The sequence below is a fragment of the Streptomyces sp. Wb2n-11 genome, from assembly GCF_001049855.1.
Lineage (GTDB): Bacteria > Actinomycetota > Actinomycetes > Streptomycetales > Streptomycetaceae > Streptomyces > Streptomyces altiplanensis.
On the sequence record NZ_CVPB01000001.1, the window covers coordinates 2210183 to 2267853 of the forward strand.

The window sequence follows — 57671 nt, forward strand, 5'->3', positions numbered from 1 at the left end:
GAGAAAAGAACCGGCTCGCCCTTGCGCTGCGGAATCTCGACGGGCGTGATCTCCGCCTCGAAGAGGCCGTTCTTCTGTGCGGCGGCGGCCCGCTGGTGCGAAAGCGCCGCGAATTCGTCCTGCGGTCCGCGCGCGATTCCGAGCCGGGTGTTGTGCTTCTCGGTCGACTCCCCCATCGCGATGCCCTCGAAGGAGTCGGTCAGCCCGTCGTGCGCCATCGAGTCGAGCATCTCGATCGCGCCGTACTTGAATCCCTCGCGGGACTTCGGAAGCACGTGAGGAGCGTTCGTCATGGACTCCTGGCCGCCGGCGACGACGACGTCGAACTCACCGGCGCGGATCAGCTGGTCGGCCAGGGCGATCGCGTCGAGCCCCGACAGACAGACCTTGTTGATGGTCAGAGCGGGCACGGCCATGGGAATCCCGGCCTTCACCGCCGCCTGACGGGCGGGAATCTGCCCCGCCCCGGCCTGCAGCACCTGCCCCATGATCACGTACTGGACCTGGTCCCCGCCGATGCCGGCCCGCTCCAGGGCCGCCTTGATGGCGAACCCGCCGAGGTCCGCGCCGGAGAAGGATTTCAGCGAGCCGAGCAGCCGACCCATGGGCGTACGGGCACCGGCGACGATGACAGACGTAGTGCGGTTCGTTCCAGGCATGAGGCACGGCCCCTTGGGATGAGGAGTGAACGAGGGTTTACCTCAATGTACTGAGCGGTACGGGCCCGGTCACCGGGCAGCGAGTGTGATCGCGCGCACGTTGCGTAACCACTCCAACCGCGCTGCACTGAACCCATGCTGACGCGAATCGACCACATCGGAATCGCCTGTTTCGACCTCGACAGGACCATCGAGTTCTACCGCTCGACCTACGGCTTCCAGGTGTACCACTCGGAGGTCAATGAGGAGCAGGGCGTGCGCGAGGCCATGCTCAAGATCAACGAAACGTCCGACGGCGGCGCCACGTACCTCCAGCTCCTGGAGCCCACCAGGGAGGACTCCGCGGTGGGAAAGTGGCTGGCCAAGAACGGTGAGGGGGTCCACCACATCGCCTTCGGCACCCCGGACGTGGACGCCGACGCGGCGGACATCCGCGAGAAGGGCGTACGGGTCCTCTACGACGAACCCCGCATCGGTTCGATGGGGTCCCGCATCACGTTCCTGCACCCCAAGGACTGCCACGGTGTACTGACAGAACTGGTCACTTCAGCCCCTTCCACCCCCGAGGAGCACTGACCCCCGGATTCCACGGCCGGTAGAGTGGGCGGTTCCGGTCCGGGGCCGGACCGGGGCCTGTGACTCATGCCTCGCAGTTGATCTGACACCATTCCCCCCCGGGGGGCCGCCCGTGCCGGGGTGGCGCTTGTTCGGAGAGTCGGAAGAGTTGCGACCAGGGGACGGATGGGACCGCGCAGTGCGGGGCTACGAACGCCAGGAGAGCCAACAGCGGGGTGAAACCGACCATCTCTCGCGGTTCGAAGCCGAGATGGACCGGCTGAAGACCGAGCGGGAGAAGGCGGTTCAGCACGCCGAGGACCTCGGTTACCAGGTCGAGGTGTTGCGCGCCAAGCTCCACGAGGCGCGCCGCAACCTCGCGTCCCGTCCTGCCTACGACGCGGCGGACATCGGTTACCAGGCCGAGCAGTTGCTGCGTAACGCCCAGGTCCAGGCCGATCAGCTGCGCACCGACGCCGAGCGCGAACTGCGCGACGCCCGGGCGCAGACGCAGCGGATCCTCCAGGAGCACGCCGAGCACCAGGCACGACTCCAGGCCGAGTTGCACACGGAGGCGGTCACCCGCCGTCAGCGGCTCGACCAGGAGCTCGCCGAGCGCCGGCAGACCGTCGAGGCGCACGTCAACGAGAACGTGGCGTGGGCCGAGCAGCTGCGCGCCCGTACCGAGGCGCAGGCCCGCCGGCTCCTGGAGGAGTCCCGCGCCGAGGCCGAGCAGGCGCTGGCCGCCGCCCGCGCCGAGGCCGAGCGGGTCGCCCGGGAGGCCCGCCGGCGCCTGGGCGCCGAGGCCGAGAACGCCCGCGCCGAGGCGGAAGCGCTTCTGCTGCGCGCCCGCAAGGACGCCGAGCGCCTGCTGAACGCCGCCTCCAGCCAGGCGCAGGAGGCGACGGCACACGCCGAACAGCTGCGGACGTCGACGAGCGCCGAGTCCGACCAGGCGCGCCGTCAGGCCGCCGAACTGAGCCGCACCGCCGAGCAGCGGATGCAGGAGGCCGAGACGGCGCTGCGCGAGGCGCGCGCCGAGGCCGAGAAGGTCCTGACCGAGGCGAAGGACGCGGCGGCCAAGCAGCTGACGACGGCCGAGTCCGTCAACGAGCAGCGCACCCGTACGGCCAAGGCCGAGATCGCCCGGCTGGTCGCGGAGGCCACGAAGGACGCCGAGGCGCTCAAGGCGGAGGCCGAGCAGGCCCGCGCCGATGCCCGCGCCGAGGCGGAGCGGCTGGTGGCCGAGGCCGCCGAGAAGGCCCGTACGGCCGCCGCCGAGGATTCGGCGGCCCAGCTCGCCAAGGCCGCCCGTACCGCCGAAGAGGTCCTGACCAAGGCGTCCGACGACGCCAGGGAGACCACCCGCAAGGCGTCCGAGGAGGCCGAGCGGATCCGCCGTGAGGCCGAGGCCGAGATCGAGCGGCTGCGCAGCGAGGCGGCGGCCCAGGCCGACCAGCTCAAGGGCGCGGCCAAGGACGACACCAAGGAGTACCGGGCCAAGACGGTCGAGCTGCAGGAGGAGGCGCGCAGGCTGCGCGGCGAGGCCGAGCAGCTGCGGGCCGAGGCGGTCGCCGAGGGCGAGCGGATCCGCGGCGAGGCCCGCCGTGAGGCCGTCCAGCAGATCGAGGAGGCGGCCAGGACCGCCGAGGAGCTGCTGACCAAGGCGCGGGGCGACGCGGACGAGCTGCGTACGTCCGCCTCCGCCGAGAGCGAGCGCGTCCGCGGCGAGGCCATCGAGCGCGCCGCGGCGCTGCGCAAGCAGGCCGAGGAGACCCTGGAGCGCACCCGCACCGAGGCCGAGCAGCTGCGCACGGAGGCCGAGGAGCAGGCGGCGGGCACCACCGCCGACGCCGAGGAGGCCGCCCGCGCGCTGCGCGAGGAGGCCGAGCGCGTCATCGCCGGCCGCCAGTCCGAGGCCGCCGAGGAGCTGGCCCGGCTGCACGCCGAGGCCGAGCAGCGCGTCGCCGCCGCCGAGCAGGCGCTGGGCGAGGCCAGGACCGAGGCCGAGCGGCTGCGCCGGGAGGCCGGCGAGGAGGTCGAGCGGCTGCGGGGCGAGGCGGCGGAGCGGGTGCGTACGCTCCAGGCGCAGGCCGAGACGGAGGCGGAGCGGCTGCGCACCGAGGCGGCAGCCGACGCCTCGCAGTCGCGCGCCGAGGGCGAGGCCGTCGCCGTACGGCTGCGCACCGACGCGTCGGGCGAGGCGGAGCGGCTCAAGGCCGAGGCGCAGGAGAGCGCGGACCGGATGCGCGCGGAAGCCGCGTCCGCCGCCGAGCGCGTCGCCGCCGAGGCCGCCGAGGCCCTGGCCGCCGCCCAGGAGGAGGCCGCGAGGCGCCGCCGGGAGGCCGAGAAAACGCTCGCCGGCGCCCGCGAGGAGGCCGAGCAGGAGCGTACGCAGGCCCGCGAGCAGAGCGAGGAGCTGCTGGCGTCCGCCCGCAAGCGGGTCGAGGACGCGCAGACCGAGGCGCAGCGCCTGGTCCGGGAGGCGGACTACCGGGCGACCGAGCTGGTCGCCGCCGCCGAGCAGACCGCGCAGCAGGTACGGGACGCGGTGGCCGGGCTGCACGAGCAGGCCGAGCAGGAGATCGCCGGGCTGCGCAGCGCCGCCGAGCATGTGGCGGAGCGTACGAAGACCGAGGCGCAGGAGGAGGCGGACCGGCTCCGCGCCGAGGCGTACGAGGAGCGGGAGCGGGCCACCGAGGACGCGATCGGGATGCGCCGGCAGGCGCAGGAGGAGACGGACGCCGCGAAGGCGCTCGCGGAGCGCACGGTCGGGGACGCGATCGCGGAGGCGGAGCGGCTGCGTTCCGATTCGTCGGAGTACGCACAGAGGCTCCGTACGGAGGCTTCCGACGCGCTGGCTTCGGCCGAGCAGGACGCGGCCCGTTCGCGCGCCGAGGCCCGCGAGGACGCCAACCGCATCCGCAACGAGGCGGCGGCGCAGGCGGACCGGCTGATCGGCGAGGCGACGGGCGAGGCCGAGCGCATGGCGGCCGAGGCCGTGCAGTCGTTGACGGCCGCCGGGCAGGACGCGGCCCGCATCAGGGCCGAGGCCGAGCAGATCAAGGCGGACGGCGAGGCCGGGGCCGAGCGGCTGCGGGCCGACGCGCGCCAGGAGGCCGAGCGAGTCCTCGACGAGGCGCGCAAGGCCGCCGACAAGCGACGCGGCGACGCCGCGTCCCAGGCCGACAAACTCGTCTCCGAGGCGAGCGGCGAGGCCGAGCGGATCCTCTCCGACGCGAACGGCGAAGCCGAGCGGCTGCGCGCCGAGGCCGAGCAGATCAAGGCGGACGGCGAGGCCAGGGACGAGCGGCTGCGGGCCGAGGCGCGCCAGGAGGCCGAGCAAGTCCTCGACGAGGCGCGCAAGGCCGCCGACAAGCGACGCGGCGACGCCGCGTCCCAGGCCGACAAACTCGTCTCCGAGGCGAGCGGCGAGGCCGAGCGGATCCTCTCCGACGCGAACGGCGAAGCCGAGCGGCTGCGCGCCGAGGCCGAGCGGCTGCGCGGCGACGCGCGCCAGGAGGCCGAGCAAGTCCTCGACGAGGCGCGCAAGGCCGCCGACAAGCGACGCGGCGACGCCGCGTCCCAGGCCGACAAACTCGTCTCCGAGGCGAGCGGCGAGGCCGAGCGGATCCTCTCCGACGCGAACGGCGAAGCCGAGCGGCTGCGCGCCGAGGCCGCCGAGATGGTGGCCTCCGCCCAGCGGGCGGCGGAGCGCATCAGGTCCGACGCCGAGAAGGTCAAGGCGGACGCCGAGAAGGCGGCGGAGCGGATGCGCGGCGACGCGCGCGCCGAGGCCGACCGGCTGCTCGACGAGGCGCGCCAGGCGGCGTCCAAGCGCCGCGCGGACGCGGCCGAGCAGGCCGACCAGCTGATCGCGAAGGCCCAGGAGGAGGCGCTGCTCGCCGCGACGCGGGCCGAGGAGCAGGCCGACACGATGGTCGGCGCGGCCCGCAAGGAGGCCGAGCGGCTGGTGGCGGAGTCGACGATCGAGGGCAACTCCCTGGTGGAGAAGGCCCGTACGGACGCCGACGAGCTGCTGGTCGGGGCCCGCAGGGACGCGACCGCCATACGGGAACGGGCGGAGGAGCTGCGCTCCCGTACGGAGAGCGAGATCGAGGAGCTGCACGAGCGGGCCCGCCGGGAGACGTCCGAGCAGATGCGAACGGCGGGCGAGCGGGTCGACAAGCTGGTGAAGGCCGCGACGGAGCAGCAGGCCGAGGCCGAGGCGAAGGCGAAGGCGATGATCTCCGAGGCGAGTTCGGAGGCGGGCAAGGTCCGTATCGCCGCGGTGAAGAAGGCCGAGGCGCTGCTCAAGGAGGCCGAGCAGAAGAAGGCCGAGCTGGTACGGGAGGCCGAGCGGATGCACGCGGAGGCCGAGGCGGAGGCGAAGCGCACGGTCGAGGATGGCCGGCGTGAGCTCGATGTGCTCGTACGCCGCCGCAAGGACATCCAGACAGAGATTTCCCGTGTCCAGGACGTACTTGAGGCATTGGAGTCTTTTGAGACACCTACGGGGGGTGGCAAGACGGCATCGAACAGCGGCTCCGCCGCAGGTGGAGTCAGAGCGGGCGCAGGGTCGGGCAACACTCGTTCGGGTGGCAAGTCTTCGGACAGTTAGCCACTCGAAAGAGGTGTCATTCTCCGGACCAAACCTCCATTGGCTCGGTGACACGCCGCCCGGGCCCCTAGGATTCCCCCTAGCACCCCACCGGTCTCATTCGACAGGAACCCAGGAACCCCATGAGCGACACTTCCTCCCCCTTCGGCTTCGAGCTCGTGCGGCGTGGTTACGACCGCGGTCAGGTGGACGACCGCATTACCAAACTCGTCGCCGACCGTGACAGTGCTCTGGCCCGAATCACTGCTCTGGAAAAGCGCATCGAGGAGCTCCACCTCGAGACGCAGAACGCCCAGGCCCAGGTCAGCGATGCCGAGCCGTCGTACGCCGGTCTCGGTGCGCGTGTCGAGAAGATCCTCCGTCTCGCCGAGGAGGAGGCGAAGGACCTGCGTGAGGAGGCCCGTCGCGCCGCCGAGCAGCACCGCGAGCTCGCCGAGTCCGCCGCGCAGCAGGTGCGCAACGACGCCGAGTCGTTCGCCGCCGAGCGCAAGGCGAAGGCCGAGGACGAGGGTGTCCGTATCGTCGAGAAGGCCAAGGGGGACGCCTCGACGCTGCGCAGCGAGGCGCAGAAGGACGCACAGCAGAAGCGCGAGGAGGCGGACGCCCTCTTCGAGGAGACCCGCGCCAAGGCCGCCCAGGCCGCCGCGGACTTCGAGACGAACCTGGCCAAGCGCCGCGAGCAGTCCGAGCGCGACCTGGCTTCGCGCCAGGCCAAGGCCGAGAAGCGTCTGGCCGAGATCGAGCACCGCGCCGAGCAGCTGCGCCTGGAGGCCGAGAAGCTGCGTACGGACGCGGAGCGCCGTGCCCGTCAGACGGTGGAGACCGCGCAGCGCCAGGCCGAGGACATCGTCGCCGACGCCAACGCCAAGGCCGACCGGATCCGCAGCGAATCGGAGCGCGAGCTGGCGGCGCTCACCAACCGCCGCGACTCGATCAACGCGCAGCTGACCAACGTCCGCGAGATGCTGGCGACGCTGACCGGTGCGGCCGTCGCCGCCGCCGGTGCCCCGGCCGACGACGAGCCGATCACCCGCGGCGTCCCGGCCCCGCAGACCCGCTAGCCCGAAGCGGAAGCAAGCAGGCCGTAAAAGCCCCGAAAGCCCCCCGTCATTCCGGTGGCGGGGGGCTCGGTGCGCCTTTAGCGTGGCGGGCATGATTGAGCTGACGGGGCTGACGAAGCGTTACGGCGAGAAGGTGGCCGTCGATCATCTGACCTTCACCGTACGGCCGGGCATCGTGACCGGCTTCCTGGGCCCGAACGGGGCGGGCAAGTCGACGACCATGCGGATGCTGCTGGGGCTGGACAACCCGACGGCGGGCGACGTCCGCATCGACGGGAAGCGGTACGCCGAACTCAGGGATCCCCTGAAGTACATCGGCGCGCTCCTCGACGCCAAGGCGATGCACGGCGGCCGCAGCGCGTACAACCACCTGCTGTGCCTGGCCCAGAGCAACGGCATCCCCCGCCGCCGGGTCTCCGAGGTCCTCGAAACGGTGGGCCTGACGGCCGTCGCCAAGAAGCGCGCGAAGGGGTTCTCGCTCGGCATGGGCCAGCGGCTCGGCATCGCGGGCGCGTTGTTGGGCGACCCCGAGATCCTGATGTTCGACGAGCCGGTGAACGGGCTCGACCCCGAGGGCATCCACTGGATCCGCAACCTGATGAAGTCGCTGGCGGGCCAGGGCCGTACGGTCTTCGTCTCCAGCCACCTCATGAGCGAAATGGCGCTCACCGCCGACCACTTGGTCGTCATCGGCCAGGGCAGGCTGCTCGCCGACACGTCCATGGCCGACTTCATCCGGGAGAACTCGCGCAGTTACGTGCGGCTGCGCTCTCCGCAGCAGGAGCGGCTGCGCGATGCCCTGCACGAGGCCGGGATCACGGCGGTCAGCAGGGGTGACGGGACGCTGGAGGTGGACGGCGTGACCTCGGAGCAGCTCGGTGAGCTCGCCGCCCGCCACCAGCTCGTCCTCCACGAACTGAGCCCCCAGCAGGCCTCGCTGGAGGAGGCGTTCATGCAGCTGACCGCGGAGTCCGTGGAGTACCACGCGCATACGGACGGCGCGGGGCCGCAGTCGCCCGGGGCCGGCTGGGGCGCCGGCGTGCAGCAGCGGAAGAAGGGGGTCTGAGCCATGGCGGTCGCACAGGTGCTCAAATCGGAATGGACCAAGATCAAATCGGTTCGGTCCACGGTGTGGACGCTCGGTCTCGCCGCGGTGGTCACGATCGGCCTCGGCATGCTGATCAGCGTTCTCTCGAAGAACGAGTTCAAGGACATGGGCGCCCGGGACAAGCTCGCCTTCGATCCCACCTTCGTGAGTTTCGCCGGAACGAGCCTCGGCCAGCTGGCGATGATCGTCTTCGGCGTGCTCGTCGTGTCGAACGAGTACAGCACCGGAATGATCCGCATGTCGCTCGCCGCGGTCCCGCAGCGCGGCGCCTTCCTCTTCAGCAAGATAACCGTCGCCACGGCGCTCGCACTGGCCGTCGCGATGGTCACGAGTTTCACCTCCTTCTTCCTGGGCCAGGCGATGCTGGGCGACCTGGGAGCGGACATCGGCGACCCGGGCGTCCTGCGCGCGGTGATCGGCGGCGGGCTCTACATGACCCTGATCGCGCTGTTCTCGATGGGCGTCGCCACCATGCTGCGCAGCCCGATGCTCGCGCTCGGCATCCTGATGCCGATCTTCTTCCTCCTCGCGCCGGTCCTGGGCAATGTCTCCGCGACCGAGAAGGTCGGCCAGTACCTCCCCGACCAGGCGGGCAGCAAGATCATGCAGGTGGTGCCGCCGCTCGACGACGATGCGCCGTACGGTCCGTGGGGCGGGCTGCTGATCATGGTGGCGTGGGTCGTCGTGGCCGTGGCGGGCGGGTACGCCCTGCTGAAGAAGCGGGACGCGTAGGGGCGACGGCCGCGTCCCCGGCTTAGCCGGAACCGTCAACGGCTGGTTATCCTCCTAACCCTTACGGGGGCGCGTTCGGCCATGCGGTCACAGCCCCGACGACCCGACCTGTCGATGGGGCTGCACACACATGATCGAGGCAGTCGGCCTGACGAAGCGCTATGGCGCCAAGACAGCCGTGCACAACCTTTCCTTCCAGGTTCGCCCGGGCACGGTGACGGGCTTCCTCGGCCCCAACGGCTCCGGCAAGTCCACGACGATGCGCATGATCCTCGGGCTCGACGAGCCCACCTCGGGCCATGTCACCATCGGCGGCCACCCCTTCCGCAAGCTGCCCAACGCCCCCCGGCAGGTCGGCGCCCTGCTCGACGCCAAGGCCGTGCACGGCGGGCGCACCGCCCGCAACCACCTGCTGTCGCTGGCGCAGCTCTCCGGCATCCCCGCCCAGCGGGTCGACGAGGTGCTCGGGGTCGTCGGCCTCCAGGACGTCGCCAGGCGGCGCTCCAACGGCTTCTCGCTCGGCATGGGGCAGCGCCTGGGCATCGCGGCGGCGCTGCTCGGCGACCCGCAGGTGCTGCTCTTCGACGAGCCGGTCAACGGCCTCGACCCCGAGGGCATCCTGTGGGTCCGCAACCTCATGAAGACGCTGGCCTCCGAGGGCCGCACGGTCTTCGTCTCCAGCCACCTCATGAGCGAAATGGCGCTCACCGCCGACCACTTGATCGTGATCGGGCGCGGGCAGCTGCTCGCCGACATGAGCGTCAAGGCCTTCATCTCCGCCAACTCCGCGGACTTCGCCCGGGTGCGTACGCCGCAGGCCGAGCCGCAGCAGCGCGAGAAGCTGTCCTCGGTACTGACCGAGGCCGGCGGGCACGTCATGACCGAACACGACGGTGCGATGCGCGTCACCGGGCTGCCGCTGCCGCGGATCAGCGACCTCGCGCACGAGGCCGACGTACGGCTGTGGGAACTCTCGCCGCACCAGGCCTCGCTGGAAGAGGCGTACATGCGGATGACGCAGAGCGCGGTGGACTACCGCTCGACGGCCGACCAGCTGGCCGGTTTCCAGCCGCCGGACCAGCCGCACCCGCCCGGCGGTCACGCCCCGCCCGTGCCGCCCGTGCCGCAGCAGGGCTGGTACGCCCCGCCGCCGCCCCAGGCCGGCGGGCAGCCGCCCTTCGCCGGCGCGCCCGTACCGCCCGGCCAGGCACCCGTGCCCGGTTACGCGCCCGCACCGGGCCGGAACCCGTACGCGGCGCCTCCCGCTCCGCCGGTGCCCCCCGCGCCCGCACCGGCGCCCGCCGCCCCCCATCCGACCAAGAGCGACAGCGACAGCCCCGAGGACGCCCGATGACGACCCCGTACCAGCAGCAGGCCCCGCAGCAGTACCCGCCGCAGGGCGTCGCGTCGTACGTCTCGCCGATCCCGGTGCGCAGGGCGACGCTCGGGGACGCCCTCGCCTCCGAGTGGACGAAGATCCGGTCGGTGCGCTCCACGGTGTGGACGCTCGGCGTGATGATCGTGCTCGTCCTCGGCATCGGACTGCTCTCGACGCTGCTCGTCTCCTCGTCCGGCGCCGACCTCGAGGAGTCCCCGGTCCTGAGCCTCGGCTTCTTCGGCGTACTGCTCGGCGCCATCCCGGTGATCACGCTCGGCGTGATGACCGTCGCCTCCGAGTACGGCACGGGCATGATCCGCACGACCCTCACCGCGTGCCCCAGCCGCGCCCGGGTGCTGACCGCCAAGGCGATCGTCTTCTTCGCGCTGGCCTTCGCCATCACGCTGGTGACCACCGCCGCCGTCGGGGCGCTCCAGTCCGCAATGCTGGACGGCGCCACGGCCACCGGCGAGGACTGGCTGCGCGCGACGGTCGGCGTCAGCCTCTACATCGCGACACTCGGCCTGCTGTCGCTCGCCGTCGGCTCGCTCATCCGTCACTCGGCGGGCGCGATCACCATCATGATCGGCGTGGTGCTGCTGCCGCTGGTGCTGGCGATGTTCATGTTCTCCGAGTCGCTGGCCGACCTTCGGCAGGCGCTCTTCGAGTACTCGATCCCCAGCCAGCTCGCCGTCTTCTACGACGCCTCGGTCACCCCGTCGGGACCGTCGGGGTGGGACCCGCTGTGGATCGTGGCGGGCGTGACCGCCGTGGCGCTCGGCGGCGCCTTCCTGGCCCTGGAGAAGCGCGACGTGTGACCGCGCCCGCCGCGCCGGTCAGTAGCGCGGGGCGTTCCGGGACCGCTGCACCTTCGAGGTGCGGCGGTCCTTCGCGTTCCAGCACGCCTTGTGCCAGTGCCTGCGGTCGTCGACGCCGCCGTACTCGGACCAGGCCACCAGGTGCGGCACCCCGGACGGGATCTCCTGGTCGCAGCCCGGGCAGCGGTAGCGCTTGCCGGCCGCGCTCGCTCCGGCGACGTGGCGCACCGACCACTCCTCGCCCTGCCACAACTCGGTGCTCTGGAGCCCGAACCTGTCTCCTGCCGTGCCGCTCCGGGGCTCGGTCGGGTTCTCGCCGCCCTTGGGGCGGTTGCGACGCGGGGACACCTGAAACCTCACGGATCGGAAGGAAGTGGTTCTTCCAAGCCTAGGGCCATTCGGCCGGGGTACCCGTACCGCACCGCGTACGAGCCCGCCGCCCACAGGCTCCGGCTTACCGGAAAATCGCAACAACTCCTCACGTGGCCGTGCCTTTGGCACGTGTCAGGCGTTGTTGCCAGTGAAGGGGGATGCCGCGTCGGCCGCAAGGAGGCAGAAGGCGATGCGTGTCGGAACGTTTGTACTGGCAGCCCAGTTCCCGGGCCAGGGCCAAGGGGAAGCGCTGCACCGGGCGGTGCGGTCGGCCGAGGTCGCCGAGGAGTGCGGGCTGGACTCGGTCTGGCTCGCGGAGCACCACTTCGTGCCGTACGGCGTGTGCCCCTCCGCGGTGACCTTCGCCGGGCTGCTGCTCGGCCGCACCCGGCGGATCCGCGTGGGCACGGCGGTCAGCGTCCTGCCGACCGTACACCCGGTCGCCCTGGGCGAGCAGGCCGCGCTGCTGCACCTCACCTCCGGCGGGCGCTTCACGCTCGGCGTCGGGCGGGGCGGTCCGTGGGTGGACCTGGAGGTGTTCGGACAGGGGCTGGAGGCGTACGAGCACGGGTTCCCCGAATCGCTGGACCTGCTGCTGCGGTGGTTGCGCGAGCCGCGCGTCGAGTCGCGGGGGGAGCGGTTCGACTTCCGCGAAGTCGCCGTCGTCCCCAGGCCGGACGAACTGCTGCCCACGGATCCCGGAGGACCTGAAGCCCCCGGGGGTCCCGAGGTGGTGATCGCCTGCACCTCGCCCAAGAGCGTGCGGCTGGCGGCCGAACGCGGCCTGCCGATGCTGCTCGGCATGCACTGCGGCGACGAGGACAAGGCGGAGATGGTCACGCTGTGGCGCAGGCACGCGCTCGCCGCGGGACATGAGCCGGAAACGGTCGCGCGGGCGGGTCACGTCTCGGCCGGAGTGGCTCAGATCGCGAGCAGCGCGGCCGACGCCACGGAGACGTTGACGAAGGCGATGCCCGGCTGGCTCAAGCAGGGGCTCGACGCCCATGTGACGGTGGACGGGCGGCACCGCGCGATGCGGGACCCCGTCGCCTACACGGGGATGCTGTGCCGGCTGCACCCGGTGGGCCCGCCGCAGCTGGCCGCCGACCGGCTGGCGGCCACTGCGGAACGGACCGGCATCACGCGTTTCGCACTGTTCGTCGAAGGGTCGGGGGACCTTGCCGCCACCGAGGAGAACGTACGGCTGCTGGGGTCCGAGGTGCTCCCCCTGCTGTCCTGACCCCGTCGGCCCGGACCAGGGCCGGCCCGGCGGAACACCGCCGCTCCGCATCAGGCGTGCAACTCCCACGATGCGGAGCGGCAGCGTTGTCTCAGCAGTCCCGCAGTTCCGGTGACTGGTTGAGCAGCTGCCCCCTGATCGAGGTGAAGCGGCCGAGCCGCTCGTCCGAAGAGGGGGCCAGCGGGAACACCGCTACGCGGTGGCAGTTCTGGAAAGCAAGACGTACGCCGAAGTGCCGCTGGAGCGCACCGCGAATCGCGTCACTCGCGAGTGCGCGCAGCAGCTGACCACGAGCCTGCTCGTCCGGCGGAGGCGTCTGGTTGTCGGCGAACTCTCCACCGTCGACCTTCAGCTGTGCCACCAGAGAGCTGATCATCTCCCATGCGTAAGGCAGGGAGGTCCGGACGCAGTCGACGAAGGCGGCTTCGTCGACATCGCCTCGCTCGGCCTGTTCCAACAGTGCCGGTGAGACGTCGAGCGACATGGGTTCTCCTCTCGCGACCCCGGGCCGGGGTCTTACGGGCAGGGAAGGCGGACGACGACGCAGAGTGCACGTACGACGACCTCCTGCATCCAAGTTAAGGGTGCGGTCCGGACCGCACCAGGAGATTGGGAACACAACCGGCCAACAACGAACAGGGGCTTACGGGGCGAATCGCGTAGAGCACGGGTAGTCGAGTAGCGTTGCGCCCCATGCGTCTCGTCATTGCCCGCTGCTCCGTGGACTACGCGGGCCGGCTCACCGCCCACTTGCCCTCCGCTCCCCGTCTGATCCTGGTGAAGGCGGACGGCAGCGTTTCGATCCACGCCGACGACAGGGCGTACAAACCGCTCAACTGGATGTCACCGCCGTGCACCCTCAAGGAGGGCACCGGAGACGATGCAGGCACCTGGACGGTGATCAACAAGGCGGGCGAGAAACTGATCATCACGATGGAGGAAGTCCTCCACGACTCGTCCCACGAGCTGGGTGTGGACCCCGGCCTCATCAAGGACGGCGTCGAAGCGCACCTTCAGGAGCTGCTCGCCGACCGCATCGAGATCCTCGGCGAGGGCTACTCCCTGATCCGGCGCGAATATCCCACCGCCATCGGCCCGGTGGACATCCTGTGCCGCGACGCGGACGGGGCGACGGTGGCGGTGGAGCTGAAGCGGCGTGGTGACATCGACGGCGTCGAGCAGCTCACCCGTTACCTCGAACTGCTCAACCGGGACCCGCACCTGGCTCCGGTGAGGGGCGTTTTCGCGGCGCAGGAGATCAAGCCGCAGGCGCGCGTACTGGCGACGGACCGCGGGATCGGCTGCGTCGTACTGGACTACGACGCGATGCGCGGCATCGAGGACGACAAGCTCCGCCTGTTCTGACCCGCTCCCGGCTCACGGCCTTCGGAAAGGGGCGGGGCGGGGGGGAAGAACCCCCTTCGCCCCGCCCCACGCCCTACGCGGGGCTGGCGGGGTCCTGCGCGCCGGACGAGACCGAGACGCTGTTGCTGGGGCTGCCGCCCGTGGTGGTGGTGCCGTCGGTGGTTCCGCCGTTCGTGTCGCCGGTGGTCCCGCCCTCGGTGGTCGTCCCGCCTTCGGTGGTCGTCCCGCCTTCGGTGGTCCCGCCCTCGGAAGTGCCTTCGGTGGTTCCGCCTTCGGTGGTTCCGCCTTCGGAGGTCCCGCCCTCGGAGGTTCCACCCGTCGAGGTGGGGCCTCCGGTGGTCGGGCCGCCCGTCGTGGAACCGCCCGTGGTCGGGCCGCCGGTCGTGGGGCCTCCGGTGGTCGGGCCGACGGTCGTGGGGCCTCCCGTGGTCGGACCGCCGGTGGTCGGACCGCCCGTCGTCGGATCGTCCGAAGTCGGCGGCTTGCTCCCCGGCGACGAGGAGTCGTCGTCCGTCGGTTTGCCGCTCTTGGACGGACTGCTGCCGGGAGCCTTGCTGTCGCCGCTCTCGCCCGGCTGCGGCTGTCCCGACGTACCGGGCCCGGCCGGGTCGCCCGGATCGCCCGGGCGCTCGGTCGATCCCCGGGTCGGCTCGTCGGCCGGCAGACCGTCCAGTCCGTCGTCCTCACTGGCCGTCTGCTCGGTCCTGACCTTGTGGTCCGGGGTCTCGTCGCTGTCCGAGGCCGCGCCCAGGGTCACCACGGCGCCGAGTACGGCGACGAGCAGCGCGCCCGCGCCCGCCGCGACCATGTTGCGCCGCGCGCCGCTGAGCAGGGCGAGACGGCCCCCGCCCGGGGTCGCCGCCGGACGGTGGGCGACCAGCGTGCTGTCCTCACGCGGCTGTTCGGGCCTGGGTGGCAGCGACAGGGGTACGACCGCCGCCGGTACGCCGCCGGGGGGCGACGCCGACTCCTCGTACCGCGCCGCGGGCACTTCCTCGCCCGCGGTCGTGCGTCCGCCCGGCACGAGTCCGCCGACGCCCGCGCCGGAGCGGTCCGCGACCAGCGCCAGCGCCCTGCGTCCGGCGACGGTGCCGCTCTTGTCGGCCACGGCGCCGCGCATCGCGATGGACGCCTCCAGCTCGGCCCGGGCCCGGTCCAGGTTGCCCGTGCAGAGCGCGAGGACACCCAACTCGTGGTGGAAGTAAGCCTCTTCGGCGACCTCACCCGCGAGGCGCGCGGCTTCGAGCCCGGTCCGCAGGGCCCGTTCCCACGCCCCCCAGCACAGCCCGGCGGCGAAGGCGGGCGCCGCCGTACGGGCGAGCAGGACGGCGGCGCTCGGATGCCCCGCCTCGGTGCCCGGTACCAGTGCCGCCATCGCGGCGAGGACCGCGTCGGCCTCCGCGGTCGCCCGCCCGGGCGTGACCGAGGGGTGTCCGACCCACCAGGCGTAGTGCTGGGCGGCGCTGTGCGCCCGCTCCGCCACGTCGTCCGCGAACCCCGCGGCCTCCAGCTGCGGGGCCACACCGGCCGCCAGCCGGCAGTGCGAGCCGGCCGGCGAGAGCAGGCCGCAGCTCATCAGCTCGCCGAGCGCGGCGTCCGCGTGGGTGTCCCCCACGAGGGCCGGCAGGTGCGCCTGGTGCGGAACCTCGCCGCCGAGCGCGAGGGCGAAGCGCAGAGTGTCCCGGGCGGACTCGCTCAGCCGGGACACGAGCAGCGCCACGGGCATCGCTCCCTCGGCGAGCGAGGGCAGGGGCACGTCGTGGCCGTCGTCCGCGTCGAAGGGCGCGTCGGACGGCTGCTCGCTGAAGTACCCGTACTCGTCGAAGGCGTTGGGGTCGGCTCGCAGCCGGTCGCGCTGGCGCAGCAGCGCGCCCGCCTGCACGAAGCGCAGCGGCAGCCCCTCGGACTCGAACCACAGGTCGCCCGCCCAGTTCGCCTCGTCGTCGGTGAGCGGCCGGTCCACGGCCCGTTCGAGGACCTCCAGACTGGCGCCGCGGCCGAGACCGCCGAGGAAGACCTCCTCGACGTGCGACTCGGGCGAGGGTGGGGCGACATCCGGCGTCGTGGCGAGCAGGAAGGCGCACTCGGGCGTGGCCTCCAGCAGCTCGTCCAGCGCCGCTCCGCCGAACTCCAGGTCGTCGAGGACGACGACGGCACCGATCTCGTGGACGAGACCGAGCAGCCCCGCACGGTCCGGACGGTGCAGCGGCGCGCTGTACACGGCCGCGAACAGGTCGTGGAGCAGTTCTTCGGGCGTGCGGTGGCTTCCGCAGAGGCGTACGACGCCGTCGGGCGCGAGGTCCGCGCACTCTTCGGCGACGGCGTCGAGCAGTGCCGTACGGCCGGATCCCGACGGTCCCGTCAGCCGCACCGAACGCCCGCGCGCGAGCAGCCGCACGAGCCTCTCGCACTCCTCCTGGCGCTCCAGGAGCGGGCGGTCGGGAACGGCCGGCCCCGACGGTACGGGCGGCGCGGCCGCCCGCAGCAGCTCGGCGCGGTCGTCGGCGTCGCGCCTGACCGGCCGCGCGGGACGCTCGCCGGGCGGGCAGACCTCGATCTCGCTGCCGTCGACAGGGTTGACGGTGAGCAGGAAGTCGCCCGCGACGACCTGCACGGTGCGGGCGGGCGCAGGCGAGGGCTGCCCGCCCCCCTTGGCCTGACCGCTCTGCGCAAGAGCCGGCGGCAGCGCGTCCCGCGGTGGCCGGCGCGGCCCGTCACCGGCGTCGCCCGCGACGAAACGGTCGTCGTCGTGGCCGTACTCTTCCGGTCCCCGGTTCATCGGGTCCATGGTCAAAGCCTCCCAGAGGCGTTGCGTGCGGTTGTCCCTCCCGGCCTTTCGCACGCTCGCTGTCGCTTCTGGTCCGGTGCCCGCCGTACTCGGGTTCGTCAATCGGCAGGCGACCGAACCCTAGACCTTGGCACAGTATCTGTGAACAAGAGGGGGGCCGCCCCGCCCGGGACATCACGGTCTCGTGAGGATTGTGCGCCCGCCGTATGCCTCGCGCTGTCCCGCGATGTCCCACGCCGTACCGCTCGGATCCCTGTCAGACCCTTGGCAGCGATTCGGCCGCGAGGCCGCCCTCGATGGCGAGGATGCGGTGCAGTCTGGTCGCGACCAGCAGGCGCTGCATCTGGGCCGGCACCCCGCGCAGCACGAGCCTGCGGCCCGCCCGCCCGGCGCGCCGGTGGGCGCCCATGATGACGCCCAGGCCGGTGGCGTCCCAGGAGTCCAACTCGGTCAGGTCCAGCACCAGATCGCCGACTCCGTCGTCGACGGCCGAGTGCAGGGCCGTACGGGCGTCCGCCGCGCTGCGGACATCGAGGCGGCCCCCGACGACCAGCTCGACGTGATCGCCCCTGATGTGCATATGCGCTCCCCGGGAGTCCGTCAGTTTCTTCGTGTCCTGCTTCTTCCTTGCACCCGACTGACTGCCGTACGGGCAAGGAAGTTGCCGCCCGTAAGCGAACCGATACCGAATTCACTCCTGGGAGTGACCCAGGAGCCGGCATGGCGTCAGTGCTTGTAGAAGCCCTGCCCGCTCTTGCGTCCGATGTCACCGGCGTCAACCATCCGGCGCATCAGCTCCGGCGGCGCGAACTTCTCGTCCTGCGACTCCGTGTAGATGTTGCTGGTCGCGTGCAACAGGATGTCGACACCGGTCAGATCGGCGGTGGCGAGCGGTCCCATGGCGTGGCCGAAGCCCAGCTTGCAGGCGATGTCGATGTCCTCGGCCGACGCGACACCCGACTCGTAGAGCTTGGCGGCCTCGACGACGAGGGCCGAGATGAGGCGGGTGGTGACAAATCCTGCCACATCACGGTTGACGACGATGCAGGTCTTGCCGACGGATTCGGCGAACTCGCGTGTACGGGCGAGTGTTTCGTCGCTGGTCTTGTAACCCCGCACGAGCTCGCAGAGCCGCATCATCGGCACGGGCGAGAAGAAGTGCGCGCCGACGACCCGCTCCGGACGTTCCGTCACCGCCGCGATCTTGGTGATCGGGATGGCGGAGGTGTTGGAGGCGAGGACCGCGTCGTCGCGCACGAGCTTGTCGAGCGTACGGAAGATCTCGTGCTTGACCTCGAGCTTCTCGAAGACGGCTTCGACGACGATGTCGGCGTCGGCGACCGCGTCGAGGTCGGTGGTCGTGGTGATGCGGCCGAGCGCCGCGTCGGCGTCCGCGGCCTCCAGCTTCCCCTTGGACACGAACTTGTCGTACGAGGCCCTGATGCCGTCACGGCCCCGGGTCAGCGCGGCGTCGGTGACATCGCGCAGGACCACGTCCCAGCCCGCCTGCGCCGATACCTGCGCGATACCGGACCCCATGAGTCCGGCTCCGATGACGGCGAGCTTCCTGGCCACGGCACACCCCTTGATTCCTTCGGCCTTAACACCTGTTCACTTCAGGCTCTCCGGCGGAGATTAGCGTCCGTGAGCGGCCGAGTGGCGGTGAAGAGATGCGCGTCACGTCCCAAATGGCGGACATCACACCGGCATCCCTCACTCGGTGGCCCGCACCGCGTAGTTGAGCACCTTCCCGCTCAGCAGCTCCTCCCTCTCGTCGAGGAGGACGAGCGCCTCGCGGGAGACTTCGGCGGCCTCGCGGCCCGCGGTCATCTCCCGGCCGATGCACCCCATGAACATCGTCTGGAGCCAGGACAGCTGGCCGGCGACCAGGACGGGGAGCGGGTCGCCGGGCTCGGCACCGGTCTCCTGCCCGAGGGTGCGCTCCAGGTTTTCGAGGCTCTCCTGCTGGATGCGCCACAGCCGCGGCCTGAGGGAGTCGGCCTCCGAGACGACACGCATGAACCGGCCGTACCCCGCGAAGAGGCCCACGGCGGGTGAGACGCCTTCGACCGCCCCGCGCAGCTCGCGCAGCACGGCGCCGACCGCCGACTCCCCGGCGCGGCGTCCGCGGACGTACCGCGAGAGGCGGTCGACGATGTCGCCGCCCCGGTCGAGGAAGAGGTCCTCCTTGGCCGGGAAGTAGTTGTAGACGGTGTTGACCGAGACATCGGCGGCCTCGGCGATCTCGGCGACCGTCACCGCGTCGAAGCTCCGCTCCAGGAAGAGTCCGGTCGCCACGTCGGAGATGTGCTGCCCGGTCTGCCGCTTCTTGCGCTCTCTGAGTCCCTCGGCCATGCCTCCACCCTGGCTTCGCTGGGCTCAGTTCAATTTTGGGGTCGTTGTAAATTTCAGGTGCCTCTGCTTTTCCGGGCGCATGGCGGTCATCAGTACGGCCGGGCTCACCCGGACCTTCACCATCAAGGCAGGCCCCGTCGAAGCCGTCCGCGGCATCGACCTGAGCGTCGATCCGGGCGAGATCCTGGCTTCCTCGGACCCAACGGCGCCGGCAAGACCACCACCCTGCGGATGCTCACCACACTGCTCGCACCGACCGACGGCACCGCCACCGTCGCGGGCCACGACCTGGTGGGGGACCCCGCGTGCGTACGGCGGAAGATCGGATACGTAGTCCAGTCCAGCGGCGTGGACCCTCGGGTGTCCGTACGCGAGGAACTCGTCACCCAGGGCCGCCTCCACCGCCTCTCCAGGGCCGAAGCGGCCGCCCGCGCCGACGAGCCGGCCCACGACCTGGACCTGGCCGGGCTGATGGACCGCGTGTGCGGCGCGCTCTCCGGTGGCCGGCGGCGACGGCTCGACATCGCCATGGGCCTCACCCACCGGCCCGAGGTGCTCTTCCTCGACGAGCCGACCACCGGCCTCGACCCGGGCAACCGGGCCGGTCCGTGGAAGCTGGTGCGCCGGCTGCGCGACCGGTACGGCACCACCGTCTTCCTCACCACGCACTACCTCGACGAGACCGACGCGCTCTCGTACGCGCTCGCGCTCAAGGTCTCCGAGCCGCACGAGTTCGGCCCGGTCGTCAACGCGGTGAGCATGCCGTCGATGCCTCTCTCCGGCCTGATGCTGCCGATGGCCCTCGCACCGGGCTGGCTGGACGCGCTGTCGGGCCTCATGCCCTTCCGGTACCTGGTGGACGCGATGCGGGCGGCGTACGTGGGCGGCTACGCGGGCACGGCGATGCTGTACGGCGTCCTGATCTCGGCCGCGCTGGTGCTGGTCTCCGTGACGGTGGGCACACGTGTCTTCCGGAAGGCGGGGGCGTAGCTAGGCTCGGCTCCATGGTCAATCTGACGCGCATCTACACCCGTACCGGCGACCAGGGCACCACCGCCCTGGGCGACATGAGCCGCACCGCCAAGACCGATCTGCGGATCTCGGCGTACGCCGACGCCAATGAGGCCAACGCCGCCATCGGGACGGCGATCGCCCTGGGGCAGCTCGGCGAAGAGGTCGTGAAGGTCCTCGTCCGGGTCCAGAACGACCTCTTCGACGTGGGCGCGGATCTGTCGACCCCGGTGGTCGAGGACCCGAAGTACCCGCCGCTGCGTGTCGAGCAGGCGTACATCGACAAGCTGGAGGCGGACTGCGACCGCTTTCTGGAGGAGCTGGAGAAGCTGCGCAGCTTCATCCTGCCGGGCGGCACTCCGGGCGCGGCGCTGCTGCACCAGGCGTGCACGGTCGTACGGCGCGCAGAGCGGTCCACGTGGGCGGCGTTCGAGGTGCACGGCGAGGTCATGAACCCGCTGACGGCGACGTACCTCAACCGGCTCTCGGACCTCCTGTTCATCCTGGCCAGGGTGGCGAACAAGGAGGTCGGGGACGTGCTGTGGGTGCCCGGCGGCGAGCGCTAGCCGGTGACCGCCCGCGGCGGTCCCCTCCCCGGTCCCCGATGTGCCGGACGGGCCGGGCCCTCAGGCCCGTCCGGCACATCGGGGACCGGGGTCCGGGGCGGAGCCCCCACCACCCGGCTACCCGGCCGGCTCCCGCTTCGGGAAGACCGTGTACGCCGCCGCGACGACCACGTTGATGCCGATCAGGAAGAGCATCTTCTGCTGCCACATCCGCAGCGACCCGATGTCCCCGTCTTCCCCGACGTACCGGACCGCCGCCTGGAGCAGCCCCAGGGCGACCGTCGCGGCCAGGATCCAGTGGGCCGCGAGCTTCCACTCGTGCACGGCGCGGGCCGTCCCGTACTTCGGTGCCGGCACCGGCGCCGGACCGCCCGCGAAGCGGTGGGCGAACCGGGCGTCGACCCACTTGACGGTGCGGTGGCCCAGCCCCACCGTGAAGCCGATGTAGACGGCGGCGAGTCCGTGCTTCCAGTCCGGTTCGGCGCCGTTCTTCAGGTCGACGGCCGTGACGGTCAGCAGCACGACCTCCAGCAGCGGTTCCATGAGCAGCACGGCCGCCCCGGCGCGCGGCATCCCCGCCAGGTAGCGCAGGGCGAGACCCCCCGCCAGCAGTACCCAGAAGCCGACCTCGCAGATGACGATCAACGTGACGATCACGGGACTCCCCTCTCCGTCACGCTCCACCCTCCCGCCCGCGGAGCCGCGCGTCGTCGTCGCCGGTGACGAACTCCCACTGCATCCTTCGATGTACTCGCGGCTCACCCCGCGCGGGGAGGACGAGCCGGTCCGTACCGTGTTGGATGGTGGCGTGGCCCGCTTCCCCCGCCCCCACCGCGACGACGTCCTCATCGCGGTGACCGGCCTGCTCGGCGGGGCCCTGCTGTGGGGCCTCGGGCTGCACATCACGCCCGACCGCGGACTCCTGCCGCCCTGGGTGACGCTCGTACCGCTCGCCGTGACGGCCTTCCTGGAGCTGCTGCGCAGGTCGTGCCCCCGTGCGGCCCTGCTCGTCGGCGCGCTCGCGTTGGTCGCGGACCAGTTCACCCACGGCAACCTGGCCACCGTCCTCATGTTCACCGACCTGATGTACGCCGGCGTGGTGTACGGAACCCCCGCGTCCGCCCGCCGGATCCCGGTCGTCAGCGGTCTGGTCACCGTCGCCGTCACGATCGCCGCCCTGGCCTGGTTCCGCCGGCCGGAAGCGCTGCTCCTCGGTGTCGTCACCGGTCTGGTCTCCCTCGCGCCCGCCGTCACCGGCGCCACCCTGCGCAACCACCGCCAGGCGGCCGAGGCGGCGCGGCTGCGCGCCGAGCAGACCGCGCTGCTGGCCGAGATCGACCGCGGCCAGGCCATCGCGGCCGAGCGGTCCCGGATGGCGCGCGAGCTGCACGACATGGTCGCCAACCACCTTTCGGCCATCGCGATCCACTCCACGGCCGCGCTGTCCATAGGAGAGCCGAAGGCGTCGGCGGACGCGCTGGCCGTCATCCGCGAGAACAGCGTCCAGGGCCTGGCCGAGATGCGCCGGCTCATCGGGCTGCTCCGGGACGCCGGAGGAGCGGGCCGGGAGCCCGCCGTCGCCCCCTCGCTCGACGGACTCGACGCCCTCCTCGGCCAGGTGCGTACGGTCGGCGCCGACAGCGGTCTCGCCTTCGCCCTCGACGACGGACGCGAGGCGGGCGGGCGGCTCCCGGCGCCGGTCGAGATGGCCGCGTACCGGATCGTCCAGGAGTCCCTGACCAATGCCCTCAAGCACGCTTCCCCCGGTACGGTCACCGTGTCGCTCGCCCGCGCCGGCCGGCGGCTGACGGTACGGGTGAGCAGCCCGTACGGGGAGCGGCCCGGCCCGCGCGCGCCCGGTTCCGGGGCCGGTCTGGTGGGGATGCGGGAGCGGGTGTCACTGCTCGACGGGACGCTGGAGGCGGGCCCGGTCACCGCGGCGGACGGCACGAAGATCTGGCAGGTACGGGCACAGCTGCCCGCAGAGGACGATACGGAGCTCCCCGCATGACGATTCGGGTGCTGGTCGCGGAGGACCAGTCGGCGGTACGGGCGGGCCTGGTGCTCATCCTGAACAGCGCTCCGGACATCGAGGTGGCCGGGGAGGCCGGGGACGGCGAGGCGGCGGTCAGGATGGCCCGCGAGCTGCGCCCGGACCTGGTGCTGATGGACGTGCAGATGCCGCGTCTGGACGGGGTGTCGGCGACCCGGCAGGTGGTGGCGGAGCGGCTCGCCGACGTCCTGGTGCTGACCACCTTCGACCTCGACGAGTACGTCTTCGGGGCGCTGCGCGCGGGGGCCGCGGGCTTCCTGCTGAAGAACACCGACGCGAAGGACCTGATCGAGGCGGTACGCACGGTGGCGCGCGGCGAGGGTCTGATCGCGCCCGCCGTCACCCGCCGGCTGATCGCGGAGTTCGCGTCGCCCGTGCCCGTACGGCCCGCGGACGCGCCGGATCCGGCCGTGCTCGATTCGCTCACCCGGCGCGAACGCGAGGTGCTGTCGTGCCTGGGCGAAGGGATGTCGAACGCGGAGATCGCCCTGCGCCTGTCCATGGCCGAGGCGACGGTGAAGACGCACGTGAGCCGCCTGCTGGGGAAGCTGGAGCTGCGCAGCCGGGTGCAAGCCGCCGTACTCGCTCAGGAGTTGGGCATCTGACCGACCGGTGTCCCCGGGATGACCCCCGGCTGGACTCCGGTGGTCCAGACCTCTTGACGATTGGTCCAGACCTTCCTACGCTCGCCGCACCGCAGTGGTGAGCGTGTCATGTCAATCCGGTGTGCTCGCCGAGCGGCGCAGGTCCCATCCCCTTTCACCGCCGGACCTCTCTCTTGGGAGCACCCTTGAGTACATCGACCCCCCTACGCACCCGCTTCAGAACCCGGGCGGCAGCCGGACTGACCGCGCTGATCGTGCCCCTCGCCGCCATGGTCGGCCTCGCCTCCCCCGCACAGGCCGCCGAGTCGGCGACCGCCTCGTACACCAAGAGCTCCGACTGGGGCACCGGCTTCGAGGGCAAGTGGACGGTGAAGAACACCGGCACCACCACCCTCAGCGGGTGGACCGTCGAGTGGGACTTCCCGGCCGGTACGTCCGTCACCTCCGCCTGGGACGCCGACGTCACCAACTCGGGCAACCACTGGACCGCCAAGAACAAGAGCTGGGCCGGCAGCCTGGCCCCCGGCGCCAGCGTGTCCTTCGGCTTCAACGGAACCGGCACCGGCTCCCCCAGCGGCTGCAAGCTCAACGGCGGCTCCTGCGACGGCGGCTCCGTGCCCGGCGACACCCCGCCGACCGCCCCCGGCACCCCCTCCGCGAGCACCATCACCGACACGTCGGTGAAGCTCTCGTGGACCGCGTCCACCGACGACAAGGGCGTCAAGAACTACGACGTGCTGCGCGACGGCGCCAAGGTCGCGACGGTCACCACCACGTCGTACACGGACAGCGGCCTCACCGCGGGCACCGACTACTCGTACTCCGTCCAGGCCCGCGACACCGCCGACCAGACGGGCCCGGTCAGCGGCGCCCGCGCGGTCAGGACCACCGGCGGCGGTACGGACCCCGGCCCCGGGCCGGGCGACCAGGTCAAGCTGGGCTACTTCACCGAGTGGGGCGTCTACGGACGCAACTACCACGTGAAGAACCTGGACACCTCCGGCTCCGCCGGCAAGATCACGCACATCAACTACTCGTTCGGCAACGTCCAGGGTGGCAAGTGCACCATGGGCGACAGCTTCGCGGCGATCGACAAGGCGTACACCGCCGACCAGAGCGTCGACGGCAAGGCCGACACCTGGGATCAGCCGCTGCGCGGCAACTTCAACCAGCTGCGCAAGCTCAAGGCGAAGCACCCGAACATCAAGGTGCTGTGGTCCTTCGGCGGCTGGACCTGGTCCGGCGGCTTCACCGACGCCGTCAAGAACCCGGCCGCGTTCGCCGACTCCTGCTACAAGCTGGTGGAGGACCCGCGCTGGGCCGACGTCTTCGACGGCATCGACCTGGACTGGGAGTACCCGAACGCCTGCGGTCTGTCCTGCGACACCAGCGGCCCGGCCGCGTTCAAGAACATGATGCAGGCCATGCGCACCAAGTTCGGCACGGACAACCTGGTCACCGCCGCCATCACGGCGGACGCCACGGCAGGCGGCAAGATCGACGCCGCCGACTACGCCGGAGCGGCCGCGTACTCCGACTGGTACAACGTGATGACGTACGACTTCTTCGGCGCCTGGGCCAAGAACGGTCCGACCGCCCCGCACTCCCCGCTGACCTCGTACACCGGCATCCCGCAGGCCGGCTACACCTCGGCCGACGCCATCGCCAAGCTCAAGGCGAAGGGCGTGCCGGCGAAGAAGCTGCTGCTCGGCATCGGCTTCTACGGGCGCGGCTGGACGGGCGTCACGCAGAAGGAGCCGGGCGGCACGGCGACCGGCCCCGCCGCCGGCACGTACGAGTCGGGCATCGAGGACTACAAGATCCTCAAGACCAAGTGCCCGGCGAACGGTACCGTCGCGGGCACGGCGTACGCCCACTGCGGCACCGACTGGTGGAGCTACGACACCCCCGCGACCATCGCCTCGAAGATGAGCTGGGCGAAGGGGCAGGGCCTGGGAGGCGCGTTCTTCTGGGAATTCAGCGGCGACACCGCCAATGGCGAACTGGTGACCGCGATCAACAACGGTCTGAAGTAGTAAGGGTCCACCGCACAAAGGCTTGAAACAGTCGGGGGGACGGGTCACTGACCCGTCCCCCCGACTGCTTTCTGCGCCGTCTACGCCACGTTGACGCGCTGGCCGGGAGGCGCGGCCTCCAGCCAGGCGAGGAAACCGGTGAGAGCGTCCTCGCTCATCGCCAGCTCCAGCCGCGTACCGCGATGCGCGCAGCCCAGGATGCAGGCGTCGGACAGCAGCGCCAGCTCTTCCTCGCCCTCGGGAGCGCGGCGCGAGAGCACCTCGATCGCCGAGCGCTCCAGGACGCGGCGCGGGCGGGGGGCGTACGAGAAGACGCGGAACCAGTCGATGCGGTCGCCGCTGTAGCGGGCGACGCCGTACACCCACCCCTTGCCCGAGGTGTCGGGCTCCTCGGGGGTGTTCCAGCGCAGACTGCAGTCGAAAGTGCCGCCGGAGCGCTGGATCAGCCGCCGGCGCAGTCCGAAGACGAACAGTCCCACCAGTACCAGCACGACTACCGAGCCGCTCACGAGCAGAGCGAGGAACATATCCACCGACCTCCTCGCTTCATCCAGTACCAGTAAGAGAACAGAAGTCCCAGCTGTATCGCCTCAGCCGCGACCCGCTCTGGAGTATCCAGTACGGGCCGCGGCTGAAGTCAAAACGTGTCGGTGCGGGACTCAGTGTCCCGCGACCGCGCGCAGTCGGACGTCGGCGCGGCGCTCGGCGGCGGCGTCCGCCTCCGCCTTCGCCCGCTCCAGCGCCCGCTCGGCACGCGCGGCGTCGATCTCGTCCGCCAGTTCGGCGATCTCCGCGAGCAGAGACAGCTTGTTGTCGGCGAAAGAGATGAACCCGCCGTGCACAGCGGCGACGACAGTGCCGCCGTCACTCGTACGGATCGTCACCGGGCCCGACTCCAGCACACCCAGCAGCGGCTGGTGACCGGGCATGACGCCGATGTCGCCGGACGTGGTGCGCGCGACGACCAGGGAGGCCTCGCCGGACCAGACGTTACGGTCCGCCGCGACCAGCTCGACGTGCAGCTCAGCAGCCAAGGTGGCTCCTCGGGTCACCACCCGGCGGTTGTGCCGGGTGTTGGGTCAATTCTAGGGGGCGTACGGAGAGGGGCGGGACGGACCCGCCCCTCTCCCATGAGTCGCGTGAGTCACGCGGCTCGGGTGGTTCAGGAGACGCCGAGCTCCTTGGCGTTGGCCTTGAGGTCCTCAATGCCACCGCACATGAAGAACGCCTGCTCGGGGAAGTGGTCGTAGTCGCCGTCGCAGATCGCGTTGAACGCGGTGATCGACTCGTCGAGCGGTACGTCCGAACCGTCCACGCCGGTGAACTGCTTGGCGACGTGGGTGTTCTGCGACAGGAAGCGCTCGACGCGACGGGCGCGGTGGACAACGAGCTTGTCCTCTTCGCCCAGCTCGTCGATACCGAGGATCGCGATGATGTCCTGGAGGTCCTTGTACTTCTGGAGGATCCCCTTGACGCGCATGGCGGCCGCGTAGTGGTCCGCCGCGATGTAGCGCGGGTCCAGGATGCGGGACGTCGAGTCCAGCGGGTCGACCGCCGGGTAGATGCCCTTCTCCGAGATCGGACGCGACAGAACGGTCGTCGCGTCCAGGTGGGCGAAGGTGGTCGCCGGCGCCGGGTCGGTCAGGTCGTCCGCGGGGACGTAGATCGCCTGCATCGAGGTGATCGAGTGACCGCGGGTCGACGTGATGCGCTCCTGCAGCAGACCCATCTCGTCGGCCAGGTTCGGCTGGTAACCCACCGCGGACGGCATACGGCCGAGCAGCGTGGAGACCTCGGAGCCGGCCTGGGTGTAACGGAAGATGTTGTCGATGAAGAAGAGCACGTCCTGCTTCTGCACATCGCGGAAGTACTCCGCCATGGTCAGACCGGCGAGGGCGACGCGCAGACGGGTGCCCGGGGGCTCGTCCATCTGGCCGAAGACAAGCGCCGTCTTGTCGATGACGCCGGACTCGGCCATCTCCTCGATGAGGTCGTTGCCCTCACGGGTACGCTCACCGACGCCCGCGAACACCGACACACCGTCGTGGTTGTTGGCGACGCGGTAGATCATTTCCTGGATCAGAACGGTCTTGCCGACACCGGCACCACCGAACAGACCGATCTTTCCACCCTTGACGTACGGGGTGAGAAGGTCGATGACCTTGACGCCGGTCTCGAACATCTCGGTCTTCGACTCGAGCTGGTCGAACGAGGGGGCCTTGCGGTGGATGGGCCACCGCTCGGTCACCTCGGCCTCGGCCTCGGGCTTGTTCAGGATCTCACCGAGGGTGTTGAACACCTTGCCCTTGGTCATCTCGCCCACGGGGACGGTGATGCCCTCGCCCGTGTTGGTCACCGGGGCCTGGCGGACCAGACCGTCGGTGGGCTGCATCGAGATCGTACGGACCAGGCCCTCACCCAGGTGCTGGGCGACTTCGAGGGTCAGCGTCTTGATCTTGCCGTCCTCGGCCGGGTCTGCGACCTGGACCTTGAGGGCGTTGTAGATCTCCGGCATCGCGTCGACGGGGAACTCCACGTCGACGACCGGGCCGATGACCCGGGCGACGCGGCCCGTGGCGGCGGCCGTCTCAACAGTGGTCGTCATTACTTGTCACTCCCCGCGGTCGCGTCGGCCAGGGCGCTGGCGCCACCGACGATCTCGCTGATTTCCTGGGTGATTTCGGCCTGGCGGGCCGCGTTGGCAAGCCGGGAGAGGCTCTTGATGAGTTCCCCGGCGTTGTCGGTCGCCGACTTCATCGCGCGGCGGCGGGCGGCGTGCTCGGAAGCGGCGGCCTGCAGCAGTGCGTTGTAGATGCGGCTCTCGACGTAGCGCGGCAGCAGAGCGTCGAGGACGTCCTCCGCCGACGGCTCGAAGTCGAACAGCGGAAGGATTTCGCCCTTCGTACCGGACTCCTCCGCGGTCTGGTCGAGGCTGAGCGGCAGCATCCGGTTCTCCACCGGGTTCTGCGTCATCATCGACACGAACTCGGTGAAGACGATGTGGAGTTCATCCACGCCACCCTCGGCCGTTTCCGTCTCGATCGCCTTGATCAGCGGCGCGGCGACGCTCTTGGCGTCCGCGTACGTCGGACTGTCGGTGAAGCCCGTCCACGACTCCGCGACCTTGCGCTCGCGGAAGTTGTAGTAGGCGACGCCCTTGCGGCCGACGATGTACGTGTCGACGTCCTTGCCCTCACCGCGGAGCCGCTCCGTCAGCCGCTCCCCCGCCTTGAGGGCGTTCGAGGAGTAGCCGCCGGCCAGACCGCGGTCGCTCGTGACGAGCAGGACAGCGGCCCGGGCCGGCTTCTCGACCTCGGTGGTCAGGGCATGCTTGGTAATGGAGCCGGTCGCCACCGCGGTCACCGCACGGGTGAGCTCGGTCGCGTACGGCGTAGAAGCCGCCACCTGGCGCTGCGCCTTGACGATGCGCGAGGCGGCGATCATCTCCATCGCCTTGGTGATCTTCTTGGTCGCGGTGACGGATCGGATGCGACGCTTGTAGACCCGGAGCTGGGCTCCCATGAGTCAGGTCCCTTCCGTCGTCACTTGGAGACGTTGACGGCCGGCGCGTCCTCGCCCAGGAGCTTGCCGTCCGAGGTCTCGAACTGCCGCTTGAAGGCGGCGATGGCGTCCGCGACCGACGTCAGGGTGTCGTCCGACATCTTGCCGCCCTCGGCGATGCTGGTCAGCAGCTCCTTGCGCTCGCGGCGCAGGTGCTCCAGCAGCTCGCTCTCGAAGCGACGGATGTCCTCGACCGGGACGTCGTCCATCTTGCCGGTGGTGCCGGCCCAGACGGAGACGACCTGCTCCTCGACGGGGTACGGGTTGTACTGCGGCTGCTTCAGCAGCTCGACCATGCGCTTGCCGCGCTCCAGCGCCGCCTTCGAGGCCGCGTCCAGGTCGGAACCGAAGGCGGCGAACGCCTCCAGCTCGCGGTACTGGGCGAGGTCCACACGCAGTCGGCCGGAAACCTGCTTCATGGCCTTGTGCTGGGCGGAGCCACCGACGCGCGAGACCGAGATACCGACGTTCAGCGCCGGGCGCTGGCCCGCGTTGAACAGGTCGGACTCCAGGAAGCACTGGCCGTCGGTGATGGAGATGACGTTGGTCGGGATGAACGCCGACACGTCGTTCGCCTTGGTCTCGACGATCGGCAGACCCGTCATCGAACCGGCGCCCATGTCGTCGGAGAGCTTGGCGCAGCGCTCCAGCAGACGCGAGTGCAGGTAGAAGACGTCGCCCGGGTAGGCCTCGCGGCCCGGCGGACGGCGCAGCAGCAGCGACACGGCGCGGTAGGCGTCGGCCTGCTTCGACAGGTCGTCGAAGATGATCAGGACGTGCTTGCCCTGGTACATCCAGTGCTGGCCGATGGCAGAACCGGTGTACGGCGCCAGGTACTTGAAGCCGGCCGGGTCGGAAGCCGGGGCGGCGACGATCGTCGTGTACTCGAGCGCGCCCGCCTCCTCCAGCGCACCGCGAACGGACGCGATGGTGGAGCCCTTCTGGCCGATGGCGACGTAGATGCAGCGCACCTGCTTGTTCACGTCGCCCGAGCGCCAGTTGTCGCGCTGGTTGATGATCGTGTCGACAGCCAGAGCGGTCTTGCCGGTCTGACGGTCACCAATGATCAGCTGACGCTGGCCACGGCCGATCGGCACCATCGCGTCGACGGCCTTGTAGCCGGTCTGCATCGGCTCGTGGACCGACTTGCGGACCATGACGCCGGGGGCCTGCAGCTCGAGGGCGCGACGGCTGTCGGTCGCGATCTCGCCGAGACCGTCGATCGGGTTGCCGAGCGGGTCGACGACGCGGCCGAGGTAACCCTCGCCGACGCCGACGGAGAGCACCTCACCGGTGCGCTGCACCGGCTGGCCCTCCTCGATACCGCTGAACTCGCCGAGGACGATCGCACCGATCTCCCGCTCCTCGAGGTTGAGGGCGAGACCGAGGGTGCCGTCCTCGAACTTCAGCAGCTCGTTCGCCATGGCCGAGGGAAGACCCTCGACCTTCGCGATGCCGTCGCCGGCAACGCTTACCGTTCCGACCTCCTCGCGCGAGGCCGCGTCCGGCTGGTACGACTGGACAAAGTTCTCCAGCGCGTCCCGGATCTCCTCCGGCCGGATCGTGAGCTCCGCCATCTGGGTTCCCTGCTCTCCTTGTTGGGCCCGAAGTTCTTGGGGGTCTGGGGGCCGACCCCCAGGAATCTTCTGCAATCTCTGCACGGCCCAACCGGGCCGCTAGCGATACGTGTTCAGTTGGTTCTGGTCAGCCGGCCATACGGCGGGTCGCCTCTTCGAGACGGTCCGCGATGGTGCCGTTGATGACCTCGTCGCCGACCTGTACCTGGATGCCTCCGAGGACCTCGGGGTCCACGTCGAGATTCAGGTGCATCTGGCGTCCGTACAGCTTCGCCAGTGCGGCGCCGAGGCGCTGCCTCTGCTGGTCGGTGAGCGGCACCGCCGAGGTGACGACGGCGACCATGCGGTCCCGGCGTGCCGCGGCGAGCTTGGACAGGGACTCGAGTCCCGCCTCCAGGCTACGTCCACGCGGCTGAACCACGAGACGTACCACAAGACGCTCGGTGACCGGGTTGGCCTTGCCGCCGAGCAGGCTGCGCAGCAGCTCGCTCTTGGCGGAGACCGGCGCCGACTTGTTGGTCAGCGCGGACCGCAGCCCGGAGTCGGACGCGACGATCCGGCCGAACCGGAACACCTCGTCCTCCACCTCGTCCAGCGCGCCGGCCCGCTGCGCCGCGGTGAGGTCGGCGGTGGCCGCCAGCTCCTCCAGCGCGTCGACCAGGTCACGCGACTGCGACCAGCGGGAGCGGACCATGCCGGAGACCAGGTCGGCGGCGTCGCCGCCCACCTGACCGCTCAGCAGTCGCGCGGCCAGCTGGGCCTTGGCCTCGCCGGCCTGCGCCGGGTCGGTCAGGACCCGACGCAGCGACACCTCGCGGTCGAGCAGCGCGGTGACGGCGGACAGCTCACCAGCGAGCTTCGCCGCGTCGACCGACGTGGTGTCGGTCAGCGCGTCGAGACGCTCACGTGCGGCAGCCAGTGCCTCGCGGCTCGCTCCGTTCATCGGGCGGCCTCGGCCTTCTCCTCGAGCTCGCTGAGGAAACGGTCGATCGTGCGGCTCTGCCGGGCGTGGTCCTCGAGGGACTCGCCGACGAGCTTGCCGGCCAGGTCGGTGGCGAGCTTGCCCACGTCCTGGCGCAGCGACAGTGCGGCCTGCTTGCGGTCCGCCTCGATCTGGGCGTGGCCGGCTGCGATGATCTCCTCGCGCTGGCGCTGACCCTCTGCGCGAAGTTCTTCCTTCAGCACAGTGCCCTGTTCCAGCGCCTCCTGGCGCAGGCGGGCAGCCTCGTGGCGGGCCTCGGCGAGCTGGGCCTTGTACTGCTCCAGCACGCTCTGGGCCTCGGTCTGGGCCTCGTCCGCCTTCTCCATGCCGCCCTCGATCGCCTCGCGGCGCTCCTCCAGAACCTTGTTGATGTTCGGGAGGAGCTTCTTGGCGAGGAAGCCGAAGACGATGACGAAGGCGATCAGACCGATGACCAGCTCGTCGAGATGCGGGACGAGAGGATTTTGAGGCTCCTCCGCCGCAAGGAACAGAGCGTTCACATCAGTGCCTTCCGTGAAAGGGGTTGGGCTGTCGGTCCGGCTTACTGGTAGACGAAGCCCATGACGATGCCGATAAGGGCGAGCGCCTCACAGAAGGCGAAACCCATGATCTGGTTGGTGCGGATCAGGCCGGCAGCCTCGGGCTGACGAGCAAGGGCCTGGGTGCCGTTACCGAAGATGATGCCGACGCCGACGCCGGGACCGATCGCCGCGAGGCCGTAGCCGATCGCGGAGACGTTGCCGGAGACAGTGTCCTTGGCGGCGAGGTTGACCATTTCGAGAGCAGCGGACATGCCGTTACTTCCTTCTCTTTCACGGACCGATGGGGGTTGGCCACCGGACGTCTGTTGGTTCTGGGGTGAGGTACTGGCTCAGTGGCCCTTGGCGAGCGCGCCCTGGATGTAGCTGGAGGCCAGGAGCACGAAGACGTACGCCTGCACGGCCTGGATGAACAGCTCGAAGATGGTCATCACGACGACCATGAGGAACGAGACGCTGCCGTAGGCGATGCCGATGCCGTTCATCAGGTACCAGGCGGCCAGCGAGAACATCACGATCAGCAGGTGACCGGCGAACATGTTCGCGAACAGTCGGACCGCGTGGGTGAAGGGCCGGATCAGCAGGTTCGAGAAGAACTCGATCACCACGACCAGCGGCATGACCCAGCCGAGCGACTTGTCGTAGCCGGTGATGTTCTTCCAGCCGCCGACGAATCCGTGCTTCTTGAAGGTCAGGCTGACCCACAGGACGTACACGATCAGTGCCAGACCGGCCGGGAAGGCGATCAGTGAAGTGACCGGGAACTGGGCGAGCGGAATGATCGACCAGAGATTGAGAATCCACACGAAGAAGAACAGCGACACCATCAGCGGGACGTACTTCTCGCCGTCCTTCTTGCCGATGATCTCGTACACGATGCCTCGGCGTACGAAGTCGTAACCCGCTTCGCCGATCATCTGGACCTTGCCCGGCACCAGCTTCGGCTTGTTGAAGGCCGCCCAGAAGAAGGCGACGATCAGGACCGAGCCCAGCAGCGCGAGCAGCATCGGCTTCGTGAACTCAAAACCCGCCACCGTGAAGATGGGCTTGTACACGAAGGTGTGGAGACCCGGAGCCGGGAACCCGCATCCGGTGAAAATGTGGCAGCTCGCATCAAAGGCAAGCGTTGTGTCAGCACTCACCGCGGGCTCCTTCAGCGTGGCGCATAGGTACGGCAACCTCGTTGTGTCGGCGCGGCACGGAGCCGCGGGTCGGCACTGGACTGGTGGTCTTACGGACGTGGGCGGGGCGGTTCGGCAACGAGCCTCGCGCTGGGACAGGCGTCAGCTCGAATGCCCGCGCCCGCAGTGCCGCAGTTGGCACCGGACGATAGCAGCATCTCGAACGGCCATTTATCCCGGCCCTACCCTTCACGACGAACGCCCTGTCCTGCCGGGCTTCTCGGCCTCGGACGAACTGGGGTCGACGTAAAGGATCTTGGCCTTCATGTAGGAGCGCGCCTGCGCCGCGATCCAGACGACAGTTGTCGCGAGAAGCGTGAAGGCGAACGCCTTGAAGTCGAACAGGTCGGATTCCTTGAACAGCGCCAGGAAACCGAAAAGCAGCAGCAATTGAGTCACATAGAGCAACAGCCCCATGGCCTGAAACAGATGCGGCAGCCGCTTCGCCGTCCGCTGGAGCGCCAACAGACCGATCCCCATGAAAGCGATGACCACTGCCGTACCGACGACTGCTCCGAGCGCTCCCTCGCCACCGGCGACCACTCCGCAGACGGCGACGGCGACAGCGCCGACGACAGCGGTGGGTACGGCGGTTTGAAGGAAAATGCGGGCGTCGTTGGACGGCATGGCGGCAGCTCCGCTTGCTGGTGGGGGCAGTAGGTGTCGTCATGGACGAGCGTAAGCCGGACCGAGGGGGTCACCTCTGTCCGAAGGGCCGTCGCACTGCGGCCCCTCGGCCTGTCGCCGGGTCTCGTGAACGGTATCACAAACTATTTGATGAGGTCTTTACCAAGATGGTGTGCTGGCTGTCACACATGAGAGTGACAGCGCCCGTCTGCGCGAGACACCTTCACCCTTTGTCTGGTAATGAGACCCGATGCGTCAAATCGTCAGCGGGATGTTCCGGCTTTCCGCCGCTCGGGGAGACGCGAACGGGGCCCGATGGCGGTCGCCCCGTTGACGCCCGCAGGAACAGGAGAACGCTCTTCCGGTTCGCCGGTCACCGGGGCCCCGTCCGCGTCGGCCGGCTCTTCCCCCTCCTGCGCCGTGGCCGAGAAAGCCGCCGCGCGGCTCCTGCGGTAGCGCGGTGGAATGAAGGACTCCGCCCAGCGCGGAGCGCGCGGCGTGAAGCGCGGGAGGAGCAGGAGCACCAGGCCCACCGCGCTGAGCGCGACGATGCCGAGCACGATCCACATGCTGGCCGAGTGCACCGAGTACGCGACGGCGCCGAAGGCGATCAGGGCCGACCAGAAGTACATGATCAGCACCGCCCTGCTGTGCGAGTGGCCGATCTCCAGCAGCCGGTGGTGCAGGTGCCCGCGGTCCGCCGCGAACGGCGACTTGCCCTGCCAGGTACGCCGCACGATCGCCAGCAGCAGGTCCGCGACCGGGATCGCGATGATCGTCAGCGGCAGCAGCAGCGGGATGAAGACCGGCAGCATCGCGTGCGTGACCTCGCGCGTGCTGCCGCCCGGGAGGAAGAGCTTCATCGCGTCCGGGTCGACCTGCCCCGTGACCGAGATCGCTCCGGCCGCCAGGACCAGGCCGATCAGCATCGATCCCGAGTCGCCCATGAAGATCCTGGCCGGATGCATGTTGTGGGGCAGGAAGCCCATGCACATGCCCATCAGGATCGCGGCGAAGAGGGTGGCGGGCGCGGCCTCCTCGATGCCGTAGCCGTACCAGATCCGGTAGGCGTACATGAAGAACGCCGTGGAGGCGATGCAGACCATGCCGGCGGCGAGACCGTCGAGGCCGTCCACGAAGTTCACCGCGTTGATGGTGATCACGACGAGCGCGACGGTGAGCAGGTTGCCCTGCCAGGCGGTCACCGAGACCGGGCCGACGCCGGGCACCGGGAGCCACAGGATCGTCAGGCCCTGCATGACCATCACGCCGGCGGCGATGAACTGGCCGCCCAGCTTGATGAGCGCGTCGATCTCGAACTTGTCGTCCAGGACGCCGATGAGCCAGATCACCGCGGCGCCGGACAGCAGCGCGCGCGGCTCGTTCGACAGCTCGAAGACGCTGTTGAGGTTCTGCAGGTGGTCCGCGACCAGCAGACCGGCGCACAGGCCGCCGAACATCGCGATGCCACCGAGCCGGGGAGTCGGCTCCCGGTGTACGTCGCGGGCACGGATCTCCGGCATCGCGCCGGTCGCGATGGCGAACTTCCGCACCGGTCCGGTCAGCAGGTATGTCACCGCCGCCGTAACGCAGAGCGTCAGCAGATATTCACGCACGGGCAGCCCCACAGGTATCGCCGGCCATCTCAGCCCCACACCCTAGCTTTGCGACCACATGCTCCAGGACGTACGGGTACCTGTTGATGGTTGCACGACTCATTTCCGGACCGGATACGGAGGGAAGTCCCCGGCCAGATCGCGCACCCGGGCCGCGACCTTCCCGCCCTCCCCCCGCAGCGCCGCCGAGAAGAACACCGCGATGCGCGCCATCTCGGCCTCACCCATCCCCTGGGTGGTGACGGCCGCGGTTCCCAGGCGGATGCCGCGCTCGTCGCCGTACGGCAGGGCGCAGCAGTCCACCACCAGGCCGGCCGCCGACAGCCGGCCGCGGGCCGTGCGGCCCTCCACGCCCAGCGGGGCCGGGTCCGCGGTGATCAGGTGGGTGTCCGTGCCGCCGGTGGTGACGGCGAAGCCCTCCGCCGCCAGGGCCCCGGCCAGTGCGCGCGCGTTGACGACGACCTGGTGGGTGTACGCCGCGAAGGCGGGGGTCGCCGCCTCGCCGAAAGCGACCGCCTTGGCGGCCACCGAGTGCATCTGGGCACCGCCCTGGGTGAAGGGGAAGACCGCGCGGTCGATGCGCTCGGCCAGCTCCGCGCCGCACAGCAGCATGCCGCCGCGCGGGCCGCGCAGCACCTTGTGCGTGGTGGCGCAGACGACGTCGGCGTACGGGACCGGGCTCGGCGCCGCTCCCCCGGCGACCAGGCCGATGGGGTGCGCGGCGTCCGCGACGAGGTAGGCGCCGACCTCGTCGGCGATGTCGCGGAAGTGCGCGTAGTCGGGGTGCCGCGGGTAGGCGATGGAGCCGACGACGATGGCCCTGGGGCGGTGCGTGCGGGCGAGGAGGCGCACCTGGTCGTAGTCGATCAGTCCGGACTCGTGGTCGACGCCGTAGCCGACGAAGTCGAACCAGCGGCCGGAGAAGTTGGCCGGGGAGCCGTGGGTGAGGTGTCCTCCGTACGGGAGGCCCATGGCCAGGACCGTGTCACCGGGGCGCAGCAGCGCGGCGTACGCGGCGAGGACGGCGGCGGAGCCGGAGTGCGGCTGGACGTTGGCGTGCTCGGCGCCGAAGAGGGCCCTCGCGCGGTCGACGGCGGTGCGCTCGGCGACGTCGACCAGCTCGCAGCCGCCGTGGTGGCGGGCGCCGGGGTACCCCTCGGCGTACTTGTTGGCGAGCGGGGAGCCGAGGGCCGCGAGGACGGCGGGCGAGCAGAAGTTCTCGGCCGCGATGAGCTGGAGGCCGGTGGCTTCGCGGTGCAGTTCGCCGAGGACGACGTCGGCGATCTCCGGGTCCTGGCGGCGGAGCTCGTCGAAGCCCGCGCCGAGGACGGCGTGCTCCTGCTGAACGGGTGCTGCGGTGACCGGCATGGCTGGCTCCGGGCCTGGCGAAGGGGTGCGGCCCCTCCAATGTAGGACGGGCCCGGCCGCCCTGCTCGCCGTACGGCGCGTCGCTTCGTGCCCGCCCCGCCCCTTCCCGCTGTGACACCTCGCGGCTCCGCCCCGTGAGGGGCGCGCAGGGGGAGAGGAAGCCCCTCAGCCGGCGCGGGCCGGCGTTCCCGTGAGCGCCGTCACCACCGGGTCCAGCGCCGTGTTGATCTCGTCGCCGACGGAGCGGAAGAAGGTGATGGGGGCGCCGTACGGGTCGTACACCTCGTCGGCCTCCACGCTCGGGGCCAGCAGCCAGCCGCGCAGGGCCGCAGCGGCCCGTACGAGGGAGCGTGCGCGCTCCACCACGCCGTCCTGGAGGGGATCGGGCAGGGTGGCCGGGTCGATGGCCCGTACGAGCCGGGTGAACTCCTTGAGCGTGAACGTGCGCAGGCCCGCCGAGTGGCCCATGGAGATGACCTGGGCGCGGTGGTCGCGGGTCGCGGTCAGGACCAGGTCGGCGCGGATGACGTGCTCGTCGAGCAGCTCGCGTCCGGTGAAGCCCGCCGCGTCGGCGCCGAAGTCGGCGAGGACGGCGGCGGCGTTGGCCTCCATGGGGGCGCCTTCGTGCCCCCAGGTGCCCGCACTCTCCACGAGGAGCCCGCGGGTGAGCGGGTCGCCCAGGCGGTCGGTGAGGGCATGGCGGGTCAGCCGTTCGGTGATCGGCGAGCGGCAGACGTTGCCGGTGGAGACGTGGAGGATACGGAAGGTGTCGCTGGTGCCTCCGGCTATGCCACGCCCGTCAAGGGCGGTCAACTGGCCACCTCGAGGTCGGGTACGACCTTGCGCAGTTCCTCGGCGTCGAGGGCGCCGGCCCGCAGCAGGACCGGGACCTTGCCCGTGACGTCGACGATCGACGACGGGACGATGCCGGGGGTCGGACCGCCGTCGAGGTACACGGAGACGGAGTCGCCGAGCATCGCCTGGGCGGCGTCGCAGTCCTCGGGGGCGGGGTGTCCCGTGAGGTTGGCGCTGGAGACGGCCATCGGGCCGAACTCGGTGAGCAGCTCGATGGCGACGGGGTGCAGCGGCATGCGGACGGCGACGGTGCCGCGCGTCTCGCCCAGGTCCCACTGGAGGGACGGCTGGTGGCGGGCGACCAGGGTCAGGGCGCCGGGCCAGAACGCGTCGACGAGCTCCCACGCCTGCTCGGAGAAGTCGGTGACCAGGCCGTGCAGGGTGTTCGGGGAGCCGATGAGGACGGGCGTGGGCATGTTGCGGCCGCGTCCCTTGGCCTCCAGGAGGTCGCCGACGGCCTCAGCGCTGAAGGCGTCGGCCCCGATGCCGTAGACGGTGTCGGTCGGCAGGACGACCAGCTCGCCACGGCGGACGGCGGCCGCGGCTTCGCGCAGACCGGTCTTGCGGTCGGTCGCGTCGTTGCAGTCGTATCGCCGTGCCATTTAACGAGCCTCCTCGTGCGGGAACTGATGTGTGCGGCCGGCGGTCACGGCATGGCCTTGCGGGCGGTCGCGAAGCGGGGCCGGTTGTTGAGGTCGGGGTGGTCGGCCGCGTCGGCCCAGCCACGCTCCTCGGTGAAGATCCACGGCACCTGGCCGCCCTGGGTGTCGGCGTGCTCGATGACGACGACGCCGCCGGGACGCAGCAGGCGGTGGGCGGTGCGCTCGATGTGGCGGATCAGGTCGAGGCCGTCCTCGCCGGAGAAGAGAGCCATCTCCGGGTCGTGGTCGCGGGCCTCGGGGGCGACGTACTCCCACTCGGTGAGCGGGATGTACGGCGGGTTGGAGACGACGAGGTCGACCTGGCCGTCGAGCTCCGGGAGCGCGTCCCGGGCGTCGCCCTGGTGGACGGTGACGCGCGATCCCTCGGCGTTCTTGCGGGTCCACTTGATGGCGTCGTCGGACAGCTCCACGCCGTGCACGCGCGAGCGCGGGACCTCCTGCGCCATGGCGAGCGCGATGGCGCCGGAGCCGGTGCACAGGTCGACGATGAGCGGCTCGACGACGTCCATGGCCCGCACGGCGTCTATCGCCCAGCCGACGACCGACTCGGTCTCGGGGCGCGGTACGAAGACGCCGGGCCCCACCTGGAGCTCCAGGAAGCGGAAGAAGGCGCGGCCGGTGATGTGCTGCAGCGGTTCGCGGGCCTCGCGGCGCGCGATCGTCTCCCAGTAGCGGGCGTCGAAGTCGGCGTCCTTGACGTTGTGCAACTCACCCCGCTTGACACCGTGCACGAACGCGGCGAGCTCCTCCGCGTCGAACCGCGGTGAGGGCACGCCGGCGTCGGCCAGCCGCTGGGTGGCCTGGGCCACCTCGGCGAGCAGCAGATTCATCCCGGTCCTCCGACTTGCAGGGGGCTTTGCTGGCTTACGGGCTTACTGGCTTTCCTGGGCCGCCGCGAGCTTGGCGGCGGAGTCGGCGTCGACGCAGGCCTGGATCACGGCGTCCAGATCCCCGTCGAGCACCTGGTCCAAGTTGTACGCCTTGAAGCCCACGCGGTGGTCCGAGATCCGGTTTTCCGGGAAGTTGTACGTGCGGATCTTCTCCGAGCGGTCGACCGTGCGGACCTGGCTGCGGCGTACGTCGGAGGCTTCCTGCTCGGCAGCCTCCTGGGCCGCGGCGAGCAGCCGCGAGCGCAGGATGCGCATGGCCTGCTCCTTGTTCTGGAGCTGGCTCTTCTCGTTCTGGCAGGAGGCGACGACGCCGGTCGGCAGGTGCGTGATGCGCACGGCCGAGTCGGTGGTGTTGACGGACTGGCCGCCGGGGCCCGACGAGCGGTAGACGTCGATGCGCAGGTCGTTCGCGTGGATCTCGACGTCGACCTCCTCGGCCTCGGGCGTGACCAGCACGCCGGCGGCGGAGGTGTGGATACGGCCCTGGGACTCGGTGGAGGGCACGCGCTGCACTCGGTGCACGCCGCCCTCGTACTTCAACCGCGCCCAGACGCCCTGGCCGGGCTCGGTCGCGCCGTTGCCGCCCTTGGTCTTCACGGCGACCTGGACGTCCTTGTAGCCGCCCAGCTCGGACTCGGTGGCGTCGATGATCTCGGTCTTCCAGCCGACGCGCTCCGCGTACCGCAGGTACATGCGCAGCAGGTCGCCGGCGAACAGGGCCGACTCGTCGCCGCCCGCGCCCGCCTTGACCTCGAGGATGACGTCCTTGTCGTCGCTGGGGTCGCGCGGGACGAGGAGCAGCCGGAGCTTCTCGGTGAGCTCGCCCTGCTGCTTCTCCAGCAGCTTGAGCTCGGCTGCGAAGTCCGGGTCGTCGTGGGCGTACTCGCGCGCTGTGACGATGTCCTCGCCGGTCTGCTTCCAGGCCCGGTACGTCCCGATGATCGGGGTCAGTTCGGCGTAACGCTTGTTCAGCTTGCGCGCGTTCGCCTGATCGGCGTGGACCGAGGGATCGGCCAGCTTCTTCTCGAGATCGGCGTGCTCGCCGATCAGATCCTCGACCGCCTCGAACATCTTCGGGCTCCTGGGTTGCAAAAAACGAAAGGGAACTGCGACCTGTGCGTCACGACAAAGCGCCGGTCCTCCCCGCCCCTGTACGGAGCGGCCGAGGACCGGCGCAGTGGCTCGCTACTTCGCGGCGGCAGCCTTGCCGAAGCGGGCCTCGAAGCGGGCCACGCGGCCACCGGTGTCGAGGATCTTCTGCTTGCCCGTGTAGAACGGGTGGCACTCGGAGCAGACCTCGGCGCGGACGGTGCCGCTGGAGATCGTCGAGCGGGTGGTGAACGACGCGCCACAGGTGCAGCTGACCTGGGTCTCGACGTACTCGGGGTGAATTTCGCGCTTCAAGGTGTCTCCTAGTTTCGGGAGGGCGCCGGGTCGCTCACGCGGATTGCGTGGACGTGAACCGGGGCCGACGTACCAGTCTGCCAGCACTGGCCGCATCTCCCAAAACCGGGGACGGGGCGGAACTATTCCCCCGGCTTCCGCTGGTCCGCGGCGGCTACCCGCCCGCGACGATCTCGCCCGCATCGCCCCTGTCGCCCGCGGAGTCCTTGGTCGCGGCGGCCGGCACGGGCCTGTCCTGGCGCAGCGCCTCCCAGACCTGCCGGGACTGGCGCTGGAGCGGGAGCACGCGGTTGAGGTCGGCCGGGTCGTACCGCACGGGCAGCGTCACCATGTTCATGTCGTCCGCGCCGATGCCCTTGAGGCCGCTCGCGAAGCCCGCCAGCTCCTTGACCGAGGCCAGGTCGGAGTCGGTGGTGACGGTCTTGGTGGCGCTGTCGGCGAGGTCGTACAGCTTCTTGGGGCTGGTGAGGACGCCGACGTCCTTGACCTGGTCGATCAGTGCCTTCATGAAGGCCTGCTGGAGCTGGATGCGGCCGAGGTCGCTGCCGTCGCCGACGCTCTTGCGGGTCCGTACGAGACCGAGCGACTTCTCGCCGTCGAGGGTGTGCGTGCCGGGCTTCAGGTGGAGGCGGCTCTTGTCGTCGTCGATGGGCCGGCTGGTGGTGATCTCCACGCCGCCCAGATCGTCGATGAGCCTCTTGAAGCCGGTGAAGTCGACCTCGATGTAGTGGTCCATGCGGATGCCGGACATCTTCTCGACGGTCTTCACCGCACAGACCGGGCCGCCCACCTCGTACGCCGTGTTGAACATCCGGTGCCGGCCGCCGGAGACGGTCCCTGCGCCGCTGTCCGAGGCGCACGCGGGGCGCTGGATCAGGGTGTCGCGCGGGATCGAGACGACACTGGCCTTCTTGTGGCCCTCGTACACGTGCAGGACCATCGCGGTGTCGGAGCGGGCGCCGCCCTCGTCCTCCCCGTACCGGGCGTTGTCGCCCGAGCGGGAGTCGGAACCGAGGACGAGGATGTCCATCGAGCCGTTGTCGACGTCGGCGGGGCGGTCGGTGCCGAGCCGGGTGTTGATGTCGATGCCCTGGAGGTTGCCGTCGAGCTTGAGGTAGACGTAACCGAGACCGGTTCCGCCCAGCAGCACCACGCCCGCCGCGGCCCACGCGGTGGCGGTCAGCGCCTTGGCGCGGCCGCTCCGTCTCTTCCGGCGTTTGCCGGTGCCCCGTATGCGGCCACTCCTGCTCTGTTCGGCCATGTCTCTCCCCAGCCCTCGTTGCTTCCGGTACCCCCTGCCGTGATGATCAAGCACGGTATGTCAGTACTTGTCAGACGACGGAACACCGTGAAGGGTTGCACAACGCCCTGTGGCCCCTGCTGGGGGCAAGGGCCACAGGGCGTGGGCGAGAGGACCGGGTGAGAGGGATCGGAAACCCCTCTCACCAGGGCTTTTCAGCCGAAGATGTTGTACTGCTGCCAGCCGGTTCCGATCTTGACGCGTGTGGCGAAGATCTCCGACGACGCCTTGCCGGTGCCCCGATAGAGGTAGAGCGTGCCCCCGGGCGTCCGGGCCAGGTAGTCGGCCTTGCCGTCACCGGTGACGTCACCGGCCGCGTCGAAGGCGTTGTAGCCGGTCCACGTACGGACCTTCTGCCTGGCGGCGAAGGCGGCGGTGCCGGACTTGCCCGTTCCCTTGTAGAGGAACATCTCCGACGTGCTGGACTTGCGCGCGATCAGGTCGGCCTTGCCGTCGCCGGTGAAGTCACCGTTGCCGCGCAGTGAGCTGAACTGGCTCCAGCCGGTGCCGACCTTGACGCGGGGCGAGAAGGTGCCGTTGCCCTTGCCCGGGTAGATCCACAGCGCGCCGCCGGAGTCCACGGACAGCAGGTCGGGCAGGGCGTCGCCGGTGACGTCGCCGGGGACGACGATCTGCTTCCTGGAGCCCCAGCCGGAGGCGATCCTCGTGTCGGTCCACTGCTCGGTGGACGGCACGTAGTGCGACCACCAGACGTCGCCGGACTTGGTCCGGATGATCATGTCCTCGTAGTCGTCCCGGTTCAGGTCCGTCTGGAGGATCACGTTGGCGGCTCTGTAGTCACCGGCCGAGACGCGCGTGGCGAACGAGGTGCCCTTGGACGCGTAGTAGTAGAGCGTCCCGTCGGACGCGCTGCGGCGGGCCAGGACGTCGGACCGGTGGTCATTGGTGATGTTGGCGTCGTCGACGCGCGGGACGACGGAGCCGACGTACGAGCTGACCTTGGCGTAGACGCTGTACGCGCCCTTCTCCACGCAGTCCTTGACACCCCACGAGACCACGCCGACGATCTTTCCGCCGACGACCAGGGGGCCGCCCGAGTCGCCGTTGCAGGCGGTCTCCGTGCCCCTGTCCTGGCCGGTCGCAGGCTTGCCGGCACAGACCATGTGGCCCTTGACGAACTCGTCGCCGAGTTCCCAATTGGCGCACGCGGCGTCGGAGTTGATGGGCAGGGTCGCCTTCTTCAGCGTCGGCGAGATGTCGTTGCTGGTGGAGGAGGTGCGGCCCCAGCCGTAGACCGTGGCAAGGGTCCCCGGCTTGTACGACGTGGTGTCGTCCGACTTCGTGATGTTGATCGGCTTGACCTTGACCGGAGCGGCCAGGGTCAGCACCGCGATGTCGTTGTCGAGCGTGTAGTCGCTGTACTTCGGGTGGTTCCACTGGCGCCAGACACCGGTGACGGCGCCGCCGTGGTCCGCGTCGGTCGCCAGCTTCTCGGTGCCGGTGACGACGACGCCCTTGCTCTTCCAGTCGGCGTCCTTGACGCAGTGCGCCGCGGTGAGGATCTTCGTCGGCGCGATGACGGCTCCGCCGCAGAAGAACGAGTTGTCGCCGTCCTCGTAGAAGAGCTGCGCCATCCACGGGGCCGACGCGATCGTGGTCGTCGTACCACCGATGACCTTCGGGTCGATCGCCCCGCCCGAGGAGAACCTCGCCGCCTCGGACGGCTGCTCGGCCGTCTTGGCCGCGGCCGCGAGGCGCGCTTCCAGCTCCGCCTGGGAGGGCGAGCTGACGGTCGGCTTGATCGTGGGCGTGGGCGGCGGCACGGCGGCCTGGGCCGGAGCCACCAGCATCGCGCCGGCGACGGCGGCCGCGATCGCGGTGGCCGCGGTCGGCATGGCTATGCGCATCCGGCGGCGGTGCTTCCCGCCCTGCTTGCCAGAGATCACTCGGGACTCCTGATTCAGAGATCGATGAGGACGCCCCAAATGGATCCCCCCACCTGCGGCCGGATGATCGTACGGCCGACTCCCGTACACCAACAGCCACTTGTGGCCAACTGGTGAACACAGCTTGGCAACATCTCCGCACGGAAACCCTCACAGAGGGACGTGCCGCCGGACACAGCAAAGCCGCCCCGTCACTTCCGTGACGGGGCGGCCGGTGTCGCGCTGCGGCGGTCAGTCGCTGCCGTTGCCCGAAGGGGTCGTCTTCGCGATCTGCATCAGGAACTCGGCGTTCGACTTGGTCTGCTTCATCTTGTCCAGCAGGAGCTCGATCGCCTGCTGCGAGTCGAGTGCGTGCAGCACCCGGCGCAGCTTCCAGACGATGGCGAGCTCTTCCGCGTTGAGGAGGATCTCCTCCTTGCGGGTGCCGGACGGGTCGACGTCCACAGCCGGGAAGATGCGCTTGTCGGCGAGCTTCCGGTCGAGCTTGAGCTCCATGTTGCCGGTGCCCTTGAACTCCTCGAAGATCACCTCGTCCATGCGCGAGCCGGTCTCGACCAGCGCGGTGGCCAGGATGGTCAGCGAGCCGCCGTCCTCGATGTTGCGCGCCGCACCGAAGAAGCGCTTCGGCGGGTAGAGCGCGGTCGAGTCGACACCACCGGACAGGATGCGTCCGGAGGCGGGGGCCGCGAGGTTGTACGCACGGCCCAGACGGGTGATCGAGTCCAGCAGGACGACCACGTCGTGACCGAGCTCGACGAGGCGCTTCGCACGCTCGATGGCCAGCTCGGCGACGGTGGTGTGGTCCTCGGCCGGGCGGTCGAAGGTCGAGGAGATGACCTCGCCCTTCACCGACCGCTGCATGTCGGTGACCTCTTCGGGCCGCTCGTCGACGAGGACGACCATCAGGTGGCACTCGGGGTTGTTGACCGTGATCGCGTTGGCGATCGCCTGCATGATCATGGTCTTGCCGGTCTTCGGCGGGGCCACGATCAGGCCGCGCTGTCCCTTGCCGATCGGCGCGACGAGGTCGATGATCCGGGTCGTCAGGACGCCCGGGTCGGTCTCGAGGCGCAGACGGTCCTGCGGGTACAGCGGAGTCAGCTTCTGGAACTCCGGACGGCCGCGGCCGGATTCGGCCGCCATGCCGTTCGCCGAGTCGAGGCGGACGAGCGCGTTGAACTTCTCGCGGCGCTCGCCGTCCTTGGGCTGGCGGACGGCGCCGGTGACGTGGTCGCCCTTGCGCAGGCCGTTCTTGCGGACCTGGGCCAGGGACACGTACACGTCGTTCGGGCCCGGCAGGTAGCCGGAGGTCCGGATGAACGCGTAGTTGTCGAGGATGTCCAGGATGCCCGCGACGGGGATCAGGACGTCGTCGTCGGAGACCGGCGGCGCGTCGCTGCCGAACTCGTCGCGGCCACGACGGCCACGGCGGTCGCGGTAGCGGCCGCGGCGGCCGCGGCGGCCACCCTCGAAGTCGTCGTCGTCCTGGGGGCCGCTGCTCTGGCCGCCCTGACCGCCCTGGCGCTGCTGGCGCTGGCCGCCCTGGTCGTCGCCCTTGCCTCGGTCACGGCGCTCGCCGCGGTCCTGGCGGTCGACACGGTCACCGCGCTCCTGACGGTCGCCGCGCTCCTGGCGGTCGCCGCGGTCACGCTGGTTGCCGCGCTCGCGACGGTCACCACGCTGACCGCGCTCCTGGCGGTCACTCCGGCGGCCCTCGGCGCCCTCTTGAGAAGGCGCCGTGACGGCGGTCTCGGACTTGGCCTCGGCGGACTGCGTGTCCGTCCTGGCTTCCGTCCGGTCGGCCCTGGCCTCGGTCTTCTCGGTCCTGGGCTCGGTCCTCACCTCGGTGGCGACAGCCGTCTCGGGGCTGCCCGCCTGGGCGGTGGCGCGGCGCCGGCGGCGCTCGCCGACCGGCTGGTCGTCTCCCCCACGCTCGGCTTCTCCCCCACGCTCGGCTGCGCTCGCGCGGGAGGTGCCCCCATCGCGGGCGGGGCCCCCGGCCGGCTGACCGGGGATCTCGATCTGCTGCTGGGCAACGGCCTTCTCGGCGGCGGGCGCGGCGGCCGTGGCGGCCTCGTCTCCCGTACGCGCCTTGGAGGTGGCACGGCGCTTCGGCTTGGTCTCGGCAGCGGAGCCGGCCTTCTCGGCGCTCTTCGCCGGGGCCGAGCCCCCTGCCTGCGCTTCCTTGATGACCTCGATCAGCTGGCTCTTGCGCATACGCGCGGTGCCCCTGATCCCGAGGCCGGACGCGACCTGCTGCAGCTCGGCCAGGACCATGCCCTCGAGGCCGGTGCCGGAGCGGCGGCGCCGTACGGCACTACCAGTGGCAGCACCTGCGGCGGGCGCGGCGTTGTCGACATTCTTGTCGGCAGTCACGCCCATCAGATCGGTGGTGTCGCTCACGAAGGGTCCTTCCCTGGAGCGGACGTCGGCCTGTCTGGCTCGGCGACCGGTTGTGCTGTCCGACTGCGGTCTTGGTGAACCGTGCCGGGGCGGTGGTCCGCCGGATACGGCGGAAGAAATAAACGTGCTGGGGGTCCGGCTCTGTACATTGCCGGTTCCGGAGCGTGCTCGAAACTGCTCAGGCAGGCTGCTCAGGCAGTGGAGGAGGCTCCCGGAAGAATGGTGGTCCCGAACGGGGACACGATGCACCGCGCCACAAGGACGCCGGGTGCAGACTTGAGATTAACACTACCGGATCCAACAAATATTCCCCCTCTCGTTCACCGGCGATCGCGTGTCACTGGGAACCGAGCGGCAGAACGCTCGCTCCCGTGGCGTCGAGAGCCAGCCGGTTGGCCGCCCACCCCTCGCCCGCCAGCCGTGCGACCTTGTCCGCCGCACTGTCCTCGGTCAGCGCGAGCACCGTGGGGCCCGCGCCGGAGATGACCGCCGGGACGCCGTCCGCGCGCAGCCGGTTGACCAGGGCCAGGCTCTCCGGCATCGCCGGGGCCCGGTAGTCCTGGTGGAGCCGGTCCTCGGTCGCCGCGAGCAGCAGCTCGGGACGCCTGGTCAGCGCCTCCACGAGGAGGGCGGCACGGCCCGCGTTGGCGGCGGCGTCCACATGGGGGACGGTGCGCGGCAGCAGACCCCGGGCGGTCTCGGTCAGCACCGGCTTTCCGGGGACGAAGACCACCGGAACGATGGAATCCGCAGGATCCATCCTGATCGCCCTGGCCGCTCCCCCGTCGGTCCAGGCGAGCGTGAAGCCGCCGAGCAGGCAGGCGGCGACGTTGTCGGGGTGGCCCTCGATCTCGGTCGCCAGCTCCAGCAGCGCGGTGTCGTCGAGCCGCGCGTCGCCGCCTATGGTCACCGCGCGCGCGGCGACGATGCCGGCGCAGATGGCGGCGGAGGAGGAGCCCAGGCCCCGGCCGTGCGGGATGCGGTTGGCGCAGACGACCTCGAGGCCGCGCGGCTGTCCGCCGAGCAGGTCGAAGGCGGTACGGAGCGACCGCACGAGCAGGTGACTCTCGTCGCGGGGCAGCGTCTCCCCGCCCTCACCTGCGATGTCGATGTGCAGCCCGGAGTCGGCGACCCGGACGACGACATCGTCGTACAGCCCCAGCGACAGGCCCAGGGCGTCGAAGCCGGGACCAAGATTTGCGCTGGTTGCGGGGACGCGCACCCTTACGGCGGCGGCGCGGAACGCGGGACCGGCCATCGCTCGACGACTCTCCTTGTGGGACTGCGAGATGGTGAGAACTGCGACATTGTGAAGGATGTATGAACACCCGAAGGCCATGACGGCAACAACACCGCGGCATATGCGGCGGGGCGGGTGGGTACAGCCTATCGAAGGAAGGTTCTGTGACGACATAGGGCGCACAGGAGGCGCACGATGCGTGTCGCGGGCCATCCTGTGCGCCTATGTCTGGCCTTACGGGGTTTTACCCCGCCGGGCCCACGCCTACGCGAGGCCGAGACGCTCCGCGGCGGTGACGGCGTCCACGGGCACCGTGACCGGCTGCGGCGCTCCGGCCACCGCCCAGTCCGGGTCCTTGAGGCCGTTGCCGGTCACCGTGCACACGATCCTCTGACCCGGGTCGACCTTGCCCTCGTCGGCGGCCTTGAGCAGACCGGCGACGCTGGCCGCCGAGGCGGGCTCGACGAAGACGCCCTCCTGAGAGGCCAGCAGGCGGTACGCGGACAGGATCTGGCGGTCCGTCACCTCGTCGATGAAGCCGCCCGACTCGTCGCGCGCCGCGAGGGCGTACTGCCAGGAAGCCGGGTTGCCGATGCGAATCGCGGTGGCGACGGTGTGCGGGTCCTTGACGACCTCGCCACGCACGATGGGCGCGGACCCGGAGGCCTGGAAGCCCCACATGCGCGGGGTGCGCGCGGAGATCCCGTCGGCGGCGTACTCGCGGTAGCCCTTCCAGTACGCCGTGATGTTGCCGGCGTTGCCCACGGGAAGCACGTGGATGTCCGGGGCGTCACCGAGCGCGTCGACGATCTCGAAGGCGGCTGTCTTCTGGCCCTCGATGCGGACCGGGTTGACCGAATTGACCAGCGCCACCGGGTAGTTGTCCGACAGGCTGCGGGCCAGCGTCAGGCAGTCGTCGAAGTTCCCGTCGACCTGGAGGATCTTGGCGCCGTGCACGAGGGCCTGGCCCATCTTGCCGAGCGCGATCTTGCCCTGCGGCACGAGGACGGCGCAGACCATCCCGGCACGTACCGCGTAGGCGGCGGCCGAGGCCGACGTGTTGCCGGTGGAGGCGCAGATGACGGCCTTCGCGCCCTCCTCCTTGGCGCGGGTGATCGCCATGGTCATGCCGCGGTCCTTGAAGGACCCGGTGGGGTTGGCGCCCTCGACCTTGAGGTGCACCTCGCAGCCCGTGCGCTCGGAGAGGACCTGCGCCGGTACGAGCGGCGTGCCACCCTCGCGGAGCGTGACGACCGGCGTCGTGGCCGTGACCGGCAGGCGGTCCCGGTACTCCTCGATGATGCCGCGCCACTGGTGGGTGCCGTTGGTGGTCATGGGTCCTTACTCCCCTTCAACACGCATGATGCTGGCGACACCGCGCACGGTGTCGAGCTTGCGCAGCGCCTCGACGGTCCCCGAGAGGGCGGCGTCGGGCGCGCGGTGGGTGACGACGACGAGGGATGCCTCGCCGCCTCCGTCCTGCCGGCTCTGCTGGCGCACCGTGTCGATCGACACGCCGTGCTCGGCGAAGACCGTCGCGACCTGGGCGAGAACGCCCGGCTTGTCGGCCACATCGAGGCTGATGTGGTACCGCGTGACGACCTCGCCCATGGAGCTGACAGGAAGCTGGGTGTACGCGGACTCGCCCGGTCCGGTGGTCTCGGCGACCAGGTTCCGGCAGACGGCGACGAGGTCGCCGAGGACCGCGGAGGCGGTCGGAGCGCCGCCGGCGCCCGGGCCGTAGAACATCAGCTGCCCGGCCGCCTCGGCCTCGACGAAGACCGCGTTGTACGCCTCGCGGACCGATGCCAGCGGGTGGGTCAGCGGGATCATCGCCGGGTGGACGCGCGCGGTGACGGACTTGCCGTCGGCGGCGCGCTCGCAGATCGCGAGGAGCTTGACGGTACAGCCCATGCGCTTGGCGGAGGCGATGTCCGCGGCGGTGACCTCGGTCAGGCCCTCGCGGTGCACGTCGCCGATCCTGACCCGGGTGTGGAAGGCGATCCCGGCCAGGATGGCGGCCTTGGCGGCGGCGTCGAAGCCCTCGACGTCGGCGGTGGGGTCGGCTTCGGCGTACCCGAGGGCGGTGGCCTCGTCGAGCGCCTCGGAGTAACCGGCTCCGCTCGTGTCCATCTTGTCGAGGATGAAGTTCGTCGTCCCGTTGACGATGCCGAGGACGCGGTTGACCTTGTCTCCGGCGAGGGACTCGCGCAGCGGCCGTACGAGCGGGATGGCGCCGGCGACGGCGGCCTCGTAGTACAGGTCCCGCCCGTGCTTCTCGGCGGCGGCGTGCAGGGCCGCGCCGTCCTCCGCGAGCAGTGCCTTGTTCGCGGAGACGACGGAGGCGCCGTGCTCGAAGGCGGTGGTGATGAGGGTGCGGGCCGGCTCGATGCCGCCGATGACCTCGACGACGACGTCGATGTCGCCCCGTTTGACCAGGGCGGTCGCGTCGGTGGTGACCAGCGCGGGGTCGATGCCCTCACGGACCTTGGAGGGCCGCCGCACCGCGACCCCGGCCAGCTCGACCGGGGCCCCGATGCGGGCGGCGAGGTCGTCGGCGTGCGTCGCCATGATGCGCGCCACCTCTGAGCCGACCACACCACAGCCCAGCAGCGCCACCTTCAGCGGACGCGTACGCATCATCCGACCTACGCCTTTCATCAGCACAGCCTTCTCTTGCTCGAGTGTGAACCAGTCTCACTCACCGGACGGGAGTTTCTGCCCCCGGTCCAGATTGCGAGACATCTATTTCATCACCCGACATCGAGACGCAGGAGATCTTCCTCCGTCTCGCGCCGGACGATCACGCGCGCCCCGCCCTCGTTGACGGCTACGACGGGCGGGCGCAGCGCGTGGTTGTAGTTGCTCGCCATGGACCGGCAGTACGCGCCGGTGGCGGGCACGGCGATGAGGTCACCGGGCGCGAGGTCGGCGGGCAGGAAGGCGTCCCTCACGACGATGTCGCCGCTCTCGCAGTGCTTGCCGACGACGCGGGTGAGCATCGGCCCGGCGTCGGAGGTCCGCGACACGAGGGCCACGCTGTACTCGGCGTCGTAGAGCGCGGTGCGGATGTTGTCCGACATGCCGCCGTCCACGCTCACGTACGTACGCAGCCCCTCCAGGGGCTTGATGGTGCCGACCTCGTAGAGCGTGAAGGCGGTCGGCCCGACGATGGCGCGTCCCGGCTCGACGGAGATGCGGGGGGTGGCCAGCCCGGCGGACTCGCACTCGCGGGTGACGATCTCGGTGAGCGCCTTGGCGATCTCGTGCGGCTCGCGGGGGTCGTCCTCGGAGGTGTACGCGATGCCGAGACCGCCGCCGAGGTCGATCTCGGGCAGCTCGACGCCGTGCTCGTCGCGTACCTCCGCGAGCAGCTGCACGACGCGGCGCGCGGACACCTCGAAGCCGGCCATGTCGAAGATCTGCGACCCGATGTGCGAGTGGATGCCGATGAGCTCGAGCCCGTCGAGCCGCAGGGCGCGGCGGACCGCTTCCGCGGCCTGCCCGTCCGCGAGCGCGATCCCGAACTTCTGGTCCTCGTGGGCGGTCGCGATGAACTCGTGCGTATGGGCCTCGACGCCGACCGTCACGCGGATCTGGACCCGCTGGCGCTTGCCCTGGCTCTGGGCGATGTGCGCGACGCGGACGATCTCCTGGAAGGAGTCGAGGACGATCCGCCCGACACCGGCGCGTACGGCCTTCTCGATCTCTTCGGCCGACTTGTTGTTGCCGTGGAAGGCGATGCGCTCGGCGGGCATGCCCGCGTCGAGAGCGGTGGTGAGCTCCCCGCCCGAGCAGACGTCCAGGTTGAGCCCCTCCTCCTGGAGCCAGCGGACGACGGCACGGGAGAGGAACGCCTTGCCGGCGTAGAACACGTCGGCGTCCTGCCCGAAGGCGTCGGCCCAGGCCCGGCACCGGGCACGGAAGTCGGACTCGTCGAGGAAGTAGGCGGGCGTGCCGAACTCCTCGGCAAGACGGCTCACCTCGATGCCGCCGACAGTGACGACACCGTCGTCGTTGCGGCGGACGGTACGCGCCCAGACCTTCTTGTCGAGGGCGTTGAGGTCGGTGGGCGGGGCGGAGTAGTGGCCCTCGGTGAGGACGTCGGCGTGGCGGGGCCCGGCGGGGTGTGCGGAACGGCTCATGGTCCTTCTGTCTCTCTCACAGATGTTCGGGTGCGCTGATGCCGAGCAAGGACAGGCCGCCGGCGAGCACCGTCCCGGTGGCCTCGGCGAGGGCCAGCCGGGAACGGTGGGCGACCGAGGGTTTCTCGTCACCGCGGGGCAGGACGGAGTGCGTGTCGTGGAAGCGGAAGAAGGCCTCCGCCACCCTGTCCAGGTGCCGTGCGAGCCGGTCCGGCGCGCGGTGGCGGGCGGCGGCTTCGAGGGTGGCGGGGTAGTCGGCGAGGGCGCGGAGCAGCGCGGCGCCGCTCTCTGTTCCCGCCGTTTCCGCTGCGTCCCCTCCTCTTCCCGCTTCTCCTCCGGCCTGTCCCGCTCGGAAGCCGAGGGCGGTGGCGTTGCGGCCGAGGGCGCGGGTGCGGGCGTGGGCGTACCGCACCCGGAAGAGTGGGTTGGTCTCGCGCTGTACGAGGAGGTCTTCGGGGGCGGGAACGGCCGTGGGCCAGATGAGGCTCCAGGCGGCGGCGTCGCGCCCGAGCCGGGCGACGAGGGCTGCGCCCCCGTCCCTTTCGGCGTCTTCCGTTTCCGTTTCGGTTCCCGTACCCGTACCCGTACCCGTACCCGTACGCGCACTCGCGTCACGGGCGACACTCGCGTCACGGGCGACACTCGCGCTACGGATGACGCTCGCGCTACGGGCGACGCGCCCGCCACGGGCGACGCTCGCACCCATCGCATGGAGCAGCCGGGCCACGGCGTCGTCGCGAAGGCCGGGCCCGACCCGGACGACTTCTCCGGCGAGCGCGGCCCCGTGCCCGTACGCACGGCCCCGCGTCAGGACCGTACGTACGACAGAGGTGTGCACGTCGTGAGCGAGCGTGAAGTTCAGGAACCCTGGCCCGGTGACCTCGATCCCGGCGATGGAGGCGTCGGCGACGAGGAGGCCGCGGAGGATTTCGGCGACCTCACGGGCGGGGAGGCCGGCGGGACCGGCGAGCTTGAGGGCGACGTTGGTGGCGTAATCCCCGTGGCCGCCGGGCCGCGGCCGCTCGACGACGGCCCGCTCCGGCACCTGCGCCCGCAGCACGCCCTCGTCGACGGCGCGACGCACGGCGCACAGCACGGTACGGGAGAGCTCTGCGGGGGTCACGGGACAAGCGTAGGGGAGGAGGGGGGGCGCTACGCGAACCGGTTTCGCCATCCGGTCACCAACGGGCCGGGCACCGCATCGATCGCCACGCCGGCCACCGCGTCAACCGGCCGTACGCTCCGCCTGCCCGGCTTCGACCTCAGCTTCGACTTCGGCCTCGGCCTCGTGCCGGCCGTCGGCGGACCGCGGGGCTTCACGGTGCAACAGCTGCCGCACGACCCTGACCAGCTCGGCGGGCTCGAAGGGCTTGGACAGGAAGGCGTCGACCCCGGCGGCGAGGCCGCTCTCCACCTCGTACTGCGTACACGCGCTGATGATCACGACGGGCAGTCGGCTGGTCCGCGGGTCTTCCCTGAGGCGGGCGGCCGTACGCATGCCGTCGAGGCGGGGCATCACCACATCCAGCGTGACCACGTCGGGACGGACCCGGTGGACGACGTCCAGACATTCGGCACCGTCGGCCGCGGTCACCACCTCGAAGCCCTCCAGCTCGAGATTGACCCTGATCAGCTGCCGGATGACCTTGTTGTCGTCCACAACAAGCACGCGGCCGGACATGCCTGGCACAACTTGAGAGTAGGTTGCGCCGCGGCGCCGCGTCCGGCTTTTCCCCACTTCCACTCGCACGGGGAAACCGGGGCGGGGCGAGGGCGGGGCGGGCTCGCGCGGGGACCGGGCGGGGACCGGGCGGGGACTCCGAAATACCTGTTCCCGGGCACCCGGTAGGAGCTGGTAGTGTTCAACCCGTCGCCGCTCACCGCGGCGGTACGCCCCCGTAGCTCAGGGGATAGAGCAACGGCCTCCGGAGCCGTGTGCGCAGGTTCGAATCCTGCCGGGGGCACTTCGCAGGAAGTGCCCAAAGACCCCGCCATCAGCGCTAACGCTGAGAACGGGGTCTTCGCGTATGCGCAGGCGTGTGCCGCTCGGAGCGGGCGTATGTCGGGGCTTGCGGACGAGGCGTGGACGGGATCTTGAGGCCTTGCCGCAGGTAAGAGCGTCGAAATCGACCGCGACCGAGCTTCTCGACTGGCGGGACCGGGACACGTTGATCCCACTCGCCCTGCCCTGCCGGCTTGCGAAGATCAGGGTCGTCACCTGGCCTACCCACCGAAGACCGCTGACGAATGCGTTGATTCCCCCTCGATCCGTCCACTGCCCCTGATAGCAATCGCTAGCACTGCATAGCAATTGCTAGGAGGAGTTGTGAGCTCATACATCCTGCGGGAACAGCGCGTCCGACTCATCGACGGCTTCCTCGCCGAAGAGAAACGCCGTCGTCAGGAGTTCGATGCCAGGTTGGAGGCCTTGGACGAGAAGATCGTCGAAGCCGAACGCAACGAAACTGAGACCTACCGCAACCCAGAGGTCCTCGTGCGGGGAAGCGTTGGCGCACGCAGGAAGGTCTACCACTCAGCCACACATCCTTGCGGGCGCACCCAGTACGACGGTGGGCAGCAGAGAGGCTTCATGAAGATGCGCGAGTCTGAGGCAAAGCTCATGGACGGTGGGGTGCTCAAGCGGTGCCATGCATGCTGGTCTGACTGACACAGACTTGGGCCTGGGGGCGGTTCTGCTGACCATCCCCAGGCCCATGCCTCTTCTTGCGCATTGCCACTAGCAGCTAACACCAAGTCCGGTGGGCTACTCGTACTCGCGGAGCAGGTCCTCGATTCGACGGTTAGCGACGTCCTGCCGTCCGTCGAGGCACTTCGCGTAGCGGGTCAGCAGGACCTCCACGCTGTTACCGGCGCGCTCGGCCACCTCGGTGGGGTCAACGCCAGCGTTGAGCCATGTCGACAGCGCCGAGTGACGAAGGTCGTACGGCCGACTCGCGAGCGGCGAGGAGGCGACGGCCGGCGGGAGCGCGAGAAGCCGGGCTTCCTGCCACACGCGGTAGTAGGTCGAGGACGGGACGACCGAGCCCTTCTCGCTGAAGAAGAGCCGTCCGTCGTCCGCCGTACCGAAGGTGGCCAGATGCTCGCGGAGCACAGCGATGAGGTGAGGCGGGATCGGCACTCGCCTCACGTCCTCGGTCGGTCGGTTCTTCAGCCCGCGGTCGTCATGGGTCTCCCCGGAGTCGGTCCACTGCTTGCCGACTGACGGGCGGGCCCGGTGGAGCAGGGCCGAGCCCCAACCCCGTTCGGGAAGGATCAGGTCCGTCTCAACGAGGCCCACCGCCTCCGCCGGCCGAAGGCCGCCGAAGTACATGGCGGCGAACAGACCTACAAGACGACGGCCGCGGGCACGCCGGTATCCGCCCACATAAGAGACGGCCGCCAGGAGGTTGCGAGCCTGCTCCGGGTTGGCGACGACGCGCGGGTCCACCTGGTTGGACACCTTCGGTTTCTGCCAGCGGACCGCCGTGATGGGGTTCTCCCGCAGCTCCCCCATGTCGACCGCATAGTTCGCGGCGTTGACGAGCGTCCGACGCTTACGCCGCACGGTTTCCGCCGCTGCTGCCGAGCCGTCGAGCTTCAGCTTCAGCGAGTCGAGAACCGCGCGGGCCGTGGCGGGCTCGGCGAGATCAGCAAGCGGTCGAGAGGCTTTGGACACCCAGTGAAGAACATTCCGCACGTCGTCCGGGACTTCCCGATCGTCAGGCCCCGGCAAGACGAAGGCCCAGTTGCGAAGCGCCTTACGGAGCGCCTCATCGGACGGACGTCCGGCGCGGTCGTCGAGGAGTTCCACCGTCACGCTGGTGAGCGATTCGTTGATTCCATCCCGTGTGTTGGGGGCGGCATGGGGCCACTTCATGGCGAGGTACTTGAGGGCGAAGGCGTACCACGACACGGCCGACTTCTTCTCTTCCATCGAGGCAGGAAGGCCCGACTCCTTGTCGAACTCCTCGCCGTCGCGCATCGCCCGCATCAGCTTCGTGCGGTAGTGGTCGGCGAGCGCCTTGGTGCGGAAGGACTCGGAGAAGACATTGCCGGCCACGGACCAGCGGACACCGTACGAAGGTGTCTTGGTGTCCCGCTTTCGGACGCCCCAGACCTTCACGTCGAGAGACTTCACGCCGCCGCCTCCAGCTGTCGCAGCCACGTGGCGAAGTCGCTCCGCCAGATTCGGAGCTCTCCGTTGGGGAGCTTGAACGCCTCAGGCCCCAGCCCCAGCTCCCGCCAGCGGTAGAAGGTCCGTCGAGAAACACCGCCCAGTTCGTCGAGCACCTGACGAACAGTCATCAACTCGTCGCGTCGGTGGTCCACGTGGGTTCTCCTTCCGTTCCGGGGGCGGGTTCGAGTGATGCGGCGAGCCAGGTCTCGGCAGCGCTGAGGCCCGTGCCAGCGAACACCCAGTGGGCGAGGACGAGCGTGCTGTCGCCATCCCGCGGGACGGGCGGAGCCATCTGGGCCCGTCGCCAGTCGGCGCGGGCGGTGCGGAGGGCGCCGAGAGTGGTGGAGTAGCGGCGGGACTTGGTGGAGAAGTGGCCGCGGAAGCCGAGCATGTGGGCCCAGGCGCGCAGGCGGAGGTGTTCGAGGTCCTTACGGGCGCCGAGGGTCCAGGCGGTGCGGATGAGGCGGCGGGCATGGTCACTGATGTCGAGCTGAGTCAGCTCGGCGGCGAACTTCAGGGGTCGGTCCAGAGCGCCCGTGGCTGTCTCGGCGCCCTTGGTGGCGTACTTGGCGATGTACGCCGCTACGGCCCGCTCGGTCAGCTCTTGGCCGCCGTCGAAGTCGGCGGAGCGGATCGTACGGACGTCGAGTTGGCGGCCGAAGGCGAAGGTATGGGCCCGGCCGTCGATCTCCAGTCCGTCGACCCGGGCGGCGAGGGTGGCCGCGCGTATGGCGTCGGTAAGCAGCTCGGCGGTCGCCCAGGCCGGGGGCGGGGTGTCGTCCCCTTCCGGGCCGTCGAGGCGGATGACGGCGTGGAAGTGGACGGCGCCGCGCTTCTGGTATTCGGCGACCTTGGCGAAGGAGACGCGGGCGTGGTCGCGGAAGGTGCGCTGGGTGAGGCCGGCGCGCTTGGCGACCTCCCGGCGGAGGTAGATCGAGAAGCGCCGCCACAGGGCCCCGGCGTGCGCGTTCCAGAGCACGGCCGCGTCGTAGTCGTAGCGGTCCGGGTCGAGCGGAGTGCCGAGGACGTCGTCGTCCTGGTCGTGGTGAGTGCCGCAGCGGCAGGGGCGGCCGTCGGTGCGGCGGTTGTGGACCGAACCGAAGCCGGGGGCGGTGAACGTGGCGAAGACGCGGGGGTGCGTGGCGACCTGGTCAGGGGTGCCCTTGCCGCCGCACAGTCCGGCGGTGATCAGGTGGTAAGTGTCACGGCGGTAGACCTCGGCGCAGGCCGCACAGCGGGTGGCCCGGCGGTTGTTGCAGCGGACCAGGAGCTGACCGGCAGGGAGGTCGGCGGAGTCGAGGTGGTGCAGGACGGTGCCGATCTCGCCGGTCGCCGTGTCGACGTCGTATTCGGTGCGGTGGCCGTCGAGGCGGACGGGGTGTGTGCAGCCGCCCAGGCCGGAGAGCTGGCGGGCCAGCTCGGGCAGGGTGCCGAAGGATGCAAGCGTGGAGAGTTCCGCCAGCGGGGGCGGAGTCTGCCGGGTGATGATGGGAGTTCCTTTCGACTGTTTCGGCGGTCGGGAGGGACGGCCCCGGGGCGGCGGGATGCTTGGCGGCTTGTTGCCGCCCCGGTGGCCGGTCAGCGCCTGGTGGCGCCGGTGACGAGGGAGCGCAGGACCACGGCGGCGACGGCCACGGACACGGCCGCAACGGCGACCGCCGCCAGGAGCGCGGTGAGGACGATGCCGACGACGACCACCGCGGCGACCGCACCCACATAGGGGGTGAGCGGGCGGCCGGCGGACGGCACCGGCGCCTGCACCTGGTGCTGTGTGGTGAGGGTGGTGGGCGGGTGCGGGGTGTCGGGGAGCTGGGGGCGGAACAGCACGGCGGACCTCCTGGTCATTTGTCGGTGCCGTCGATGACGTCGACCCCGGTGCGGGTGCCGGTCTCGATGGCAGGGGCGAGGAAGGTG

General features: G+C 70.3%; 53 protein-coding genes, 1 tRNA gene and 1 pseudogene (2 of these 55 running past the window's edge). 16 read left to right on the plus strand and 39 right to left on the minus strand.

Translation table 11 applies throughout. From position 1 onward, the window contains the following. A protein-coding gene (locus BN1555_RS09690; RefSeq protein ID WP_093798997.1) for an acetyl-CoA C-acetyltransferase crosses the window boundary here: on the minus strand, positions 1-659 show its 5' portion. 544 nt of this gene lie to the left of the window's left edge; the window shows 659 of its 1203 coding nt (coding positions 1-659); it begins with the start codon at positions 657-659; the stop codon falls past the left edge of the window. Between the two features lie 135 nt (positions 660-794). Here BN1555_RS09690 and mce point away from each other — a divergent pair, with 135 nt between their 5' ends. The 7 genes from mce (at position 795) to BN1555_RS09725 (ending at position 10932) form a co-directional block, all read left to right on the plus strand. Beyond that, positions 795-1235, plus strand: coding sequence for a methylmalonyl-CoA epimerase (gene mce / locus BN1555_RS09695; RefSeq protein WP_093798998.1), 441 nt, complete (start codon positions 795-797; stop codon positions 1233-1235). 178 nt (positions 1236-1413) lie between these two features. After that, positions 1414-5835, plus strand: coding sequence for a polarized growth protein Scy (gene scy / locus BN1555_RS09700; protein WP_093798999.1), 4422 nt, complete (start codon positions 1414-1416; stop codon positions 5833-5835). A 122-nt stretch (positions 5836-5957) separates the two neighbouring features. Beyond that, on the plus strand, positions 5958-6896 hold the full coding sequence (locus BN1555_RS09705; RefSeq protein ID WP_093799000.1) for a coiled-coil domain-containing protein: 939 nt from the start codon (positions 5958-5960) through the stop codon (positions 6894-6896). A 91-nt stretch (positions 6897-6987) separates the two neighbouring features. Then, a complete protein-coding gene (locus BN1555_RS09710; RefSeq protein ID WP_093799001.1) occupies positions 6988-7962 on the plus strand; it encodes an ABC transporter ATP-binding protein in 975 nt (324 codons plus the stop codon). Between the two features lie 3 nt (positions 7963-7965). Next, positions 7966-8736 (plus strand): ABC transporter permease, encoded by a 771-nt coding sequence (locus BN1555_RS09715; protein ID WP_093799002.1) that lies wholly within the window; start codon positions 7966-7968, stop codon positions 8734-8736. Positions 8737-8866: 130 nt separating this feature from the next. Further along, positions 8867-10090 (plus strand): ABC transporter ATP-binding protein, encoded by a 1224-nt coding sequence (locus BN1555_RS09720; protein ID WP_093799003.1) that lies wholly within the window; start codon positions 8867-8869, stop codon positions 10088-10090. Then, entirely contained in the window at positions 10087-10932 is an 846-nt protein-coding gene (locus BN1555_RS09725; protein ID WP_093799004.1) for an ABC-2 transporter permease, read from the plus strand. Before BN1555_RS09720 ends, BN1555_RS09725 begins: the two co-directional genes overlap by 4 nt. An 18-nt stretch (positions 10933-10950) precedes the next feature. On the opposite strand, the gene BN1555_RS09730 is transcribed toward BN1555_RS09725, so the two are convergent. Continuing rightward, positions 10951-11280 (minus strand): ATP/GTP-binding protein, encoded by a 330-nt coding sequence (locus BN1555_RS09730; RefSeq protein ID WP_093799005.1) that lies wholly within the window; start codon positions 11278-11280, stop codon positions 10951-10953. 214 nt (positions 11281-11494) lie between these two features. On the opposite strand from BN1555_RS09730, the gene BN1555_RS09735 reads away from it, so the two are divergent. Beyond that, a complete protein-coding gene (locus tag BN1555_RS09735) occupies positions 11495-12544 on the plus strand; it encodes an LLM class flavin-dependent oxidoreductase (protein WP_093799006.1) in 1050 nt (349 codons plus the stop codon). 91 nt (positions 12545-12635) lie between these two features. Here BN1555_RS09735 and BN1555_RS09740 read toward each other — a convergent pair whose 3' ends face one another. Beyond that, a complete protein-coding gene (locus BN1555_RS09740; protein ID WP_093799007.1) occupies positions 12636-13028 on the minus strand; it encodes an SCO5389 family protein in 393 nt (130 codons plus the stop codon). Positions 13029-13237: 209 nt separating this feature from the next. On the opposite strand from BN1555_RS09740, the gene nucS reads away from it, so the two are divergent. After that, entirely contained in the window at positions 13238-13909 is a 672-nt protein-coding gene (gene nucS / locus BN1555_RS09745) for an endonuclease NucS (RefSeq protein ID WP_093799008.1), read from the plus strand. Between the two features lie 73 nt (positions 13910-13982). Here nucS and BN1555_RS09750 read toward each other — a convergent pair whose 3' ends face one another. The 4 genes from BN1555_RS09750 to BN1555_RS09765 form a co-directional block, all read right to left on the minus strand. Next, the gene (locus tag BN1555_RS09750; RefSeq protein ID WP_093799009.1) at positions 13983-16697 is read right to left on the minus strand and encodes an ATP-binding protein; all 2715 of its coding nucleotides are present in this window, start codon (positions 16695-16697) and stop codon (positions 13983-13985) included. Positions 16698-16953: 256 nt separating this feature from the next. Then, positions 16954-17277 (minus strand): STAS domain-containing protein, encoded by a 324-nt coding sequence (locus BN1555_RS09755; RefSeq protein WP_093799010.1) that lies wholly within the window; start codon positions 17275-17277, stop codon positions 16954-16956. 146 nt (positions 17278-17423) lie between these two features. Then, on the minus strand, positions 17424-18272 hold the full coding sequence (locus BN1555_RS09760) for a 3-hydroxyacyl-CoA dehydrogenase family protein (protein WP_093799011.1): 849 nt from the start codon (positions 18270-18272) through the stop codon (positions 17424-17426). Between the two features lie 138 nt (positions 18273-18410). After that, positions 18411-19052 (minus strand): TetR/AcrR family transcriptional regulator, encoded by a 642-nt coding sequence (locus BN1555_RS09765; protein ID WP_093799012.1) that lies wholly within the window; start codon positions 19050-19052, stop codon positions 18411-18413. 79 nt (positions 19053-19131) lie between these two features. Here BN1555_RS09765 and BN1555_RS09770 point away from each other — a divergent pair. Both BN1555_RS09770 and BN1555_RS09775 read left to right on the plus strand, forming a co-directional pair. Further along, a pseudogene (locus BN1555_RS09770) lies at positions 19132-19748 on the plus strand (ATP-binding cassette domain-containing protein); the annotation flags it as partial. A gap of 308 nt (positions 19749-20056) precedes the next feature. Then, positions 20057-20629, plus strand: a complete 573-nt coding sequence (locus BN1555_RS09775) for a cob(I)yrinic acid a,c-diamide adenosyltransferase (RefSeq protein WP_093799013.1) — start codon at positions 20057-20059, stop codon at positions 20627-20629. A 117-nt stretch (positions 20630-20746) separates the two neighbouring features. Here the strand turns inward: BN1555_RS09775 and BN1555_RS09780 are convergent, their stop codons facing one another. After that, on the minus strand, positions 20747-21286 hold the full coding sequence (locus tag BN1555_RS09780; protein ID WP_093799014.1) for a hypothetical protein: 540 nt from the start codon (positions 21284-21286) through the stop codon (positions 20747-20749). 151 nt (positions 21287-21437) lie between these two features. On the opposite strand from BN1555_RS09780, the gene BN1555_RS09785 reads away from it, so the two are divergent. The 3 genes from BN1555_RS09785 to BN1555_RS09795 all read left to right on the plus strand — a co-directional run bounded on the left by BN1555_RS09785 (position 21438) and on the right by BN1555_RS09795 (position 25323). Beyond that, the gene (locus BN1555_RS09785) at positions 21438-22640 is read left to right on the plus strand and encodes a sensor histidine kinase (protein WP_093803305.1); all 1203 of its coding nucleotides are present in this window, start codon (positions 21438-21440) and stop codon (positions 22638-22640) included. Next, on the plus strand, positions 22637-23287 hold the full coding sequence (locus BN1555_RS09790; protein ID WP_093799015.1) for a response regulator: 651 nt from the start codon (positions 22637-22639) through the stop codon (positions 23285-23287). The genes BN1555_RS09785 and BN1555_RS09790 overlap by 4 nt, the downstream gene beginning before the upstream one ends. 185 nt (positions 23288-23472) lie before the next feature. Continuing rightward, positions 23473-25323, plus strand: coding sequence for a glycoside hydrolase family 18 chitinase (locus BN1555_RS09795; protein WP_093799016.1), 1851 nt, complete (start codon positions 23473-23475; stop codon positions 25321-25323). An 80-nt stretch (positions 25324-25403) separates the two neighbouring features. On the opposite strand, the gene BN1555_RS09800 is transcribed toward BN1555_RS09795, so the two are convergent. The 26 genes from BN1555_RS09800 to BN1555_RS09925 form a co-directional block, all read right to left on the minus strand. After that, the gene (locus BN1555_RS09800) at positions 25404-25850 is read right to left on the minus strand and encodes a DUF2550 domain-containing protein (protein WP_093799017.1); all 447 of its coding nucleotides are present in this window, start codon (positions 25848-25850) and stop codon (positions 25404-25406) included. Positions 25851-25982: 132 nt separating this feature from the next. Beyond that, positions 25983-26357, minus strand: coding sequence for a F0F1 ATP synthase subunit epsilon (locus BN1555_RS09805; RefSeq protein WP_093799018.1), 375 nt, complete (start codon positions 26355-26357; stop codon positions 25983-25985). A gap of 128 nt (positions 26358-26485) precedes the next feature. Continuing rightward, positions 26486-27928 carry a F0F1 ATP synthase subunit beta gene (gene atpD / locus BN1555_RS09810; protein ID WP_093799019.1) on the minus strand — a complete coding sequence of 481 codons (1443 nt, stop codon included), beginning with the start codon at positions 27926-27928 and terminating at the stop codon, positions 26486-26488. After that, positions 27928-28845, minus strand: a complete 918-nt coding sequence (locus tag BN1555_RS09815; RefSeq protein WP_093799020.1) for a F0F1 ATP synthase subunit gamma — start codon at positions 28843-28845, stop codon at positions 27928-27930. Before BN1555_RS09815 ends, atpD begins: the two co-directional genes overlap by 1 nt. 20 nt (positions 28846-28865) lie before the next feature. Beyond that, positions 28866-30461, minus strand: a complete 1596-nt coding sequence (atpA, locus tag BN1555_RS09820) for a F0F1 ATP synthase subunit alpha (RefSeq protein WP_093799021.1) — start codon at positions 30459-30461, stop codon at positions 28866-28868. 127 nt (positions 30462-30588) lie between these two features. After that, entirely contained in the window at positions 30589-31404 is an 816-nt protein-coding gene (locus BN1555_RS09825) for a F0F1 ATP synthase subunit delta (protein ID WP_093799022.1), read from the minus strand. Beyond that, positions 31401-31943: a F0F1 ATP synthase subunit B gene (locus BN1555_RS09830; RefSeq protein WP_093799023.1), complete on the minus strand. Its 543-nt coding sequence runs from the start codon at positions 31941-31943 to the stop codon at positions 31401-31403. The genes BN1555_RS09825 and BN1555_RS09830 overlap by 4 nt, the downstream gene beginning before the upstream one ends. Before the next feature lie 41 nt (positions 31944-31984). Next, complete coding sequence (atpE, locus tag BN1555_RS09835; protein WP_176710009.1) at positions 31985-32236, minus strand: ATP synthase F0 subunit C; 252 nt, start codon at positions 32234-32236, stop codon at positions 31985-31987. A gap of 78 nt (positions 32237-32314) precedes the next feature. Beyond that, positions 32315-33124 carry a F0F1 ATP synthase subunit A gene (gene atpB / locus BN1555_RS09840; RefSeq protein WP_093799025.1) on the minus strand — a complete coding sequence of 270 codons (810 nt, stop codon included), beginning with the start codon at positions 33122-33124 and terminating at the stop codon, positions 32315-32317. Between the two features lie 228 nt (positions 33125-33352). After that, entirely contained in the window at positions 33353-33790 is a 438-nt protein-coding gene (locus BN1555_RS09845) for a Cg1360 family ATP-synthase-associated protein (RefSeq protein WP_093799026.1), read from the minus strand. 263 nt (positions 33791-34053) lie between these two features. Further along, positions 34054-35406, minus strand: a complete 1353-nt coding sequence (locus BN1555_RS09850; RefSeq protein WP_093803306.1) for an MraY family glycosyltransferase — start codon at positions 35404-35406, stop codon at positions 34054-34056. Positions 35407-35505: 99 nt separating this feature from the next. Further along, complete coding sequence (gene glyA, locus BN1555_RS09855; RefSeq protein WP_093799027.1) at positions 35506-36774, minus strand: serine hydroxymethyltransferase; 1269 nt, start codon at positions 36772-36774, stop codon at positions 35506-35508. A 165-nt stretch (positions 36775-36939) separates the two neighbouring features. Next, the gene (locus tag BN1555_RS09860; RefSeq protein ID WP_093799028.1) at positions 36940-37587 is read right to left on the minus strand and encodes an arsenate reductase/protein-tyrosine-phosphatase family protein; all 648 of its coding nucleotides are present in this window, start codon (positions 37585-37587) and stop codon (positions 36940-36942) included. Continuing rightward, the gene (locus tag BN1555_RS09865) at positions 37584-38231 is read right to left on the minus strand and encodes an L-threonylcarbamoyladenylate synthase (protein ID WP_093799029.1); all 648 of its coding nucleotides are present in this window, start codon (positions 38229-38231) and stop codon (positions 37584-37586) included. The genes BN1555_RS09860 and BN1555_RS09865 overlap by 4 nt, the downstream gene beginning before the upstream one ends. Positions 38232-38275: 44 nt before the next feature. Further along, a complete protein-coding gene (gene prmC, locus BN1555_RS09870; RefSeq protein ID WP_093799030.1) occupies positions 38276-39121 on the minus strand; it encodes a peptide chain release factor N(5)-glutamine methyltransferase in 846 nt (281 codons plus the stop codon). 42 nt (positions 39122-39163) lie between these two features. Further along, on the minus strand, positions 39164-40252 hold the full coding sequence (prfA, locus tag BN1555_RS09875) for a peptide chain release factor 1 (protein ID WP_093799031.1): 1089 nt from the start codon (positions 40250-40252) through the stop codon (positions 39164-39166). A 114-nt stretch (positions 40253-40366) separates the two neighbouring features. Then, on the minus strand, positions 40367-40585 hold the full coding sequence (gene rpmE, locus BN1555_RS09880) for a 50S ribosomal protein L31 (protein WP_028813220.1): 219 nt from the start codon (positions 40583-40585) through the stop codon (positions 40367-40369). 154 nt (positions 40586-40739) lie between these two features. Further along, positions 40740-41846 (minus strand): LCP family protein, encoded by a 1107-nt coding sequence (locus BN1555_RS09885; protein WP_093799032.1) that lies wholly within the window; start codon positions 41844-41846, stop codon positions 40740-40742. A gap of 194 nt (positions 41847-42040) precedes the next feature. Next, positions 42041-43753, minus strand: a complete 1713-nt coding sequence (locus BN1555_RS09890; RefSeq protein ID WP_093803308.1) for a trypsin-like serine protease — start codon at positions 43751-43753, stop codon at positions 42041-42043. A gap of 270 nt (positions 43754-44023) precedes the next feature. Beyond that, entirely contained in the window at positions 44024-46195 is a 2172-nt protein-coding gene (gene rho, locus BN1555_RS09895) for a transcription termination factor Rho (RefSeq protein ID WP_093799033.1), read from the minus strand. A gap of 337 nt (positions 46196-46532) precedes the next feature. After that, the gene (thrB, locus tag BN1555_RS09900) at positions 46533-47453 is read right to left on the minus strand and encodes a homoserine kinase (RefSeq protein ID WP_093799034.1); all 921 of its coding nucleotides are present in this window, start codon (positions 47451-47453) and stop codon (positions 46533-46535) included. Between the two features lie 246 nt (positions 47454-47699). Then, complete coding sequence (thrC, locus tag BN1555_RS09905) at positions 47700-48770, minus strand: threonine synthase (RefSeq protein ID WP_093799035.1); 1071 nt, start codon at positions 48768-48770, stop codon at positions 47700-47702. Between the two features lie 6 nt (positions 48771-48776). Further along, entirely contained in the window at positions 48777-50078 is a 1302-nt protein-coding gene (locus BN1555_RS09910; protein WP_176710262.1) for a homoserine dehydrogenase, read from the minus strand. A 110-nt stretch (positions 50079-50188) separates the two neighbouring features. Continuing rightward, positions 50189-51580 (minus strand): diaminopimelate decarboxylase, encoded by a 1392-nt coding sequence (gene lysA / locus BN1555_RS09915; RefSeq protein ID WP_093799036.1) that lies wholly within the window; start codon positions 51578-51580, stop codon positions 50189-50191. A 16-nt stretch (positions 51581-51596) separates the two neighbouring features. Next, complete coding sequence (nrtL, locus tag BN1555_RS09920; RefSeq protein WP_093799037.1) at positions 51597-52703, minus strand: ArgS-related anticodon-binding protein NrtL; 1107 nt, start codon at positions 52701-52703, stop codon at positions 51597-51599. A 102-nt stretch (positions 52704-52805) separates the two neighbouring features. After that, positions 52806-53261: a response regulator gene (locus BN1555_RS09925; RefSeq protein ID WP_255306387.1), complete on the minus strand. Its 456-nt coding sequence runs from the start codon at positions 53259-53261 to the stop codon at positions 52806-52808. Positions 53262-53472: 211 nt separating this feature from the next. Between BN1555_RS09925 and BN1555_RS09930 the strand changes: the two genes are divergently transcribed. Next, positions 53473-53544, plus strand: a tRNA-Arg gene (locus tag BN1555_RS09930). A 362-nt stretch (positions 53545-53906) separates the two neighbouring features. Next, a complete protein-coding gene (locus BN1555_RS09935; RefSeq protein ID WP_093799039.1) occupies positions 53907-54248 on the plus strand; it encodes a hypothetical protein in 342 nt (113 codons plus the stop codon). A gap of 96 nt (positions 54249-54344) precedes the next feature. Here the strand turns inward: BN1555_RS09935 and BN1555_RS09940 are convergent, their stop codons facing one another. The 5 genes from BN1555_RS09940 to BN1555_RS09960 form a co-directional block, all read right to left on the minus strand. Continuing rightward, positions 54345-55718 (minus strand): tyrosine-type recombinase/integrase, encoded by a 1374-nt coding sequence (locus tag BN1555_RS09940; RefSeq protein WP_093799040.1) that lies wholly within the window; start codon positions 55716-55718, stop codon positions 54345-54347. Continuing rightward, complete coding sequence (locus BN1555_RS09945) at positions 55715-55885, minus strand: helix-turn-helix transcriptional regulator (RefSeq protein ID WP_093803311.1); 171 nt, start codon at positions 55883-55885, stop codon at positions 55715-55717. The genes BN1555_RS09940 and BN1555_RS09945 overlap by 4 nt, the downstream gene beginning before the upstream one ends. Then, positions 55885-57219 (minus strand): replication initiator, encoded by a 1335-nt coding sequence (locus BN1555_RS09950; RefSeq protein ID WP_093799041.1) that lies wholly within the window; start codon positions 57217-57219, stop codon positions 55885-55887. Before BN1555_RS09950 ends, BN1555_RS09945 begins: the two co-directional genes overlap by 1 nt. Before the next feature lie 116 nt (positions 57220-57335). After that, positions 57336-57581 carry a SpdD protein gene (locus BN1555_RS09955; RefSeq protein WP_093803312.1) on the minus strand — a complete coding sequence of 82 codons (246 nt, stop codon included), beginning with the start codon at positions 57579-57581 and terminating at the stop codon, positions 57336-57338. A gap of 17 nt (positions 57582-57598) precedes the next feature. Further along, positions 57599-57671 carry the 3' portion of a hypothetical protein gene (locus tag BN1555_RS09960; RefSeq protein WP_093799042.1) on the minus strand. The gene runs 122 nt beyond the window's last position, so 73 of the gene's 195 nt are visible here — the last part of the coding sequence; the start codon falls outside the window, past its right edge; its stop codon occupies positions 57599-57601.

Bases quoted from the DNA above. Each gene is read 5' to 3' on its own strand.
- mce (WP_093798998.1), top strand. From the start codon at position 795: ATGCTGACGCGAATCGACCACATCGGAATCGCCTGTTTCGACCTCGAC.
- BN1555_RS09705 (WP_093799000.1), top strand. From the start codon at position 5,958: ATGAGCGACACTTCCTCCCCCTTCGGCTTCGAGCTCGTGCGGCGTGGT.
- BN1555_RS09710 (WP_093799001.1), top strand. From the start codon at position 6,988: ATGATTGAGCTGACGGGGCTGACGAAGCGTTACGGCGAGAAGGTGGCC.
- BN1555_RS09715 (WP_093799002.1), top strand. From the start codon at position 7,966: ATGGCGGTCGCACAGGTGCTCAAATCGGAATGGACCAAGATCAAATCG.
- BN1555_RS09720 (WP_093799003.1), top strand. From the start codon at position 8,867: ATGATCGAGGCAGTCGGCCTGACGAAGCGCTATGGCGCCAAGACAGCC.
- BN1555_RS09725 (WP_093799004.1), top strand. From the start codon at position 10,087: ATGACGACCCCGTACCAGCAGCAGGCCCCGCAGCAGTACCCGCCGCAG.
- BN1555_RS09735 (WP_093799006.1), top strand. From the start codon at position 11,495: ATGCGTGTCGGAACGTTTGTACTGGCAGCCCAGTTCCCGGGCCAGGGC.
- BN1555_RS09740 (WP_093799007.1), bottom strand. From the start codon at position 13,028: ATGTCGCTCGACGTCTCACCGGCACTGTTGGAACAGGCCGAGCGAGGC.
- nucS (WP_093799008.1), top strand. From the start codon at position 13,238: ATGCGTCTCGTCATTGCCCGCTGCTCCGTGGACTACGCGGGCCGGCTC.
- BN1555_RS09750 (WP_093799009.1), bottom strand. From the start codon at position 16,697: ATGGACCCGATGAACCGGGGACCGGAAGAGTACGGCCACGACGACGAC.
- BN1555_RS09755 (WP_093799010.1), bottom strand. From the start codon at position 17,277: ATGCACATCAGGGGCGATCACGTCGAGCTGGTCGTCGGGGGCCGCCTC.
- BN1555_RS09765 (WP_093799012.1), bottom strand. From the start codon at position 19,052: ATGGCCGAGGGACTCAGAGAGCGCAAGAAGCGGCAGACCGGGCAGCAC.
- BN1555_RS09775 (WP_093799013.1), top strand. From the start codon at position 20,057: ATGGTCAATCTGACGCGCATCTACACCCGTACCGGCGACCAGGGCACC.
- BN1555_RS09790 (WP_093799015.1), top strand. From the start codon at position 22,637: ATGACGATTCGGGTGCTGGTCGCGGAGGACCAGTCGGCGGTACGGGCG.
- BN1555_RS09800 (WP_093799017.1), bottom strand. From the start codon at position 25,850: ATGTTCCTCGCTCTGCTCGTGAGCGGCTCGGTAGTCGTGCTGGTACTG.
- atpD (WP_093799019.1), bottom strand. From the start codon at position 27,928: ATGACGACCACTGTTGAGACGGCCGCCGCCACGGGCCGCGTCGCCCGG.
- BN1555_RS09815 (WP_093799020.1), bottom strand. From the start codon at position 28,845: ATGGGAGCCCAGCTCCGGGTCTACAAGCGTCGCATCCGATCCGTCACC.
- atpA (WP_093799021.1), bottom strand. From the start codon at position 30,461: ATGGCGGAGCTCACGATCCGGCCGGAGGAGATCCGGGACGCGCTGGAG.
- BN1555_RS09825 (WP_093799022.1), bottom strand. From the start codon at position 31,404: ATGAACGGAGCGAGCCGCGAGGCACTGGCTGCCGCACGTGAGCGTCTC.
- atpE (WP_176710009.1), bottom strand. From the start codon at position 32,236: ATGTCCGCTGCTCTCGAAATGGTCAACCTCGCCGCCAAGGACACTGTC.
- BN1555_RS09845 (WP_093799026.1), bottom strand. From the start codon at position 33,790: ATGCCGTCCAACGACGCCCGCATTTTCCTTCAAACCGCCGTACCCACC.
- glyA (WP_093799027.1), bottom strand. From the start codon at position 36,774: ATGCCGGTCACCGCAGCACCCGTTCAGCAGGAGCACGCCGTCCTCGGC.
- BN1555_RS09865 (WP_093799029.1), bottom strand. From the start codon at position 38,231: ATGGCACGGCGATACGACTGCAACGACGCGACCGACCGCAAGACCGGT.
- prmC (WP_093799030.1), bottom strand. From the start codon at position 39,121: ATGAATCTGCTGCTCGCCGAGGTGGCCCAGGCCACCCAGCGGCTGGCC.
- prfA (WP_093799031.1), bottom strand. From the start codon at position 40,252: ATGTTCGAGGCGGTCGAGGATCTGATCGGCGAGCACGCCGATCTCGAG.
- BN1555_RS09885 (WP_093799032.1), bottom strand. From the start codon at position 41,846: ATGGCCGAACAGAGCAGGAGTGGCCGCATACGGGGCACCGGCAAACGC.
- BN1555_RS09890 (WP_093803308.1), bottom strand. From the start codon at position 43,753: ATGCGCATAGCCATGCCGACCGCGGCCACCGCGATCGCGGCCGCCGTC.
- thrB (WP_093799034.1), bottom strand. From the start codon at position 47,453: ATGGCCGGTCCCGCGTTCCGCGCCGCCGCCGTAAGGGTGCGCGTCCCC.
- thrC (WP_093799035.1), bottom strand. From the start codon at position 48,770: ATGACCACCAACGGCACCCACCAGTGGCGCGGCATCATCGAGGAGTAC.
- BN1555_RS09910 (WP_176710262.1), bottom strand. From the start codon at position 50,078: ATGATGCGTACGCGTCCGCTGAAGGTGGCGCTGCTGGGCTGTGGTGTG.
- lysA (WP_093799036.1), bottom strand. From the start codon at position 51,580: ATGAGCCGTTCCGCACACCCCGCCGGGCCCCGCCACGCCGACGTCCTC.
- BN1555_RS09925 (WP_255306387.1), bottom strand. From the start codon at position 53,261: ATGTCCGGCCGCGTGCTTGTTGTGGACGACAACAAGGTCATCCGGCAG.
- BN1555_RS09945 (WP_093803311.1), bottom strand. From the start codon at position 55,885: ATGACTGTTCGTCAGGTGCTCGACGAACTGGGCGGTGTTTCTCGACGG.